At 60.2% G+C, this 52,990-nt stretch carries 51 protein-coding genes; 23 read left to right on the top strand and 28 right to left on the bottom strand.

Translation table 11 applies throughout. The annotated features are described in order from the left end of the window. Positions 1–1,635, bottom strand: a 1,635-nt coding sequence (gene boxC / locus AAFM15_RS05385; RefSeq protein ID WP_341685678.1) for a 2,3-epoxybenzoyl-CoA dihydrolase, incomplete at its 3' end; no start/stop codon positions are given. 115 nt (positions 1,636–1,750) lie between these two features. Then, positions 1,751–2,668, bottom strand: a complete 918-nt coding sequence (locus tag AAFM15_RS05380) for a helix-turn-helix transcriptional regulator (protein WP_341685677.1) — start codon at positions 2,666–2,668, stop codon at positions 1,751–1,753. Between the two features lie 121 nt (positions 2,669–2,789). Between AAFM15_RS05380 and AAFM15_RS05375 the strand changes: the two genes are divergently transcribed. After that, complete coding sequence (locus AAFM15_RS05375; protein WP_341685676.1) at positions 2,790–4,361, top strand: 3,4-dehydroadipyl-CoA semialdehyde dehydrogenase; 1,572 nt, start codon at positions 2,790–2,792, stop codon at positions 4,359–4,361. A gap of 64 nt (positions 4,362–4,425) precedes the next feature. Beyond that, positions 4,426–5,988, top strand: a complete 1,563-nt coding sequence (locus AAFM15_RS05370; protein ID WP_341685675.1) for a benzoate-CoA ligase family protein — start codon at positions 4,426–4,428, stop codon at positions 5,986–5,988. 15 nt (positions 5,989–6,003) lie between these two features. On the opposite strand, the gene apbC is transcribed toward AAFM15_RS05370, so the two are convergent. Further along, positions 6,004–7,092, bottom strand: coding sequence for an iron-sulfur cluster carrier protein ApbC (gene apbC, locus AAFM15_RS05365; protein WP_341685674.1), 1,089 nt, complete (start codon positions 7,090–7,092; stop codon positions 6,004–6,006). Between the two features lie 79 nt (positions 7,093–7,171). On the opposite strand from apbC, the gene metG reads away from it, so the two are divergent. From metG to panC, 6 genes are all read left to right on the top strand, one after another. After that, positions 7,172–9,229, top strand: coding sequence for a methionine--tRNA ligase (metG, locus tag AAFM15_RS05360; protein WP_341685673.1), 2,058 nt, complete (start codon positions 7,172–7,174; stop codon positions 9,227–9,229). A 96-nt stretch (positions 9,230–9,325) separates the two neighbouring features. Further along, positions 9,326–11,017 carry a SulP family inorganic anion transporter gene (locus tag AAFM15_RS05355; RefSeq protein WP_341685672.1) on the top strand — a complete coding sequence of 564 codons (1,692 nt, stop codon included), beginning with the start codon at positions 9,326–9,328 and terminating at the stop codon, positions 11,015–11,017. Positions 11,018–11,055: 38 nt separating this feature from the next. Continuing rightward, entirely contained in the window at positions 11,056–11,259 is a 204-nt protein-coding gene (locus AAFM15_RS05350) for a DUF3460 family protein (protein WP_341685671.1), read from the top strand. 37 nt (positions 11,260–11,296) lie between these two features. Then, a complete protein-coding gene (locus tag AAFM15_RS05345; protein ID WP_341685670.1) occupies positions 11,297–12,151 on the top strand; it encodes a ScpA family protein in 855 nt (284 codons plus the stop codon). A gap of 58 nt (positions 12,152–12,209) precedes the next feature. After that, positions 12,210–13,100: a 3-methyl-2-oxobutanoate hydroxymethyltransferase gene (gene panB, locus AAFM15_RS05340; protein ID WP_341685669.1), complete on the top strand. Its 891-nt coding sequence runs from the start codon at positions 12,210–12,212 to the stop codon at positions 13,098–13,100. A gap of 18 nt (positions 13,101–13,118) precedes the next feature. Beyond that, complete coding sequence (gene panC / locus AAFM15_RS05335) at positions 13,119–13,967, top strand: pantoate--beta-alanine ligase (protein ID WP_341685668.1); 849 nt, start codon at positions 13,119–13,121, stop codon at positions 13,965–13,967. A 32-nt stretch (positions 13,968–13,999) separates the two neighbouring features. Here panC and AAFM15_RS05330 read toward each other — a convergent pair whose 3' ends face one another. The 4 genes from AAFM15_RS05330 to AAFM15_RS05315 form a co-directional block, all read right to left on the bottom strand. Further along, positions 14,000–14,953 carry an NAD(P)H-dependent glycerol-3-phosphate dehydrogenase gene (locus tag AAFM15_RS05330; RefSeq protein ID WP_371833085.1) on the bottom strand — a complete coding sequence of 318 codons (954 nt, stop codon included), beginning with the start codon at positions 14,951–14,953 and terminating at the stop codon, positions 14,000–14,002. A 72-nt stretch (positions 14,954–15,025) separates the two neighbouring features. After that, on the bottom strand, positions 15,026–15,472 hold the full coding sequence (secB, locus tag AAFM15_RS05325; protein ID WP_341685666.1) for a protein-export chaperone SecB: 447 nt from the start codon (positions 15,470–15,472) through the stop codon (positions 15,026–15,028). 34 nt (positions 15,473–15,506) lie between these two features. Next, complete coding sequence (grxC, locus tag AAFM15_RS05320; protein WP_341685665.1) at positions 15,507–15,767, bottom strand: glutaredoxin 3; 261 nt, start codon at positions 15,765–15,767, stop codon at positions 15,507–15,509. Positions 15,768–15,787: 20 nt separating this feature from the next. Continuing rightward, positions 15,788–16,192 carry a rhodanese-like domain-containing protein gene (locus AAFM15_RS05315; protein WP_341685664.1) on the bottom strand — a complete coding sequence of 135 codons (405 nt, stop codon included), beginning with the start codon at positions 16,190–16,192 and terminating at the stop codon, positions 15,788–15,790. A 110-nt stretch (positions 16,193–16,302) separates the two neighbouring features. On the opposite strand from AAFM15_RS05315, the gene gpmA reads away from it, so the two are divergent. The 3 genes from gpmA (at position 16,303) to AAFM15_RS05300 (ending at position 19,337) form a co-directional block, all read left to right on the top strand. Continuing rightward, positions 16,303–17,040 (top strand): 2,3-diphosphoglycerate-dependent phosphoglycerate mutase, encoded by a 738-nt coding sequence (gene gpmA / locus AAFM15_RS05310; RefSeq protein WP_341685663.1) that lies wholly within the window; start codon positions 16,303–16,305, stop codon positions 17,038–17,040. Between the two features lie 96 nt (positions 17,041–17,136). Next, complete coding sequence (locus AAFM15_RS05305) at positions 17,137–18,573, top strand: S41 family peptidase (RefSeq protein WP_341685662.1); 1,437 nt, start codon at positions 17,137–17,139, stop codon at positions 18,571–18,573. 5 nt (positions 18,574–18,578) lie between these two features. Further along, a complete protein-coding gene (locus AAFM15_RS05300) occupies positions 18,579–19,337 on the top strand; it encodes a HesA/MoeB/ThiF family protein (RefSeq protein WP_341685661.1) in 759 nt (252 codons plus the stop codon). Here the strand turns inward: AAFM15_RS05300 and AAFM15_RS05295 are convergent. Then, positions 19,320–19,871 (bottom strand): thermonuclease family protein, encoded by a 552-nt coding sequence (locus tag AAFM15_RS05295; RefSeq protein WP_341685660.1) that lies wholly within the window; start codon positions 19,869–19,871, stop codon positions 19,320–19,322. The two genes, AAFM15_RS05300 and AAFM15_RS05295, sit on opposite strands and share 18 nt — an antisense overlap. 46 nt (positions 19,872–19,917) lie before the next feature. On the opposite strand from AAFM15_RS05295, the gene AAFM15_RS05290 reads away from it, so the two are divergent. After that, positions 19,918–21,606, top strand: coding sequence for a SulP family inorganic anion transporter (locus tag AAFM15_RS05290; RefSeq protein ID WP_341685659.1), 1,689 nt, complete (start codon positions 19,918–19,920; stop codon positions 21,604–21,606). Here AAFM15_RS05290 and AAFM15_RS05285 read toward each other — a convergent pair whose 3' ends face one another. Then, entirely contained in the window at positions 21,607–22,050 is a 444-nt protein-coding gene (locus AAFM15_RS05285; RefSeq protein WP_341685658.1) for an SRPBCC family protein, read from the bottom strand. It abuts the gene before it with no gap. A 20-nt stretch (positions 22,051–22,070) separates the two neighbouring features. Then, positions 22,071–23,030: a putative transporter gene (locus AAFM15_RS05280; RefSeq protein WP_341685657.1), complete on the bottom strand. Its 960-nt coding sequence runs from the start codon at positions 23,028–23,030 to the stop codon at positions 22,071–22,073. A gap of 114 nt (positions 23,031–23,144) precedes the next feature. Here AAFM15_RS05280 and AAFM15_RS05275 point away from each other — a divergent pair, with 114 nt between their 5' ends. After that, a complete protein-coding gene (locus AAFM15_RS05275) occupies positions 23,145–24,428 on the top strand; it encodes a DUF4113 domain-containing protein (protein WP_341685656.1) in 1,284 nt (427 codons plus the stop codon). Positions 24,429–24,431: 3 nt separating this feature from the next. Here the strand turns inward: AAFM15_RS05275 and AAFM15_RS05270 are convergent, their stop codons facing one another. Genes AAFM15_RS05270 through AAFM15_RS05250 form a run of 5 tightly spaced genes read right to left on the bottom strand, consistent with a single transcriptional unit; the run spans position 24,432 to position 28,417 of the window. Beyond that, positions 24,432–25,247, bottom strand: coding sequence for a DUF429 domain-containing protein (locus AAFM15_RS05270; RefSeq protein WP_341685682.1), 816 nt, complete (start codon positions 25,245–25,247; stop codon positions 24,432–24,434). 5 nt (positions 25,248–25,252) lie between these two features. Beyond that, positions 25,253–25,675, bottom strand: a complete 423-nt coding sequence (locus AAFM15_RS05265; RefSeq protein ID WP_341685655.1) for a BLUF domain-containing protein — start codon at positions 25,673–25,675, stop codon at positions 25,253–25,255. Between the two features lie 5 nt (positions 25,676–25,680). Continuing rightward, on the bottom strand, positions 25,681–26,418 hold the full coding sequence (gene folE / locus AAFM15_RS05260) for a GTP cyclohydrolase I (protein ID WP_341685654.1): 738 nt from the start codon (positions 26,416–26,418) through the stop codon (positions 25,681–25,683). Positions 26,419–26,441: 23 nt separating this feature from the next. After that, the gene (gene clsB / locus AAFM15_RS05255) at positions 26,442–27,668 is read right to left on the bottom strand and encodes a cardiolipin synthase ClsB (protein ID WP_341685653.1); all 1,227 of its coding nucleotides are present in this window, start codon (positions 27,666–27,668) and stop codon (positions 26,442–26,444) included. Continuing rightward, positions 27,665–28,417, bottom strand: a complete 753-nt coding sequence (locus AAFM15_RS05250) for an endonuclease/exonuclease/phosphatase family protein (protein ID WP_341685652.1) — start codon at positions 28,415–28,417, stop codon at positions 27,665–27,667. The genes clsB and AAFM15_RS05250 overlap by 4 nt, the downstream gene beginning before the upstream one ends. A gap of 32 nt (positions 28,418–28,449) precedes the next feature. On the opposite strand from AAFM15_RS05250, the gene AAFM15_RS05245 reads away from it, so the two are divergent. Continuing rightward, complete coding sequence (locus AAFM15_RS05245; RefSeq protein ID WP_341685651.1) at positions 28,450–28,983, top strand: ATP-binding cassette domain-containing protein; 534 nt, start codon at positions 28,450–28,452, stop codon at positions 28,981–28,983. A 55-nt stretch (positions 28,984–29,038) separates the two neighbouring features. Here AAFM15_RS05245 and aspS read toward each other — a convergent pair whose 3' ends face one another. Genes aspS through AAFM15_RS05230 form a run of 3 tightly spaced genes read right to left on the bottom strand, consistent with a single transcriptional unit; the run spans position 29,039 to position 31,873 of the window. Continuing rightward, positions 29,039–30,835 carry an aspartate--tRNA ligase gene (gene aspS, locus AAFM15_RS05240; protein ID WP_341685650.1) on the bottom strand — a complete coding sequence of 599 codons (1,797 nt, stop codon included), beginning with the start codon at positions 30,833–30,835 and terminating at the stop codon, positions 29,039–29,041. 48 nt (positions 30,836–30,883) lie between these two features. Beyond that, a complete protein-coding gene (locus tag AAFM15_RS05235; protein ID WP_341685649.1) occupies positions 30,884–31,540 on the bottom strand; it encodes a DUF502 domain-containing protein in 657 nt (218 codons plus the stop codon). Positions 31,541–31,549: 9 nt separating this feature from the next. Next, a complete protein-coding gene (locus AAFM15_RS05230; RefSeq protein WP_341685648.1) occupies positions 31,550–31,873 on the bottom strand; it encodes an FmdB family zinc ribbon protein in 324 nt (107 codons plus the stop codon). 140 nt (positions 31,874–32,013) lie between these two features. Here AAFM15_RS05230 and AAFM15_RS05225 point away from each other — a divergent pair, with 140 nt between their 5' ends. From AAFM15_RS05225 to AAFM15_RS05210, 4 genes are all read left to right on the top strand, one after another. Then, the gene (locus AAFM15_RS05225) at positions 32,014–33,156 is read left to right on the top strand and encodes an extracellular solute-binding protein (RefSeq protein WP_341685647.1); all 1,143 of its coding nucleotides are present in this window, start codon (positions 32,014–32,016) and stop codon (positions 33,154–33,156) included. Between the two features lie 76 nt (positions 33,157–33,232). Beyond that, positions 33,233–34,336: an ABC transporter ATP-binding protein gene (locus tag AAFM15_RS05220; RefSeq protein WP_341685646.1), complete on the top strand. Its 1,104-nt coding sequence runs from the start codon at positions 33,233–33,235 to the stop codon at positions 34,334–34,336. Further along, positions 34,333–35,274, top strand: a complete 942-nt coding sequence (locus AAFM15_RS05215) for an ABC transporter permease subunit (protein WP_341685645.1) — start codon at positions 34,333–34,335, stop codon at positions 35,272–35,274. Before AAFM15_RS05220 ends, AAFM15_RS05215 begins: the two co-directional genes overlap by 4 nt. Continuing rightward, entirely contained in the window at positions 35,271–36,089 is an 819-nt protein-coding gene (locus AAFM15_RS05210; protein ID WP_341685644.1) for an ABC transporter permease subunit, read from the top strand. Before AAFM15_RS05215 ends, AAFM15_RS05210 begins: the two co-directional genes overlap by 4 nt. 26 nt (positions 36,090–36,115) lie before the next feature. Here AAFM15_RS05210 and ubiB read toward each other — a convergent pair whose 3' ends face one another. From ubiB to AAFM15_RS05175, 7 genes are all read right to left on the bottom strand, one after another. Next, positions 36,116–37,672, bottom strand: a complete 1,557-nt coding sequence (gene ubiB / locus AAFM15_RS05205) for a ubiquinone biosynthesis regulatory protein kinase UbiB (RefSeq protein WP_341685643.1) — start codon at positions 37,670–37,672, stop codon at positions 36,116–36,118. Between the two features lies 1 nt (position 37,673). After that, positions 37,674–38,222: a hypothetical protein gene (locus AAFM15_RS05200; protein WP_341685642.1), complete on the bottom strand. Its 549-nt coding sequence runs from the start codon at positions 38,220–38,222 to the stop codon at positions 37,674–37,676. A gap of 47 nt (positions 38,223–38,269) precedes the next feature. Beyond that, positions 38,270–39,226 (bottom strand): Tim44 domain-containing protein, encoded by a 957-nt coding sequence (locus AAFM15_RS05195; protein ID WP_371833083.1) that lies wholly within the window; start codon positions 39,224–39,226, stop codon positions 38,270–38,272. 39 nt (positions 39,227–39,265) lie between these two features. Then, on the bottom strand, positions 39,266–39,997 hold the full coding sequence (gene ubiE, locus AAFM15_RS05190) for a bifunctional demethylmenaquinone methyltransferase/2-methoxy-6-polyprenyl-1,4-benzoquinol methylase UbiE (protein WP_341685641.1): 732 nt from the start codon (positions 39,995–39,997) through the stop codon (positions 39,266–39,268). 10 nt (positions 39,998–40,007) lie between these two features. Further along, complete coding sequence (locus tag AAFM15_RS05185) at positions 40,008–40,424, bottom strand: DUF971 domain-containing protein (RefSeq protein WP_341685640.1); 417 nt, start codon at positions 40,422–40,424, stop codon at positions 40,008–40,010. A gap of 11 nt (positions 40,425–40,435) precedes the next feature. Further along, complete coding sequence (locus tag AAFM15_RS05180) at positions 40,436–44,314, bottom strand: FAD/FMN-binding oxidoreductase (RefSeq protein WP_341685639.1); 3,879 nt, start codon at positions 44,312–44,314, stop codon at positions 40,436–40,438. A gap of 140 nt (positions 44,315–44,454) precedes the next feature. Next, on the bottom strand, positions 44,455–44,730 hold the full coding sequence (locus AAFM15_RS05175; protein ID WP_341685638.1) for a hypothetical protein: 276 nt from the start codon (positions 44,728–44,730) through the stop codon (positions 44,455–44,457). Positions 44,731–44,800: 70 nt separating this feature from the next. Here AAFM15_RS05175 and hemA point away from each other — a divergent pair, with 70 nt between their 5' ends. From hemA to grxD, 4 genes are all read left to right on the top strand, one after another. Further along, complete coding sequence (gene hemA, locus AAFM15_RS05170) at positions 44,801–46,072, top strand: glutamyl-tRNA reductase (protein ID WP_341685637.1); 1,272 nt, start codon at positions 44,801–44,803, stop codon at positions 46,070–46,072. A 118-nt stretch (positions 46,073–46,190) separates the two neighbouring features. Continuing rightward, a complete protein-coding gene (prfA, locus tag AAFM15_RS05165; RefSeq protein ID WP_341685680.1) occupies positions 46,191–47,291 on the top strand; it encodes a peptide chain release factor 1 in 1,101 nt (366 codons plus the stop codon). Then, positions 47,288–48,106 (top strand): peptide chain release factor N(5)-glutamine methyltransferase, encoded by an 819-nt coding sequence (prmC, locus tag AAFM15_RS05160; RefSeq protein WP_341685636.1) that lies wholly within the window; start codon positions 47,288–47,290, stop codon positions 48,104–48,106. Before prfA ends, prmC begins: the two co-directional genes overlap by 4 nt. Positions 48,107–48,135: 29 nt before the next feature. Further along, positions 48,136–48,459 carry a Grx4 family monothiol glutaredoxin gene (gene grxD / locus AAFM15_RS05155; RefSeq protein WP_341685635.1) on the top strand — a complete coding sequence of 108 codons (324 nt, stop codon included), beginning with the start codon at positions 48,136–48,138 and terminating at the stop codon, positions 48,457–48,459. Between the two features lie 85 nt (positions 48,460–48,544). Here grxD and AAFM15_RS05150 read toward each other — a convergent pair whose 3' ends face one another. Then, positions 48,545–50,290, bottom strand: a complete 1,746-nt coding sequence (locus tag AAFM15_RS05150; protein WP_341685634.1) for a proline--tRNA ligase — start codon at positions 50,288–50,290, stop codon at positions 48,545–48,547. 91 nt (positions 50,291–50,381) lie between these two features. Here AAFM15_RS05150 and AAFM15_RS05145 point away from each other — a divergent pair, with 91 nt between their 5' ends. After that, a complete protein-coding gene (locus tag AAFM15_RS05145) occupies positions 50,382–51,002 on the top strand; it encodes an RNA pyrophosphohydrolase (RefSeq protein ID WP_341685633.1) in 621 nt (206 codons plus the stop codon). A gap of 12 nt (positions 51,003–51,014) precedes the next feature. On the opposite strand, the gene proB is transcribed toward AAFM15_RS05145, so the two are convergent. Beyond that, positions 51,015–52,148, bottom strand: coding sequence for a glutamate 5-kinase (gene proB, locus AAFM15_RS05140; RefSeq protein ID WP_341685632.1), 1,134 nt, complete (start codon positions 52,146–52,148; stop codon positions 51,015–51,017). 26 nt (positions 52,149–52,174) lie between these two features. Continuing rightward, positions 52,175–52,990 (bottom strand): Obg family GTPase CgtA (gene cgtA / locus AAFM15_RS05135; protein WP_341685631.1); only part of this gene is annotated, 816 nt, incomplete at its 5' end.

Raw genomic sequence — 52,990 nt, 5'->3', positions numbered from 1 at the left:
GCCGTAGACCTTGAGGGCACCCTTTTCGCCCACGGCGTTGGGGCGCTGGAAGATCCAGTTCTGCCAGGCGGTCAGTCGACCGAAGATGCGGGTGAGCATGTTCTCTTTTTGCGCAAAGCGCAGGTTGGCCTCCAGACCGGTCAGGGCATCAGGCGACATGGCGGCGCGCTCTTCGAGGGCCAGACGGATTTCATCGTCCCAGTCAATGTCATCAGGCGCCGCAGTGACCAGGCCCAGCTTGTAGGCAGCGTCGCCGTCCAGCGCCTGACCAACGGCAGCGCGGGCGGCTTCCATAGGCGCCGCTTCTTCATAGAAGCGGCGCTGCAAGCGCGACTGGTCGTTGACCATGGGGAGGTAGCCGAAGTTCATTTCACCCAGTGTCAGTGCGGGTTGCTTTTCGGGCTCATCGGGCAGCACCAGCATGTAGGCACGGTCAGCGCAGAAGGCCAGCTCGACCAGCGACCCTGCAAAGCAGGAACCGGGTTCAATCAGGGCAAACAGTGTGCGCGAAGAGACGTCCATGCGAGCAAACGTACGACGCATGTAGCCCAGGGTTTCGCGAGCAAACCAGTGGTCCTGGTTGTTCAGCACGGCGGCGTCTGCGGCGAGCACGGCAGCGCTGGAATCGGGGCCATGGCCCTGGGTCTTGAGCAGCCAGGTGCCCAGTTCCAGTTCATTGGTGCGCATGTGCAGGATGGCGTCATCCAGTTCACGCGTCATTTGCAGAGGCCACCAGTTGGCACCTGCGGCTTCGATACCCGCGATATCAGCGGCCACGGCAGCGGTGGGCGCCTTGACGGTAAAGGTGGCCGTGCGCTTGACGCGGTCCATCTCCACGGTGACATAGGTGTAGCTCACCCGATCGGCTTCGATGGTGCGGCTCAGGGGTGTCAGTGCCACGCCTTTGGCTGAGGCCGGACGGTTGCTGTTGGCAGACAGTTTTTGTGCACGGTCCTTGACGGCTTGCTGGAACACGGCGGGTTTGGCGATCGCGTCAACCAGGCGCCAGTCCACGGCTTTTTGACCGCGCACGCCTTCCACACTGGTGCAGAAGATGTCGGCCAAGTCGTGGCGCACATGGCGCTTGTCGGTCACACGGGTCAGGCCACCGGTACCGGGCAGCACACCCAACAGAGGCACTTCGGGCAGGGACACGGCGCTGGAGCGGTCGTCCACCAACACGATTTCATCGCAAGCCAGGGCCAGTTCGTAGCCGCCACCCGCGCAAGCGCCGTTGACAGCAGCGATGAACTTCAGGCCGTTGTGGCGGCTGGAGTCTTCAATACCATTGCGGGTTTCGTTGGTGAACTTGCAGAAGTTCACTTTCCAGGCGTGGCTGGAAACACCGAGCATGAAAATATTGGCGCCCGAGCAGAACACACGGTCACGCAGGCTGGTCACCACCACGGTGCGCACTTGCGGGTGCTCGAAACGGATGCGCTGCAGCGCGTCGTGCAGCTCAATGTCCACGCCCAGGTCGTAGCTGTTGAGTTTGAGTTTGTAGCCCGGACGGATGCCGGCGTCTTCATTGAAGTTCAGGCCGAGCGTGGCGGTATCACCATCCACGGTCAACTGAATGTGTTTGTACTGCGCGGGTGAGGTCTGGTAATTGACCTGCGGGTTGGTGCTTGTCATGGCTGTTGCCTCCGGTTGGGTTCAGAAAATGCATTGGGCTGCACGTTGAGGTGAAGTTTATTGCATGTTTCAGATGTCGGCAATATGCATTTTATTTCTTTTTATAGGGATTTCCCTAGGTTTTGAGATGCAGGTGCTCTCGGACTTCTTTGCGCAGTTGAGCGAACGCCGCCTGCACATCCCCCAGGCTTGTGTTGATGGTCAAGTCAGCCTTGGAATAAAAGGCCGACCGACCATCGAGAATGCGCTTGAGGTCTTCCATCGCTTCACGGCTGGCCGCCATGGGGCGCAAGTCACCTTGGGCCGCCACGCGTGACATGTGGTCTTGCGCATCGGCTTGCAACCACACCGTGGTGCAGTGCGAGAGCAGCAAGTTGAAATTGCTCGAATCGGACACCAGCCCCCCTGGCGTGGCGATCACCACTTCGGGATAGATTTGTATCGCCTCTTCCAGCGCACGACGCTCGTAGCGACGGTAAGCGTTGGCCCCGTAGAGGTTATGAATCTCGCTGATCTGGCAACCCGCAAACTGCTCGATCTCGCGACTAAGCTCAATAAAAGGAAAACCCAGATCGTCCGCCAGGCGTTGTCCCAGCGTGGTTTTGCCAGCACCACGCAGGCCTATCAGGGCCACGCGGTTGGCGCGGTCTTGCTGCGATCCCCCTTCACCAAACAAGTCCGTCAACTGCACACGCGCACGGCGCAAATCGGCTTCGCTGCGCTTGGACAGCAGTTCACGAATAAGCAGCCATTCAGGAGAAGAGGTAGAGATATCGCCCAGCAGTTCAGCCAGAGAACATTGCAGCGCCTGCGCCACCTGCAACAGCACCAGCACCGACACATTGCCCATGCCGTATTCCAGATTGGCCAAGTGGCGTTCGGACACATCGGCGGCAATGGCCACAGCTTTGCGGGTCATGCCCTTGCGTGAGCGCAAGGTGCGCACACGTTCCCCCAGGGACTCCAGGAACGGGTGTCTGCCTTGCTCGTCCGGGGTCTGGGTCGGATTCAAAAATTCAGTGGTTGTTGTCATGAACTAGGGTATTCCCTGTGTTTTTATGCTGGCCATAACATGCACTTTACTGCATACTGCGCAGCAGGCACGATAGTGCATTTATACCTTCAACGCACCGACTTGAACAGTCTTTTATTTCATGACTACTGAACTGCTCCCCAATTTCTTCGCTGGCCGCTGGCAAACCGGTACAGGCGCAGGCATCCCTTTGTTCGACCCGGTGTTGGGCACAGAGCTGGTGCGCGTTTCGATCGCAGGTGTGGATCTGGCCGAAGGTTTTGCCTTTGCCCGTGAGCAAGGCGGCCAGGCCCTGCGCGCCATGACCTATGCCCAGCGCGCCGCCATGCTGGGCAAGATCGTGGAAGTGCTGCAGGCCCATCGCGACGAGTACTACGCCATCTCCACCGCCAACTCCGGCACTACCACCCGCGACTCGGGTGTGGACATTGACGGCGGCATCTACACCCTGGGTTATTTCGCCAAGCAAGGTGCTGCACTGGGCGAAGCCAAATGCCTGCTCGATGGCCAACGCATCCGCATGGCCAAGGACCCGGCTTACCAAACGCAACATATCCAGGTCCCCACCGAAGGTGTGGCCCTGTTCATCAACGCTTTCAACTTCCCCAGCTGGGGCTTGTGGGAAAAAGCGGCTCCAGCCTTGTTGGCGGGGGTTCCGGTCATTGTCAAACCCGCCACCGCCACCGCCTGGCTGACGCAGCGCATGGTCAAGGACGTGGTGGATGCCGGCGTGGTGCCAGCAGGTGCCCTGTCGGTCATCTGCGGCTCGTCTGCGGGGCTGATGGACCAGCTGCAGCCCTTCGATGTGGTGTCCTTCACAGGCTCGGCCGAAACCGGGCGCATCATCCGCAGCCATCCGGCAGTCAGCGAGCGCTCGGTGCGCTGCAACATCGAAGCCGACAGCATCAACTCCGCCCTGCTGGCCCCGCACGCCACCGAAGGCAGCGAGGCTTTCAACCTGCTGGTGACCGAGGTGGTGCGAGAGATGACACAAAAATCCGGCCAAAAGTGCACCGCCATTCGCCGTATTTTTGTGCCACGCGCCGTGTACGACGCCGCCGCTGCAGCCATTGCCGCCAAGCTGTGCAAAACCAGTGTGGGCAACCCCCGAAATGAATCGGTGCGCATGGGCGCACTGGTCAGCAGCGAGCAAAAAGCCGCTGTGCTGGCGGGCCTGGCCCAGCTCAAGACCGAAGCCGATGTACTCTTTGACGGCAACACCGCTGCACTGGTGGATGCTGCCGACACCTCGGCCTGCGTGGCCCCTGTGCTGCTGGGCCATCGCCAGCCCGAACAAGCCCAGGTGCTGCACAGCGTGGAAGTGTTCGGCCCTGTGGCCACCCTCATGCCCTATGACAGCACCGAGCAGGCCCTGGCCATGATCCGCCGTGGCGAAGGCTCGCTGGTGTGTTCGGTGTACAGCGAAGACCCCGCCTTCACCGCCCAGGTCAGCCTGCAGCTGGCGGCCTGGCATGGCCGGGTGCATGCGATTTCGCCCGATGTCGCAGCCCTGCACTCGGGCCACGGCAACGTCATGCCGATGAGCCTGCACGGTGGCCCGGGCCGCGCCGGTGGCGGCGAAGAATTGGGCGGCCTGCGCGCCCTGAACTTCTACCACCGCCGCGCCGCCATCCAGGGCAGCAGCCAGGCGCTGGATCTGCTGGCTGCGCAAGGGGTGACCTTGCCGCTGTAAACCCTGTACGCCCCGACCTCAAGTACCCGCACAATAGAAACAAAACAGATCCCCGGAGACACCCATGCCCCACGTTCAGCCGCCCGAGAGCAACTTTAATTTCGCCCAGCACCTGCTGGCTGCCAACGCCAAACGCGCCGACAAAATCGCGCTGATCGACGATGCCGGTCAGCTCACTTACGGCCAATTGGCTGAACAGGTGCGTCGCTTTGCGAGCGGCCTGCAAAAAATGGGCTTGCAACGTGAAGAGCGCGTGCTTCTGCTCATGCACGACAGCAGCGACTGGGTGGTGGCCTTTTTGGGCTCCCTGTACGCAGGGGTGGTGCCAGTGGCAGTCAACACCTTGCTCACTGCCGAAGACTATGCCTTCATGATGGGCAACAGCCGCGCGCAAGCTGCGCTGGTGTCTGCCGCCTTGCTGCCCACATTGCAGGCAGCGCTCGACCTGGGTGGGCATGAAGTGAAACACCTGGTGGTTTCCCGTTCTGCGCAGCCCTTGCCAGCCGGTGCAGTAGACATGGCTGCCGTGGTCGCCCAAGGCCAGTCAGGCGTGCCCGCCAGCACGCATGTGGATGAGCCTGCGTTCTGGCTGTATTCGTCAGGCTCGACCGGTAAACCCAAAGGCACGGTGCATACCCAGGGCAACCTGTTCTGGACGGCAGCGTTGTACGGCAAACCCGTGCTCGGCCTGACCGAAAACGACACCGTATTCTCGGCCGCCAAACTGTTTTTTGCCTATGGCCTGGGCAATGCCTTGTCTTTCCCCTTGAGCGTAGGCGCAACCGTCGTGCTGATGGCCGAGCGCCCCACTCCACAAGCCGTGTTCAAGCGCATGGTGGATCACCAACCGACCGTGTTTTATGGCGCACCCACAGGTTACGGCGGCATGCTGGCCAGCCCCGATCTGCCCGCCAAGTCGCAAGTGGCCCTGCGCATGTGTTCATCTGCAGGCGAAGCCTTGCCGCGCGACATTGGCGAGCGCTGGACCGCGCAGTTTGGCTGCGAAATCATCGACGGCATCGGTTCGACCGAAATGCTGCACATTTTCCTGTCCAACCGCCCGGGCGATGTGCGTTACGGCACAACAGGAAAACCCGTCGAAGGCTACGAGGTGGAGCTGCGCAACGAAGACGGCTCGGTGGTCACCGGCCACGACCAGATTGGCGACCTGTTCATCAAAGGCCCCAGCAGCGCTTTGATGTACTGGAACAACCGCGAGAAATCGCGCGACACGTTCCGTGGCGAATGGACCAAGAGCGGCGACAAATACACCCGCGACATTGACGGCTACTACACCTACGCTGGTCGCAACGACGACATGCTCAAGGTCAGTGGCATCTACGTGTCCCCATTCGAGGTCGAGGCCACGCTGGTGCAACACCCGGCCATTCTGGAAGCCGCCGTGATTGGCAAGGAAGACAGCGATGGCCTGACCAAGACCAAGGCCTTCATTGTGCTCAAGGCCGGGCAGAGCCTGAGCGAAGACGAGGTCAAGGCCTTCGTCAAGGAACGCCTGGCGCCCTACAAATACCCGCGCTTCATGGAGTTTGTGGACGAATTGCCAAAAACCGCCACCGGCAAGATCCAGCGCTTCCGCTTGCGCGATCTGGAACGCGAGCGCGGTTGACGCGCCCTGCCCCGATCAAGTGTTCTTGCTGATGGTGATGGTCGGGAATTTGCTGGAAAAGTCCTTGGCGCGTTCGGCCACACGAATGGCCACCTGACGCGCCAGGGCCTTGTAGATGCCCGCCACTTCGCTGTCGGGCTCGGCCACCACCGTGGGGCGACCGCTGTCGGCCTGCACCCGAATGCCCATGGACAGTGGCAAAGCGCCCAAAAAATCCAGGCCCAGCTCGGCGGCCATTTTCTTGCCGCCTTCAGCGCCAAAAATATGTTCCACATGGCCGCAGTTGGAGCACACATGCATGGCCATGTTTTCAACCAATCCCAAAATTGGCACGTCCACTTTTTCGAACATGCGAATGCCTTTGCGGGCGTCCAGCAAGGCAATGTCCTGCGGCGTGGTCACCACCACCGCACCGGTCAAAGGCACGCGCTGGGACAACGTGAGTTGGATGTCGCCGGTGCCAGGCGGCATGTCCACAATCAGGTAGTCCAGATCTTTCCAGTTCGTCTGGCGCAGCAACTGTTCCAGCGCCTGGGTGGCCATGGGGCCGCGCCAGATCATGGCATCGTCGGGATCGACCAGCAGACCAATCGACATGACCTGCACACCATGGTTTTCCAGCGGCTCCATGGTTTTGCCATCGTGCGTGTCGGGGCGACCGCTGACGCCCAGCATCATGGGCTGGCTGGGGCCGTAAATGTCGGCATCCAGCACGCCCACGCGCGCGCCCTCGGCGGTCAGCGCCAGCGCCAGGTTGGCTGCAGTGGTGCTTTTACCCACACCGCCCTTGCCCGAAGCCACGGCAATGATGTTGCGCACGCCCGGCAAGAGTTGAACACCGCGCTGCACCTGATGCGCAATGATTTTGGTGCCGACCGTGGCCGACACCTGCTGCACCCCGGCCACAGTCTTGGCCGCAGCTTCCAAAGCCGCCTGCAGGGCTGCGATCTGGCTTTTGGCCGGATAGCCCAACTCCACCTCGAAAGACACCTTGCCCCCGTCAACCTGTAGGTTCTTGAGTTGCTTGGTGGACACAAAGTCCTTGCCGGTGTTCGGATCGATGACGGTTTGCAGGGCTTGGAGCAATTGTTCGGGCGTGGCCATGGGGGTCTTTCTCAAAACAGCAGGCAGTGTAGCGACAACTCATAAAATCGGAGGTTTGCAAGCATAAATCCCTAAAGCCATGTCCGACGCACCCCGCCAGCTTTTCGTCACCACCGCCCTGCCGTACGCCAACGGCAACTTCCACATCGGCCACATCATGGAGTACATCCAGGCCGACATCTGGGTGCGAACCATGCGCATGCAGGGCAACGAGGTGCACTTTGTCTGTGCCGACGACGCGCACGGCGCGCCCATCATGATCGCGGCCGAAAAGGCGGGCATCACGCCCCAGCAGTTCGTGGCCAACATTGCGGGCGGTCGCAAGCCTTATCTGGACGGCTTTCACATCGCCTTTGACAACTGGCACAGCACCGACGGCCCGGAAAACCACGCACTGGCCCAGCAGATTTACCTGGACCTGAAAAAGCAGGGTCTGATCGAGACCCGTACCATCGAGCAGTTCTACGACCCCGACAAGGGCATGTTCCTGCCCGACCGCTTCATCAAGGGCGAATGCCCCAAGTGCGGCGCCAAGGACCAGTATGGCGACAACTGCGAAAGCTGCGGCGCCGTGTACGCCCCCACCGAACTCAAGAACCCGTATTCGGCCCTGTCCGGCGCCACGCCGGTGCTGCGCACCTCGGAGCACTTCTTCTTCAAACTCTCGGACAAGCGTTGCCTGGACTTCCTGGCCCAGTGGACCAACAGCGGCGCCGTGCAGGCCGAGGTGCTCAACAAGATTGCCGAGTGGATCGAACCTGGCGAAGACGGCAAGCCCAAGATGGGTGATTGGGACATTTCCCGCGATGCGCCCTACTTCGGCATCGAGATTCCGGACGCACCGGGCAAGTACTTTTACGTGTGGCTGGACGCGCCGATCGGCTATCTGGCTTCGCTCAAGAACTACTTCGGCAAGACCGGCCGGGACTTTGACGCCTTCATGGCCGACCCCAAGGTGGAGCAGTACCACTTCATCGGCAAGGACATCATCACCTTCCACACCCTGTTCTGGCCCGCCATGCTGCATTTCTCGGGCCGCAAGGTGCCCAACGCGGTGTTCGTGCACGGCTTCCTGACGGTGAGCGGCGAGAAAATGAGCAAGAGCCGCGGAACCGGCCTGGACCCGCTCAAATACCTGAGTCTGGGCATGAACCCCGAGTGGCTGCGCTACTACATCGCCGCCAAACTCAACGGCCGCAACGAGGACGTGGACTTCAACCCCGATGACTTCCAGGCCCGCGTCAACTCGGACCTGATCGGCAAGTACGTCAACATCGCCAGCCGCTCGGCGGGCTTCATCGCCAAGCGTTTTGGCGGCAAATTGGGCGAAGTCTCGGCCGACGGCGACGCCCTGCTCTCCCACCTGCGTGACGGCATTGCCCCGATTGCCGAGCTGCTGGCCGAGCGCGACTACGCCAAGGCCTTGCGGGATGTGATGGCGCTGACCGACCGCGTCAATGAATACGTGGACGCCAACAAGCCTTGGGAGCTGGCCAAGAAAGAAGGCATGGAAGGCCGCCTGCACGATGTGTGCAGCACCTGCATCGAAGCCTTCCGGGTGCTGACCGTGCTGCTCAAACCGGTGCTGCCGGGCCTGGCCGCGCAGGTCGAGGCTTTCCTGAACATCGGCCCCATGACCTTTGCCAACGCCGGCGCGCCGCTGGGCGCCGGCCACGCGATTGGCGAGTACAAGCACCTGATGCAGCGCGTGGACCCGAAGATGCTGGATGCGCTGTTTGAAGCTCCGGCGGCCCCCGAGCCCGAGAAAGTCGTTCCGGGCGGCGAAGAGATCGCCCCCACCATCTCTATCGACGACTTCGCCAAGGTCGATTTGCGCATCGCCCAGATCGTCAACTGCGAGGCTGTCGAAGGCTCGACCAAGCTGCTGCGCCTGACGCTGGACGTGGGCGAGGGCCGCACGCGCAATGTGTTCTCCGGTATCGCCAGCATGTACAAGCCCGAAGACCTGGTGGGCAAGCTGACGGTGATGGTGGCCAACCTGGCGCCGCGCAAGATGAAGTTCGGCGTGTCCGAAGGCATGGTGCTGGCCGCCAGCCATGCCGATGAAAAGGCTGAACCGGGCATTCACGTGCTCCACCCCTGGCCTGGTGCCAAGCCAGGCATGCGCATTCACTGAGCGTTCTAGCCCTGCATGCGTCTGTCCCCCACAGGGCAGGCGCATAATGCCCCTCTTAATGAGATGGGCAAATATCCCCCATCCTGGAGACAAGCCATGCAGTGGAGCCAGGCCACACAATTGTTTCGTCCGCGTCTGCTCGACAGTTTGAAGGGCTACAACCGGCAGCGTCTGGGGCAAGACGTAGGAGCTGGACTCACCGTTGGTGTCGTTGCCCTCCCCTTGGCCATGGCTTTTGCCATTGCCTCCGGCCTCAAGCCCGAGGCGGGCATCTTTACGGCTGTCATCGCAGGCTTTCTGATTTCCTTGCTCGGCGGCAGCAAGGTCCAGATTGGCGGGCCCGCAGGCGCTTTCATCGTCATCGTGTACGACATCGTGGCCCGCTACGGCGTGGCCAACCTGATCATTGCCACCGCCATGTCTGGTGTGTTGCTGTTCTTGATGGGCCTTTTTCGCCTGGGCACCCTGATCCGGTTCATCCCCGTGGCCGTGGTCATTGGCTTTACCAACGGCATTGCGGTGCTGATCATGCTCTCGCAGGTCAAGGACTTTCTGGGCCTGGACATTGCCCACATGCCCGCCGACTTCTTTGGCATCCTGAACGCGCTGTGGACCCATCTGCACAGCTTCAACTTTGCAGCAGTGTTGGTCGCGCTGGGCTCGCTATCGCTGGTGGTCGGCTGGGTGCGCGTGGGACGCCGACTGGAAGGTACACCTTATGCGTGGCTGGCCAGCGTACCTGGCTCCATCATTGCGCTGGTCTTTGCCACTTTGGCCACCTGGAGTCTGTCGCTGCCAGTCGAAACCATTGGCTCACGTTTTGGCAGCATCCCTTCTGGTCTGCCCGTGCTGCAATGGCCCGAGTTCTCCTGGGAAACCGTGCGCTTTCTGATCATGCCCACCTTCACTCTAGCTTTGCTGGGCGCCATTGAGTCGCTGCTGTGCGCCCGCGTGGCTGACGGCCTGATTGATGACCGCCATAACTCCAACCAGGAGCTGATGGCCCAAGGCGTGGCCAACTTCGTGACACCATTTTTTGGTGGCATGCCTGCCACCGGCACCATTGCCCGAACCATCACCAACATCAAGAGCGGTGCCACTTCACCCATCTCGGGCATGGTGCATGCCGTCACACTGCTGGCCATTTTGGTGGTGGCTGCGCCGCTGGCGGCCAATATTCCATTGGCGGCGCTATCAGCCATCTTGTTGTTCGTGGCCTGGAACATGGGCGAGTGGCGTGAGTTCGTGCATCTGCGCCAGTTCCGCATGCCTTACCGCATCACATTGCTGGCCGTATTTTTCCTCACGGTGGTCTTTGATTTGACGGTCGCGGTCGAGGCCGGACTGGTTGCAGCCTGCCTGACCTTCATTTACCGCATCTCCAGCCTGAGCCGCAGCGAAGAAGTCCCCCTCAAGGACTACCCCGAACTGGCCGAGCAGCCCGCGCAAGTCCAGGCCTGGAGGATGTATGGCGCACTGTTCTTCGGGGCCGTCAAACTGATTGAAGCCATTGAAGACAACTTGCAGACCCGTGTGCTGGTGCTGGATCTGAAAAACGTGATTTATGTGGACTCCAGCGGCGCGGATGCGCTGGTTAACCTGATCCACACCTGTAAAAAGAAAGACGTGGAGCTGATTGTGTGCGGACTGATGCACCAGCCCATGGACATTGCCCAACGCAGCGGCTTGCTGCAATTGGTGCAACAACAGCTCGAACCCGACCTGGCGGCAGGCATGGCCCGTGCCATTGCATTTGGCCGTCAGGTTCAGCCCGGCGTCGCCCAGTAAAATCAGGGCTTATCGGTACAGCTTACAAAAGTAACCTCATGAACATTTTCCGCCGCCCCGACTACCAGTCCGACACCACCCAGTTCATCAACCAGCTCAAGACCAGCCGTCCTGAACTGACCAAAGAGCAGCGCGAAGGCCGTGCCCTGCTGTGGGACAAACAGGTGGACCTGCAAGCCCAAAAAGACTATCGTGCTGCTCGTGTGGCCCAGAAGCCCTACGTCTACCAGACCCAGGCCTGAACCTGTTTGTGGCCCTATCTGAGACCACTCTTGTCCCATGAGCACGCAGCAAGACGCGCTGGACCTGTCTGCATCAGCAGACACAGCAAGCGCTACGCCTGATGTCGTAGACCACGTGGCTGTGGCCCGTCTGTATGGCGAGCCCCTGTTTGCGCTGCCAACCGACCTGTACATCCCGCCTGACGCGCTGGAAGTCTTTCTGGAGGCCTTTGAGGGCCCGCTGGACTTGCTGCTGTACCTGATCCGCAAGCAGAACTTCAACATCCTCGACATCCCCATGGCCGGCGTCACGCGCCAGTACCTGAGCTATGTGGATGAAATCCGCTCGCGTAACCTGGAGCTCGCGGCCGAGTACCTGCTGATGGCTGCCATGCTCATCGAAATCAAATCGCGCATGCTGCTTCCGCCCAAGAAAACGGCAGAAGGCGAAGAAGCCGAAGATCCGCGCGCAGAGCTGGTGCGCCGCCTGCTCGAGTACGAGCAAATGAAAATGGCTTCCGCCCAGCTCAGCGAGCTGCCCCAATATGGCCGCGACTTTCTCAAGGCACAGGTCTACATCGAGCAAAGCCTGCAACCGCGCTTTCCGGACGTCAGCATGGACGAATTGCAATCGGCCTGGCGCGACATCCTCAAGCGTGCGCAACTGGTACAGCACCACAAGATCAGCCGAGAAGAGCTCAGCGTGCGCGAGCACATGAGCCATGTGCTCAAAATGCTGCAAGGTCGCCGCTTCATCGAATTCGAACACCTGTTTGACCCCAGTCGAGGTGTACCGGTCATGGTGGTAACCTTTATCGCCATGCTGGAGCTGGCCAAGGAAACCCTGATCGAAATCACCCAGGCTGAGGCCTTTGCTCCAATTTACGTGCGTTTGGCCTACACACCCAATTGACCGCCCGGCACCGCTACACTTGGGTGCATCTACCTCCAACGGACACCGTACCGCTGCCATGACTTCCAACAGCACTGCCCGCGAGACCACTGCCACCCCTTATGGCACCCTGCCCCCCGCCTCCCCGGTGGCTGCGCGCAAGCCGATCAGCCTGCCGCGCCTGCAGGAAATGCGTCAGCGTGGCGAGAAGATCACCATGCTGACCGCCTACGACGCCACTTTCGCTGCCGTAGCCGATGCAGCGGGTGTGGAATGCATTCTGGTGGGAGACTCTCTGGGTATGGTTTGCCAAGGTTTACCCAGCACCGTGGGCGTGACACTGGAGACCATGCGTTACCACACAGAAAGTGTGGCCCGCGGGATTCGTCGCGTACAAGGCACCGCATGGATCATTGGTGACCTGCCTTTTGGCAGCTATCAGGAATCGCGGGAGCAAGCCCTGCGCAGCGCCACCCTACTGATGCAGGCGGGGGCGCACATGGTCAAGCTGGAAGGCGGTGGCTGGACCACCGAGACCGTGCGCTTTCTGGTCGAACGTGGCATCCCGGTTTGCGCCCACCTGGGCCTGACACCTCAAACCGTTCACGCCTTGGGCGGCTACCGCGTACAAGGTCGCGATGACAGCAGTGCGGCACAGTTGCGTGCTGATGCGCTTGCCCTTCAGGATGCAGGTGCCACCATGCTGGTGCTGGAAATGGTGCCCGAGCCTTTGTCTACCGCCCTCACCCAGGAACTGCCCCGTTGCCACACCATTGGCATTGGTGCGGGCAACGGCACAGCTGGGCAGGTGCTGGTCATGCACGACATGCTGGGCATCAACCTGGGCAAGAACCCCAAGTTCGTACACAACTTCATGCATGGCGCCGACAGCGTACAGCACGCCATGAGCAACTACGTCGCCGCTGTGAAAAACGGCAGCTTCCCTGACAACAAGCTGCATGCCTGGTAAAGGCATGGCCTTTCGCTTATGAAGATCGTTCACTCCATTGAAGACCTGCGCCTGCAACTGGCCCAGGCCCAGCGTCCGTCCTTTGTGCCCACCATGGGCAATCTGCATGAAGGCCACCTGGCCCTGGTACGCCAGGCCAAACCCTTGGGCGACTGCATGGTGGCCAGCATCTTCGTCAACCGCCTGCAGTTCCTGCCGCACGAAGACTTTGACAGCTACCCCCGAACGCTGCAGGATGACTGCGCCAAGCTCGAAGCTGCAGGTTGCGACCTGGTCTTTGCGCCCAGGGAGACCGATCTCTACCCGCAACCGCAAACCGTGAAGGTCCACCCTGACACCAGTCTGGGCGACATTCTGGAAGGACATTTTCGCCCTGGTTTTTTCACCGGCGTGTCTACCGTGGTCATGAAGCTGTTCATGAGCGTGTTTGCCGGCAAAGCGCAAGGCGCTGCCGTGTTTGGCAAAAAGGACTACCAGCAGCTCATGGTCATTCGCCAGCTGGTCAAACAGTTTGCGCTACCCATCGACATCCACGGCGGTGAAATTATTCGTGCAGAAGACGGCCTGGCCCTGAGCTCACGCAACAGCTACTTGTCGCCAGAAGAACGCCAACAGGCCTTGCAACTGCATCTGGCCTTGCGCGATCTGGGCCGCCAAGCCCAAGCCAGCGCCAACGCCCTGGCAGAACACTTGCCCACACTGGAAGCGCGCGCCATGCAGGATCTGCAAGCACGGGGCTGGCAACCCGACTACCTGACCGTGCGCCGCCGCGAAGACCTGCAAAGCCCACAAGCTGGCGATGCACTGGTGGTGCTGGGCGCAGCCCGACTGGGCAAAACCCGCCTGATCGACAACCTGGAAATTTGAACGACGCCGTCCAAAGACAATGACAAAGAGCCTTAGAGGCCCTCGCCTCTGGGGTCGCGGCCCATCAAGACCTGAACGGCTTGCGGTGCCTGTAAGCGTCCGTCCAGCAACTGGACCACCGCCTGCGCGATCGGCATGTCCACACCCAAGCTCTGCGCCCGAGCCACTACAGTGCGTGCACTGTAAACACCCTCTGCCACGTGGCCCAGGGATTCCACCGCTTGTTGCAGGCTCAGGCCCTGCGCCAGCAGGCCACCGACTTTGCGGTTTCGGCTCAAATCCCCTGTAGCCGTGAGCACCAGATCACCCAGACCAGAAAGCCCCATGAAAGTCTCGGCGCGCGCTCCCAGAGCCACGCCCAGGCGCGTCATTTCGGCCAGCCCACGGGTGATCAGGGCGGCCCTGGCATTCAAACCCAGCCCCAGACCATCGCACAAGCCAGTAGCGATGGCCAACACGTTTTTCACGGCACCACCCACCTCCACGCCCACAATGTCGTCGTTGGCATACACCCGTAAATGATGCCCATGAAACACACGTACCAGCATGTCGCGCACTTGCGCATGCGCGCTGGCAGCCACCAAGGCAGTAGGTTGGTCTTTCGCCACTTCTTGGGCAAAGCTGGGGCCATTCAACGCCCCGGCCAACAGCTCGGGGGCTACTTGAGCCTGCACTTCGTGAGGCATGAGTCCCGTGCTGGCTTCAAAGCCTTTGCACAGCCAAGCGACAGGGGCTGGCGTGCCGCGCAAGATGCTCAGGGTTTCACGCAACCCGGCCATGGGGGTAGCGACCACCCAGAGGTCTTCGCTTGTTGATGCGGCCACTCGTTCGCCCAAAGGGCCGCTGATGGCTTGCAGGCCCTGCGGCCAAGCCAGACCGGGCAAGTAGCGGGCGTTTTCGCGCGCACTGTTCATGGCCTGCGCTTGCGCTGCATCGCGGGCATGCAGGCAAACCTCGGCTTGAGGCGCATTACGCGCCGCAGCCATGGCCAGCGCCGTGCCCCAGGCACCAGCGCCAATGAAGGTGATGCGAGGGCTCACAACAGCCTGAAACAGAAATTACTGCGCCGTGGCGCCGGCTTGCTGCTGCTCGTACATGGCCTGGAAGTTGATCTCGGCCAGGTGCACGGGCGGGAAGCCCGCACGGGTGATCAGGTCGGCCATGCTGGCACGCAGGTAGGGATACACAATCTGAGGGCAGGCAATGCCCATGATCGGGCCCATCTGGTCTTCAGGCAGGTTGCGGATCTCGAAGATGCCCCCTTGCTTGCACTCGGCCAGGAACACGGTCTTGTCGGCGATCTTGGTATGCACGGTGGCAGATACGCAGACCTCGTAGACGCCGTCAGCAGCAGGGGTGGCTTCCACGCCCAGCTGAATATCGACCGATGGCTGCTCTTGCTGCAGCAAGATGGCAGGGGAGTTGGGCTGTTCCAGCGAAGCTTCCTTCAGGTAAACACGTTGAATCTGGAAAACAGGATTGGAGTCGGCGACAGCGTCAGTCATGAAAGAAGTCTCGTGAAGAAGAAATAAACAGGGATTATGCCGACTGCAGCAGGGGCAACAGTCCGCCTCGGGCGTCCAGCGCCATCAAATCATCGCAGCCGCCCACATGGGTGTCACCAATGAAAATTTGCGGCACGGTGCGGCGACCGGTGATTTCCATCATGTGGGCACGCAACTCGGGTGCAGTGTCCACGCGGATCTCGTCGATCTGCTGCACACCACGTGCCTTGAGGATTTGTTTCGCACGCACGCAGTAAGGGCATACAGCAGTGGTGTACATCTTGACGGTTTGCATGGTGTCTCTCCTGCTGGCAGTCAGGTTTTTTCAACTGGCAACTGGGCGTCACGCCAGGCGCGCAAGCCGCCACTGAGAGCTTGCGCGTTGGTATAGCCCAGTTTTTGAGCGATGGAAGCAGCACGCGCAGCTCGAGCGCCCACCTGGCAGACCAAAATCACAGGCGTGGACTTGTTCTTGACACTACCCTCGAGCTGCTGCTCCAGAAACCCCAAAGGAATGTTGCGCGAACCGGCGACATGGCCGGCTGCATACTCGGCAGGCTCGCACACATCGATCACCACCGCTTTTTCACGGTTGATCAACTGCACCGCCAGCGCCGCATTGAGGCCACCACCTCCCTTGCGCATCACAGGCAAAAACAAAGCCACTGCGGAGGTGATCGCGATCGCGATCAACATCCAGTTGTCCAGCAAGAATTTCACAACAGATTCCTTTTTGAGCGAAAAATCCGACCCGTCAGTGGGTCGGTGCCCCTGCATTCTAAAATGTGCAGTCTATTCCTTTTATCTGAACGCTTTTCGCTGCACTGATCATGTACAAACTCGTCCTCATTCGCCACGGCGAATCCACCTGGAATCTGGAAAATCGCTTTACCGGCTGGACCGATGTCGACCTCACCCCCGTGGGCGTGCAACAAGCCATGTCGGCTGGCCAGTTGCTCAAGGCCGAAGGCTGGGACTTTGACATCTGCTTTACCTCCGTGCTCAAACGTGCCATCCGCACCCTGTGGCTGACTCTGGACGAGATGGACCGCACCTGGCTGCCTGTGGTCAAGGATTACCGCCTCAACGAGCGCCACTACGGTGCGCTTCAGGGTCTGAACAAGGCCGACATGGCCAAGCAGTATGGTGACGAACAGGTGCTGGTCTGGCGTCGCAGCTACGACACGCCGCCACCTGCCCTGGAGGCGACAGACCCCCGCTGCGAACGCAACGACCGCCGCTACCCCGATGCCGATGCCGTACCACTGACCGAATGCCTCAAAGACACCGTCGCCCGGGTGCTGCCCGCCTGGAACGACAGCATCGCCCCCGCCATCCGTTCGGGCAAACGCGTGGTGATCGCTGCACACGGCAACTCGATTCGCGCCCTGGTCAAGTACCTGGACAACATTTCTGACAGCGACATCGTGGGCTTGAACATTCCCAATGGCATCCCGCTGGTCTACGAACTGGACGAGAACCTCAAACCCATTCGCCACTACTACCTGGGCGACGCCGAAGCCGCAGCCAAGGCCGCCGCTGCTGTGGCCAGCCAAGGCAAGGCCTGATCAAGGTCTTTCGCGAAGCACCCGATCGCAGGGCGTGAGCGGGTGTATATTGGCCCAGACATTGGGCCAACGCCCGACGACAACAGACCAGGGACTATGGGACAAAAACTGAAAATTGCCGGCTGGATGAGCATCGGCGCCTTGACCGGGGCGCTGATGACCTTTTCTTTGCAAACCGTTGCACGCAGCAACATGGTGCCACTGCCGCTGGAAGAGTTGCAGCAACTGGCCGCAGTTTTCAGCATCGTCAAGTCCGACTATGTCGAGCCGGTCGATGAGAAAAAACTCATCACCGATGCCATCTCGGGCATGGTTTCCAGCCTTGACCCTCACTCGCAGTACTTTGATAAAAAAACCTTCAAGGAATTTTCTGAAGGCACCTCAGGCAAATTTGTCGGTGTGGGCATCGAAATCACGCAGGAAGACGGTCTCGTCAAGGTGGTCTCACCCATCGAAGGCTCGCCTGCCTTCCGCGCCGGCCTCAAGACCAACGACCTGATCACCAAAGTAGATGACACAGCGGTCAAAGGTCTGTCGCTCAACGAGGCTGTCAAGCGCATGCGCGGCGAGCCCAACACCAAGGTCGTGCTTGGCATTTACCGCAAGGATGAGAACCGGACGTTCAGCGTCACCATCGTGCGTGAAGAAATCAAGACCCAATCGGTCAAGGCCAAGCTGATCGAGCCAGGTTACGGCTGGGTGCGCGTGTCGCAATTCCAGGAACGGACGGTGGAGGACTTCGCCCGCAAGGTGCAGGACCTGTACAAGGACGGTCCGCTCAAGGGGCTGGTGCTGGACCTTCGCAATGACCCGGGCGGCTTGCTGGACGCGGCCGTGGCCCTGTCTGCTGCATTCCTGCCTGACAATGCGGTCGTGGTATCGACCAACGGACAACTTGAGGACAGCAAGTTCACTTATCGTGCGGACCCGAAATTCTGGCGCCGCCATTTGGGGCATGACCCCATTGCATCGCTGACCCAGTCCACACAGGGTGCGCTGAAAAACGTCAAGCTTGTGGTCCTGGTGAATGAAGGCTCGGCTTCTGCCAGCGAAATTGTCGCTGGAGCCCTGCAAGACCACAAACGGGCCACCGTGATGGGCAACCAGACTTTTGGCAAAGGCTCGGTGCAAACCGTACGCCCCTTGGGGCCGGATACTGCCGTCAAGATCACCACCGCCCGCTACTACACCCCAAGTGGCCGCAGCATTCAGGCCAAAGGCATCGTCCCAGACGTGATGGTCGATGAAACCGAAAACGGCAACCTGTATGCCGCACTCTACACCCGCGAAGCAGACCTTGAAGGCCACCTGAGCAACGGCAAGGAAATGAAAGACCTGGCCCGCGAAAAGGCCCGCGAGCAAGCCATCAAGAAACTGGAAGAGCAGTCCAAAAAACCACAGGACATGCCGCGACTGCCCGAATTTGGCTCAGACAAGGACTTCCGCCTGATCCAGGCCATGCACCAGCTCAAGGGCGAAACCGTCAAGGTCAGCACCTCGCTGGCCGAACGCACAGAAGCCAAGAAAGATTGATGGGTATGGATGACGGGCAGCTGCTGCGTTACTCACGCCACATTCTGCTCGACGAGTTAGGCATCGAGGGGCAGGAGCGACTGCTCGCCAGCCATGCCCTGATCATTGGGGCCGGTGGCCTGGGCTCCCCTGCTGCGCTGTACCTGGGCAGTGCGGGCATGGGCAAAATCACGGTGGTGGACCACGATCAGGTCGATGCCACCAACCTGCAGCGCCAGATTGCCCATACCCTGGACCGGGTGGGTCAGGACAAAGCTTCTTCCATTGCCCAAGCGATTGCGGCCATCAACCCCGATGTGCAGGTGATCCCACGTGTGCAGCGCGCCGATGACACACTTTTGAACGAACTGCTGCCCAGCATGGACGTGGTACTGGACTGCAGCGACAACTTTGCCACCCGGCAGGCCGTCAACGCCGCCTGTGTGCGTCATGGAAAACCTTTGGTCTCAGGCGCGGCCATCCGGATGGACGGCCAGGTCTCTGTGTTTGACAGCCGACAACCCCATAACCCGTGCTACGCCTGCATCTTCCCCCCTGAACAAGCTCCTGAAAAAGTACGTTGCGCCACCATGGGCGTGTTTGCGCCGCTGGTAGGCATCATCGGCACCATACAGGCCGCAGAAGCACTCAAGATCGCCAGCGGCATAGGCAGTGCCATGGCCGGGCGCTTGCTGATGCTCGATGGGCGCGACTTGCGCTGGAGCGACATTCGCATGGCCCGCAACCCGCAGTGCCCTGTTTGCGGCTCAACGCACCCAGCCTGAGTCTTGCTTGTCGTCTGAAAGATGACAACTGCCATGAAAGCGCCTGAACACAGGCGGTGCCATGGCTTCGTGCTTATCGACAAACACGCCTAATCGTTGATCTTGCGCCAGACGCTGCGCTTGAGCATAGGGGCCCCTGCCTACCCTGAAACTGTAAGCCCAGGCCCATCCCTGACGCACCATGGTTTCGTTCACGTCCTGTCCATGACGATAGACCGTGCCGATCCAGCGTCCGTAGCTGTCTTCGCGCCAGACCTTGATCTGTACCGTTTGTTTGTACACGAGCGCCAGCAATGCGTTGCGTGCATCCTCGCCCCCAGGCTGACACGACTCGGGCGCATCGATGCCATCGAGCCGCACCCGCACCGATGTGCTTTGGCCTTGAGGTAGAAACGTCAAGGTATCTCCATCGAGCACCCAACTGACAAAGCCATCCCAAAGTACAGGCTTGGCAAACCCGCTCACAGGCGCCCACGCCAACATCACGAGCAGCAATGATCGGGCACATGTTTGCTTGAAGTTCAACCGTGTCATGCACCGATTGTGCCGTGTCTGTCGCGTCTGCCTGTACGATACGGGCATGCACAAGCCCGCCCGCCGCCTGCCGTTTCTGGCATGGCCCCGCCCTAATGCGCAACAGCTCAAAAGCGATGCTTTTGCCGGGCTGAGCGTGGGCCTGATGACGATTCCGCAAGGCGTAGCCTACGCGGCACTGGCAGGGATGCCTGCGATCACCGGCATTTACGCTTCAGTGCTGCCGGCGTTGGCCGCGACCTTGATGGGTGCCTCGGTGCGTCTGTCTGTCGGCTCTACGGCCCTCACGGCCATGCTGGTCACGGCATCGCTCACAGGCCTTGCCGAACCGGGCAGTGCCCAATGGGTCAATCTGGCCGTGTGGCTGGCCTTGATGACCGGCATCATGCAGGTGGTTTTAGGTTTTGCGCGCTTTGGCTGGTTGCTCAATCTGGTGAGTTCTCCTGTGCTGACAGGCTTTACCCAAGGCGCAGCCTTGCTGATCATCGCCTCGCAAGTGCCTGCTTTGCTGGGCATGCCTTCCGGTTGGGCCTCTGGTGCAAGCCCTGCCAGCTGGAACCTGCCAGCCCTGGCCATGGGCTTGGGCACCGTAGCCGCGCTGATGCTGAGCAAGCGCTTCAAACCCACATTTCCCGCGGTGCTGCTGGTCATGCTCGCAGGCGCGGCTGCGGTGCACTGGAGCCACCTGCCTGCCAACGGACTGGCCGTGGTAGGCCCATTGCCGATGGGGCTTCCCTCGCTGTACTGGCCAGGCGTGCTGGACTGGGAGATGTTCAAACAACTGCTGATGCCCGCCATGGTCATCACTTTGGTGAGCTTTCTGGAAACCGCATCGAGCGCCAAGGTAGATAACGATGGTCTGGGCAAACACTGGGACCAGGACCAAGACCTGATTGGCCAGGGCCTGGCCAAGTTGTTGTCGGGTCTGAGCGGTGCTTTCCCCACCAGCACCTCGTTTGGTCGCTCGGCGCTGAACCTGTACGCCGGCGCCAAAACCGGCTGGGCCGCCCTTTTTTCAGTGGTCATTGTGGTGTTGGCCTTGCTGTTCCTGACGCCTGTGATGGCCCTGGTCCCCCACGCTGTTTTGGCGGGTATTGTGGTGGCAGCGGTGTACAACTTGCTCCAACCCCACAAATTTGTGCAACTGATGCGTATCGACCGCATCGAAGCCAGCACAGCCGCGATCACCTTTGCCGTGACCTTGTTGTCCGCGCCGCGCCTGTACTGGGGCGTCCTCACCGGTGTCGTGCTGGGGTTGAGTCATTTCTTACACACCCGCTTGCATCCGCGCATCATCGAGGTGGGCCTGCACCCCGATGGCTCCCTGCGTGATCGTCACCTGTGGAAGTTGCCCCCCCTTGCTCCGCAGCTGTATGCCCTGCGCATGGACGCCGAACTCGACTTCGCCGCAGCCAGCAGCCTCGAGCGTGCGATTGGAGATCATCTGAGCCAACAGCACCTCGTGCATCATGTGTGCCTGTTCGCTCAGCCGATCAACCGCATTGACGCCACGGGCGTTGAGGCCTTTGCCCAACTGCTGCGGCAACTGCGCAAACGAGGTGTGGTGCTGCACATCAGCGGCATCAAACTTCCCGTGGAAAAAACCCTGAAGCGTGCTGGACTGCTCCAGCATGACGACAGCCATTTGAGGCTGTACCGAACCGATGCAGAAGCATTGCAGGCCCTGCGTACGCTGGAGCCAGTACCCAACGATATGGCGGCCGCGGCGATTTGATCAAGCCGGAATGTCGACTTCCACCAGCAAAGCCAGCAACTGCAAGGACTCTTGCCAACCCAGACAACAGGCCTCGCCCGGAATCATGTCGGGAATACCTGATTGCTCGATGTTCACTTCGGTGCCTACCGAAGTGGTTTTCAGGTCGATAGTAGTGACCATCTCGCCCGGCAAATTCGTGTCATCAAAACGATCGGTATGCCGGATACGCTCGCCCGGCACCAGCTCAAGATACACACCCCCAAAGCTGTGCGACTGTCCGTTCGACAGGTTGGTGAACGACATGCGGTAGCCCCCACCCACACGTGCATCCATCTCGTGCACACGACCTGTGAACCCATGTGGCGGTAGCCATTTGTTCATGGCATCCGGGTCTGTGAAAGCACGGTACACCCGCTCTGCGGGGGCGCGCAATACGCGCTGGAAACGGACGGTATGGGGCATACAACACTCCTGGGGGCGAATCACACGGCCAGTGCTTTTTCGAATTCGGTCAAACGTTTGTGGATGGAGCGCAGCTCGGTGATATCCGTCCAGCGGTCAATCAGGTACGAAAAGGCATCGTTGACCTTGCCAAAGGCATTGCCTACCTGCTGAATCACACCCAACGTGATGATCCCGGAGAACAGCGAGGGGCCCATCAACAAGTACGGGAAGATGATCATGGTCTGCCCGTACAGATTGCTCCAGAGGTTGAAGTAGGCATAGTGGTTGAACAAGCGGAAATTGTTGAAGCGCACGCCCATGAACAACTCCATGGTGCCTGCAAGCGTCATGCGGCCACGGTCGTCTTCGGCATAGACAAGCTCCTTGCGCAAGGCCGCCTCGGTCTTCTGGTTGTTGTACTCCAACCCAGGCAAACGAATACCCACAAACCACGACAACACAGTGCCGCCTAACGCCGTGGTCAACGCGACCCAGAACAATGAGCCGTCAAACTTGAGCCACTCGATGGCAATACCTTTGGACAAGCCCCACAAGATGGGAATGAATGAGGCCAGCGTCAAAACCGCACGCACCAAACCCAGTCCCAGGTTTTCGGTCTGGCGGGCAAAACGCATGCAGTCTTCCTGAATACGCTGCGAGGCCCCCTCCACCGTCTCAAACGTACGCTGCCAGCGAGGCAAGTACGCTTCGGTCATGGCCTGACGCCAGCGAAACGCGTAGTGCGAGGCCAGATAGGCCTCGAAACTGCGCAACAGCATGTAGGGAAAAGCGATCCACGCAAACTGCTGCATGAAGCCCCAGAACTTACCCAAGCCACCAGCCTGCTCAGGCTTTTGCAGCAAATCGTAAAACTGGCCGTACCAGGCATTGAGCCGAACCGTCTGCTGCACCGTGATGAACACAATGGCCATCAGGACCGCCAAACCACCCCATGCCCACAAGGCCCAGCGTCGATCCAAAAAGAAACTGCGAAACATAGAGCTTTTTTCTGTGTATGAATGCACGCATCTTAGTAGGAGCGAGGCAGATCTTTGCATGCGTGTGCGGCAAATCCAGTATCGAGCGACATAATGCTGTATAAATAAACAGTTATGTTGCGCACACTTTTCATCGATTTCAACAGCTATTTCGCCTCCGTCGAACAGCAGCTGAACCCCGCCTTGCGCGGGCGTCCGGTGGGAGTGTTGCCGGTCATGGCCGAATCGTCTTGCTGCATTGCCGCCAGTGTGGAAGCCAAGACCTTTGGCGTGAAGACTGGCACAGGCGTAGCCGAGGCCCGGCGGTTGTGCCCAAACATTCACTTTGTGCTGGCCGACCATGCCAAATACGTGCAGGTACACCAGCTGGCCGTGGCTGCGGTAGACCGCATTGCGCCCGTGCGGCAGGTCTTGTCGATTGACGAGATGGAGTGCGAGCTGACGGGCCGCTGGCGCGAGCGTGAGCGCGCCGTGGAACTGGCCAAGCAGGTCAAGGCCGAGCTGCAGCGCAGCGTGGGGGCTTATTTGCGCAGCTCGATCGGAATTGCACCCAACACGCTGCTGGGCAAGCTGGCCAGCGACATGCACAAGCCCGATGGCTTGACCGTGATCGAGCTGCACGAGCTGCCGCAGCGTTTGTTCCATCTGAAGCTCTCGGACATTCAGGGCATTGGTCCGCGCATGCGCCAGCGGCTGTCACGCTGCGGTATTGACAGCATGCAAGCGCTATATGCCGCGCCACGCGATGTGCTGGTGACAGCCTGGGGGGGACTGGCAGGGTCGGACATGTACGACAAGCTGCGCGGCCAGTGGTACGGGCCACGAGCGACCACGGCGCGCTCGCTGGGGCATTCGCATGTGCTGCCGCCCGAGCTGCGCACACCCGAGGGCGCCCGACAAGTGCTGCACCGCTTGACACAAAAGGCCGCGATGCGGCTGCGCAAGCAAGGCTTTTTTGCCACCAGCATGCAGGTGTTTGTACGCTGCGCCCACCGCGGGCCACATCACAACGGTGGCGAACGGATCACGCAGCTGGGTGAGACACAGGACACGGCCATCTTGCTTCATGCGATGGAGCAACTGTGGTTCAGTGGCCTGCACTTGCTGCCGCGCCCGCTGATGGTGGGTATTCAATTGGGAGGCCTGGTGCTGGCCAGCCAGCACACACCTGATTTGTTTGAGCAGCCCGACATGGCAGCAACCCAGCAGCGTACAAACCAGCGGGTGCAAAACCACCCCGTGCAACGCGACCGCGCACGGCTCATGGCGGCCGTGGATGCTCTCAACCGTGCGCACGGCAAAAATACGGTGTACTTTGCCAGCGCCCACCATGCTCTCGACACCGCGCCCATGCGCATCGCTTTCAACCGGATTCCGGACCTGGAAACGGAACGATAAGCCTCAAGCCGTGATGATCCAGCCTTCGAGAGGGTCAAACGAAGGCAGACCGTATTGCGCGTGCCCGGCTTCATGCTGTGCCTGCGCCCAGGCTGCCTGCATCAGACACAAGGTGGCATCGAGCGCATCACCACTGGCGTCTTCGGCCAAGCGGTTAAGCAAGGCGTGGCTGGCCACCAGGCGCAGGTGCAAACGGGTCTGACCGCGCTCCAGCGCACTGAGCAGTTCGCGCCGCGCCAGTAAACGTTCAGGGGTATGTTTGGCCTTGTCATCGCTTTTGTAGCTGCGACTGCCGAGCACCTCACGCGCCAGCAAGCCGGGATAGGCTTCCAGCGCCACCCGACGCCGATCCCCCTCACACAAACCAGGCAGGTGTACGCCCGCATTGCGCAACAACGGCACCCCCGCATGCAGCATGTAGGCCACAGGCGGATTGACCCACTTCATGGAAGGACTGGAGCCTGCGGGACGGTCGGTGGCACGGTGGGCAAACTTGCCGCCCACAGGGCGAGCATCGCAAAAGGCTGCAAATTGCAAACGAATCTGTGCACGCTCCAGCGCGGCATAGTGGTCCATGCAGGCTGCCCAGTCAGTGGGCCAGCCCAAGGCTTGGACCAACTCGCGGGACAGGCCAAAGGGCAAATCGAAACCGCCCACCCAATCGGCAGGCTGCGCCAGCCAGTGACCGAAGGCCTCCAAGGTTTCAAAGGTGTGCAGGGCTTGCAGTTGCACGCGGCCTTGAGTGGCCTTGCCCTGCGCCAGCACGATGGGCTTTCGCCGGGAGGGGCTGGATGAAAAATCGCAGCCCAGCAGCTGCATGGCCATCAGGCGCGGCCGATGATGCTGGCAGTGGCCATCAATTCTTCGAGCAAGGCCAGAGAGACCTTGCCCGAAACGCTGTAGGGGTCCAGCTCGGCGCGCTCGGAATACTTGAGCAGGATGTTGGTGTTCACACGCGAAGTGTCCACCTGGCCCATGGTCCAGCCACCAAAGCGGCGTTCGGAAATTTCTTCGTAGTGCAGCAGCACCACATCCTTGTGGCGCTCGTCTTTCTGGATGTGTCCGTACAGATCGCTCACGGCACCGCGTCCGCCTTCAATGGCCTGCAAAAAGATGCCGCCGCCGTAGCACAGGATGCCGGTGATGCCGCTGGTGGGGTTGAACTGACGCGACTGCGTCAGGATGGAATCGATGGTTTCAGGCCGTGGGTCCACGGCGCGGCTAGCGTAAAGCAGGCGAACGAGCATGGCGATCAGCTCCGGGCAGGAATCAGGGACAGGAATTCACGGCGCAAATTGGCGTCTTTCAGGAACACGCCGCGCATGACCGAGTTGATCATTTTGCTGTCCATGTCCTTCACGCCGCGCCAGGCCATGCAGTAGTGGCTGGCTTCCATGACGATGGCCAGACCATCGGGCTGGGTCTTGCGCTGGATCAGATCGGCCAGCTGCACGACGGCCTCTTCCTGGATTTGCGGGCGGCCCATGATCCATTCGGCCAGACGGGCGTACTTGGACAGACCAATCACATTGGTGTGCTCGTTGGGCATGACACCGATCCAGATGCGACCAATGACGGGGCAAAAGTGGTGGCTGCAGGCGCTGCGCACCGTGATCGGGCCCACGATCATGAGCTCGTTGAGGTGCTCGGCATTCGGAAACTCGGTGATCTCGGGGCCTTTGACGTAGCGGCCACGAAACACCTCGTTGACGTACATTTTGGCCACCCGACGAGCGGTATCGCTGGTGTTGTGGTCGTTTTCCGTATCGATGACCAGGCTGTCGAGCACGCCTTCCATCTTGCCCGTGACTTCGTCGAGCAGTTTTTCGAGCTCACCGGGTTCAATGAACTCGGAAATGTTGTCGTTGGCGTGAAAACGCTTGCGAGCGGCGTGAATGCGTTCTCGAATCTTGACCGACACGGGCACGCCTTCGTCCGAAACGGGCGAGGTGGCAGAAGTGTTCATGGCGTCCTGGGCTTTCATCAACATGCAGCCATGGTAACAGCGATTGCTCAATAACGGTTTCCAGTCAAAAACAAGGCCACTCGCATGAGGGAATAGGCCAGAGCATCCCGCCAGCGCTGATGCCAGGGCAAGGCTTCAAAGCTCGCCAACTCTACAGGCTGGCTCTCATGCGTGATCACAGCCTGCAACCGATTCCGAAGCAAACGAGCAAATACAGGGTCATGTACCACCACGTTGGCTTCACGCGCCAGCAGCAGGCTCAGCGGATCCAGATTGGAGGAACCAACCGTGGCCCAGCTGCGCGAATGCCCTGCGTCCATCACCGCCACCTTGGCATGCAAGAAGCTGGTGGTGTAAGCGTGGATTTGGACTCCGGCAGCCAACAGACTTCTGTACACCGCGCGGGACGCATGGTATTGCATGAAATACTCGTACCGACCTTGCAGCAACACCTGCACGCGTACCCCACGTTGTGCCGCGCGGACCAAAGCCTGGCGCAGACGACGCCCTGGCAAAAAATAGGCATTGGCCAATATCACCTCGTGGCGTGCTTCGCCCAGAGCCTTGAGGTAAGCGCGCTCAATGGTGGCACGATGGCGAACGTTGTCTCGCCAGAGCATCCCGGCCCGGACACCCTTGCCTTGCACATCGGCTACGCGACGAACAGCGCTCCACTCAGCCTGAGCGCCAGCCCGCAAACTTTGCAGGACTTGGGGCAATCGACGCTTGCGCACCTCTGCGGCGAACTGCATGCGCCACCACAACTGCGTCATCATGTCCAAGGCCTGCAACACCATGGGACCCTGAACTTGTACTGCATAGTCAAGCCTTGGATGGGGCAACGCACCATGACGTGGATCAAGCCAGTCGTCGAGAACGTTGATACCACCACAAAACAAGGTTTGAGCATCCACGACACACAGTTTTCGGTGCAGACGCCGCCAGCGCGAAGGAATCAGCAAACCCCAGGTCCCCAACGGCATGTACACCTGCCACTGCACCCCGGCCTCTAACAGGCGTTGCCGCCAGATTGGCGGGCAATTTGGCGTACCCACGCCATCGACCACCACCCGAACCTGAACACCCCGCTGTGCTGCGCGCACCAGCGCGTCCAGCAATTGCTGAGCCACACCTTCGAAATGAAAAATATAGGTCTCCAGATGGACCGTGTGCTCAGCTTTATCCACAGCAGCGACCATGGCTGGTACCAAGGCACGGGCACCTTCGAGCAATTGGATATCGTGCCCTGGGTCTGCAGCTGCGCGGCGCTTCATGCGACACCCCAGCCAAAGTCGGCCACCAAGGGCAAATGATCAGACATCTGTCGCCAGACCCGACCATGTGGCACCCACTGCTGCAATGGGCTAAGACCACGCGCAAACACACGATCGAGCTGCACCAAAGGCAAGCGGGCCGGATACGTTTTAACGCTTGGCCAGACAGGCTGCTGCAAACCCGTGTGGGCCAGCATACGGCCCGTACGCGGCCCCCAATCGTTAAAGTCTCCAGCCACCACGACACTGGCGTGTGGCGGGACTTCGCGAAGAACGTAAGCCAGAATCTGCTGGACTTGCCGAACACGGCTGGCAGGCACCAGGCCAAGATGCACGACCAGCACATGCACCTGTTGCTGCTCCACCTGCACCACCACGTGCAAGAGCCCGCGCTGCTCAAAGCGGTGGTCGGAAATATCCTGGTGCTGCACCTGCAACACTGGCCAGCGAGACAGCAAGGCATTGCCATGCTCACCGTGTCGGGTGAACGCATTGGTGTGGTAAACCGCTTCGTACCCCAGCGGCGCCAGGAACTCGTCTTGCGGCAGACTGGGCCAGCGCGCAAAGCGCCTGGCCTCGCGGTGATTGAAGCGGCGCACTTCCTGCAAACACACCAAGTCAGCGTCCAGCTGCTCGATCGCGTGGCCAATGTTGTGAATCTCCAGCCGCTTGACCGGCCCCAAGCCCTGCACCCCTTTATGGATGTTCCATGTGGCCACACGCAGGGCTAGGTGTTCGGGCTGGGTCATGCTCACGATTTTAATGAGCTAGCATCCGCACCATGTCCCGACAAAGCCTCAGTCCCAACGCCACCATATTGCTGACATGCAATGATTTGCGCATTCCCTGCGGCCTCACAGCGCTGACCGGCGACGAAGGCAGCGGTAAAACCCGGTTGCTGCGCGAACTGGCACAAAGCACTGCCGATGCGTTATGGCTCGACCTGCGCCTGCCCGAGCACGATGGCCACACGCCCGAAGAAGTCTGGGCAGCGCTGTTCCAGCGTTGTCCACGCTGGAACAGCGAATTGCAAATTGAGCTGCTGGAGGCCCTGCAACTGCAAGCGCATCTGGGCAAACAGCTGTTCATGCTCTCGGCCGGCAGTCGCCGCAAGGTCGCGCTGGTGGGCCTGCTCGCCAGTGGCGCTACCGTCACTTGCCTGGACCAGCCGTATGCCGCACTGGACCTGGCCTCGGTGTGCGTGATCCGGGAATTTCTGGAAGACACCGCCGACCACCCCTCTCGGGCATGGATCGTGGCGGACTATGAGGCCGACCCAGCCTTGTCCTGGGCCAGCCGCATCACCCTGCCCTGAAGCCCAACAAAAACGCCACCCGAAGGTGGCGTTTTCGCTTTGGCGCTGTGCCAGATCAGGCGACTTTGGCAGCGTCCGGGTTGCGCAGGCGGATGTGCAACTCACGCAGCTGCTTTTCATCGACCGGGCTTGGGGCCTGCGTGAGCAGACACTGGGCACGCTGGGTCTTGGGGAAGGCAATCACGTCGCGGATGGATTCGGCCTTGGTCATCAATGTGATCAGGCGGTCCAGGCCGAAGGCCAGACCACCGTGCGGGGGCGCACCGTATTGCAGGGCGTCCAGCAGGAAACCGAATTTTTGCTGCGCGTCTTCAGCATTGATCTTGAGGGCCGAGAATACCTTGCTTTGCACTTCGGCGCGGTGGATACGCACCGAACCGCCGCCCAGCTCCCAACCGTTGAGCACCATGTCGTAGGCTTTGGCGATACAGCGGCCTGGATCGGTGTCCATGTAGTCTTCGTGACCGTCCTTGGGCGCGGTGAAGGGGTGATGCACCGCGTTCCAGCGGCCCTCGTCCTCGTCGAGCTCGAACATGGGGAAGTCCACCACCCACAGCGGGGCCCAACGGTCTTCGAACAGACCCGCCTTTTTGGCGAAGTCGCTGTGACCGATCTTCAGGCGCAGTGCGCCAATGGCGTCGTTGACCACCTTGGCCTTGTCAGCGCCGAAGAACAGGATGTCGCCGTTCTGTGCGCCGGTGCGCTTGAGGATCTCGGCAATCGCGGCGTCGTGGATGTTCTTGACGATGGGCGACTGCAAGCCATCACGGCCTGCGGCCACGTCGTTGACCTTGATCCAGGCCAGGCCCTTGGCGCCGTAGATCTTGACGAATTCGGTGTAGCCGTCGATCTCGCCACGGCTCATCTCGCTGCCACCCGGCACGCGCAGGGCCACCACGCGACCGCCCTTGGTGGTGGCGGGGGTGCTGAAGACTTTGAAATCCACGTCCTTCATGACTTCGGTCAGCTCGGTGAATTCGAGTTTGACACGCAGGTCGGGCTTGTCGGAGCCAAAGCGGAACATGGCCTCGCTGTAAGGCATGATGGGGAACTCGCCCAAGTCGATGTTCATTGTCTTTTGGAAGACATGCTTGATCATGCCCTGGAACATCGCGCGGATGTCCTCTTCGGTCAGGAACGATGTTTCGATATCGATCTGGGTGAATTCAGGCTGGCGGTCGGCGCGCAGGTCTTCGTCACGGAAGCACTTGGTGATCTGGTAGTAGCGGTCGTAGCCGGCCACCATCAGCAGCTGCTTGAAGAGCTGGGGCGACTGCGGCAGCGCAAAGAACTGGCCATCGTGCACGCGGCTGGGCACCAGGTAGTCACGTGCGCCTTCGGGCGTGCTCTTGGTCAGCATCGGAGTTTCGATGTCGATGAAACCGTTTTCATCGAGGTATTTGCGCACTTCCATCGCCACCTTGTAGCGCAGCATCAGGTTGTTTTGCATGTACGGGCGGCGCAGGTCCAGCACGCGGTGTGTCAGGCGGGTGGTCTCCGACAGGTTGTCGTCGTCCAGCAGGAAAGGCGGCGTCACGGAGGGGTTGAGCACGGTGAGCTCGTGGCACAGGATTTCGATCTTGCCGCTCTTGAGGCTGTCGTTGGTCGTGCCTTCGGGGCGGGCGCGCACCAGCCCCTTCATCTGCACACAGAACTCATTGCGCAGGCCTTCGGCGACCTTGAACATTTCTGGGCGGTCGGGATCGCAAACAACCTGCACGTAGCCTTCGCGGTCGCGCAGATCCACAAAGATCACGCCACCATGATCGCGGCGACGGTTGACCCAACCGCACAGCGTGACGGTTTGCCCCAACTGGGCTTCGGTCACCAGACCACAATAGCTAGAACGCATGGAAGACATTTTTTTCTCTCTCTGGAAGGCGTGCCGGGCACGCCAGGGTTAATTCGAAGTGCGGTTTTTGAGGGCCGGATTGGCTGGTCCGCCAGGCACCACCACGCCCATGGAGATGATGTACTTGAGGGCATCGTCCACCGACATGTCCAGCTCGATCACGTGGCTGCGCGGCAGCATGATGAAAAAGCCCGACGTGGGGTTGGGGGTGGTGGGAATGAAGGCGCTGACATAGTCACCGTCGAGCTTGCTGGCGACCTCGCCCCCGGGCTTGCCCGTCAGGAAGGCCATGGCCCAGGCTTCGTTGTGGGGGTAGCGAATCAACAGCGCTTTGGAAAACGCATTGCCGCTGCCCGAGAACAAAGTGTCCGAGACCTGTTTGACACTGGTGTAGATGCCACGAACCACCGGGATGCGGTTCATCAGACGGTCCCACTGGCGCACGGCCCACTGACCAAAAATATTGGTCACAAACACACCCGTCATCAGGATGACGATGACCACCACCAACACGCCAAGGCCTGGCGCGTTGGCGATTTGCGCCACCTGGGCTTGCCCCGGGAACACCGCATTGGAGGCCGACAGGACATTGCGGAAAATGCCGTCGAGCAAACCATAAAGCCAGGTGATCACCCAGACCGTCACGGCCATAGGCAGCCACACCAGCAAGCCGGTAATGAAGTATTGGCGCAAATGACGGCTCATGAAAATCGATCAGGAAGAAGAGGGATGGCAGGCGCAGCTGCCGCCGCAGCCTGCGGCCGGGGCGGCATCGGCGGTAGAAGCGCTGCTTTCGGCCGACGCTGTCGCACCGGCTGCCGCCGCACCTGTGGCCGCCGCAGAGGTACCCCCCGAGCCGCCACGGAAATCGGTCACATACCAGCCAGAGCCCTTGAGCTGGAAACCAGCAGCCGTGATCTGTTTGCTGAACGTGGCTTTGCCACAGGCCGGACACTCGGTGAGCGGCGCATCTGAAATCTTTTGCAGTACGTCCTTGGCGTGACCGCAGGACTCACACTTGTAGGCGTAGATGGGCATGGTGACTTTTGCGTCAAAGGGTTGCAAAGCTGTCCATTGTAATTGCTTGTACCCTTGAAAACAGGGCTTCTTATACAATCGCGCCTTGTGCGACCTTGGACGCCACTTTCATTTCCTTTCGACCTCTGGAGAGAACCCTGATGAGCAAGCGCTTGACCCTCCTGGCTGTATGCACCCTGGCCCTGGCGGCCTGCGGCAAAAAAGAAGCCGAAGCCCCAAAACAGCCTGCTGTACAGGCTGTAGTGGCCAACACGGAAGAAAAAGTCCTCAACGTCTACAACTGGCCAGACTACATTGCCCAGGACATGATTGCCAACTTCGAAAAGGAAACCGGCATCAAGGTCAACTATCAAACCTTCGAAAACAACGAAGCCCTGCAAGCGAAGCTGATCGCCGGCAACTCCGGTTACGACATCGTGGTACCTGGCGCGGTCTTTGCCAAATCACAGATCGAGGCTGGCCTTCTGCAAAAACTGGACAAGGCGCAGATCCCCAACCTGTCGAATCTGGACCCGGCAATCATGGCCAAGCTCGACAAGGTCGATCCGGGCAACGAACACATCATCCCCTGGGCCTGGAGCTTCACGACAGTCGGCATCAACAAAGGCAAAGTGGCCAAGGCCTTGGGTAACACCCCCATGCCCGACAACGCCTGGGACCTGGTCTTCAACCCCACCTACACCAGCAAGCTCAAGTCCTGCGGTATTGCTTACCTGGACTCCCCCACCGAAGTGCTGCCACCTGCCCTTCACTACATTGGCAAGGATGCCTACTCTGCTGACGCAGCCGACCACAAGGCTGCAGGCGAGATGCTTGCCAAGGTTCGCAAGGACATTCGCCTGTTCTCCAGCACCATGATTGACGACCTGGCTGGCGGCAAGGCCTGCGTCGCCCTGGGTTGGGCGGGCGACATCAATATGGCTGCAGCTCGCGCTGTCGAAAACAAGAGCGGCCAGGAAATCCAGGCCCTCCTGCCCAAGACCGGCGGCCTGCTGTTCTTCGACAACCTGGCTGTCCCCAAGGACGCCAAGCACCCGAACAACGCCATGGCGTTCATCAACTACTTCCTCAAGCCTGAGGTATCGGCAGGGCTGACCAATGAGGTCAACTATGCCACCGCCAACAAGGCGAGCGTGTCGCATGTCACCCCGGAAGTTGCCAAAAATCCGGCCGTTTTCCTGGATGAAGCAGCACTCAAGGTGGCCGTGTCTCCTTCGAGTCTGTCCAACACGACCCGCGAGTCCATGACTGCGGTCTATACGGCGTTCAAGAAGGGCAAGTAAGCCTGGCGCTCACCGCCCTGCCACCAAAGGCTGTGCACCGTGTGCACGGCCTTTTGTTTTACGGACATCCATCGACATGAGCACTTCCTCTTCCGCGTCACAAGGTTTTTTGCGCATTGAAGGCCTGAGCAAACGCTTTGACAGCGTACTGGCTGTTGACAACGTGAGCCTGGAGATCCCCAAGGGGGAGATTTTCGCCTTGCTCGGCAGCTCAGGATGCGGCAAATCCACCTTGCTGCGGATGCTCGCAGGCTTCGAAAAGCCCACAAAAGGCCGGATCCATCTGGGCGCACAAGACATCACGGACCTGCCGGCCTATGAACGTCCCATCAACATGATGTTCCAGTCGTATGCGCTGTTCCCTCACCTGAGCGTTTGGGACAACATCGCCTTTGGCCTCAAGCGCATGGGCATGCCCAAAGACATGTTGGCCGAGCGTGTGGACAAAATGCTCGACCTCGTGCAGCTGCGGACTTTCGCTTCGCGCAAACCCGCACAACTGTCGGGCGGCCAGCAGCAGCGAGTCGCTCTGGCCCGCAGCCTGGCGCGCAACCCGCAAATGTTGCTGCTCGACGAACCGCTGGGCGCGCTGGACAAGAAGCTGCGTGAGCAGACCCAGTTCGAGCTGGTCAACATCATCGAATCGGTAGGCGTGACCTGCGTGATGGTGACGCACGACCAGGAAGAAGCCATGACCATGGCCTCGCGTATCGCGGTCATGAGCCAGGGGCGCATTTTGCAGCTGGGCACACCCACTGAAATTTACGAAACACCCAATTGCCGTTTTGTGGCGGACTTCATTGGCAACGTCAATTTACTTGAGGGTACCTTGACCACCGACGAAGTCGGTTGCAGCGAAATCAGCACCGCACAAGGGGTGGTGCGCATCGGGCACGGCATTTCCGGGCAGCTGGGCATGCACCTGGCCGCAGGCATACGCCCGGAAAAAATCAGTATCTCCCTGAGCGCCCCGGCACAAAGCCACAACGTGGTGCAAGGTGTGGTCAAAGAAATCGCCTACATGGGCAGCTACAGCACTTTTGTGGTGGCTCTGCCTGACGGCTATATCCTGCGGGCCACACAGGCCAACCGCAGCCGCAATCACGAGGATGACCTCAGCTGGGGACAGCAAGTGCATTGCTGGTGGGATCAGGATGCTGTGGTGGTGTTGCAATCATGAGCGCGCTCAGTCGTCTGTGGCCTCAATGGCTGCGGCCCGGTCAGCGCTGGGTGATTGGTGTGCCCTACCTGTGGCTGTTGTTTTTCTTTGCAGTGCCATTTGCCATCTTGCTGCGCATCAGCGTCACAGACATGGGCGAGCAACTCGACCCTTTTGCGGCCATCCTGCATGACCATGACGGCCGCTGGCGCCTGATCCTCAAGCTCAGCAACTATTTCTCCCTTTTCCAGGATGATGAAGGCATCCTGGGCAGCACCCTCTATACCGAGGCGTACTGGTTGTCCATTCGCTATGCATTCTGGACCACAGTGCTGTGCCTGTTGCTGGGCTATCCGTTTGCCTACTTCATGTCCAAGGCACCAGAGCAACGCCGTCCGCTCCTGCTGTTGATGGTCATGCTGCCCTTCTGGACATCGTTTTTGCTGCGCGTGTATGCCTGGAAAGGCATCCTGGCCGACCAGGGCATCATCAATAATGCCTTGATGGCACTGGGTGTGATCCATGAGCCCATCCAGATGCTCTATACCGACGTGTCCATGCTGGTGGGCATGACGTATGTGTATCTGCCCTTCATGGTGCTGCCGCTGTACGCCACGCTGATCAAGATCGATCAACGACTGATTGAAGCCGCCTACGACCTCGGCACGACGCCCTGGAAAGCCTTCTGGCTGATCACCGTTCCCTTGAGCAAGGCAGGCATCGTCGCGGGATCCATGCTGGTGTTCATACCCTGCCTGGGAGAGTTCGTGATCCCGTCCCTGCTCGGTGGCGCAGAAAACATCATGATCGGTCGCGTGGTCTGGGATGAAATGTTCAGCAGCAACAACTGGCCGCGCGCCAGCGCGCTGGCCATCTTGATGATCGTGCTGGTGGTCTTGCCTTTGGCCTGGTACAACCACCGTGTCGCACGCCAGGCCCAGGCGGAGAGTTTGCAATGAACTGGCTGCAAAAACACATTGGCAGATTGTGGATGTTTGGCATCTACGCTTTTCTGTATGCGCCTTTGCTGTTCCTGGTGGTGTTCTCGTTCAACAGTACCCGCCAGGACAGTGTCTTCACAGGGTTTTCCTTGCGCTGGTACGAAGCACTGGCACGAGACTCACGAATCGCCGAGGGCTTTTTTCTGTCCCTGAAGGTAGCACTCATCAGCGCAAGCATGGCCGTTGTGCTGGGCACCTTTGCGGCGTATGTGTTGATCCGGCATCCGCGGTTTCGGGGGCGTGGACTGTTCGCAGGCATGGTCAACGCGCCCTTGGTCATGCCCGAAGTGATCATCGGCTTGTCCTTGCTCTTGCTGTTTGTCAGCGTGCAGCGCGTGATGGGCTGGCCTGAGCGGGGAACGCTGACAGTCGTTTTGGGTCACGCCCTTTTAGGCATGGCTTACGCCACGGTGGTGATTCAGGCTCGACTCAAGGAAATGGACAAATCACTTGAAGAAGCCGCCATGGATCTGGGCTGTCGCCCGGGACAGGTGTTTTTTCTGGTGACACTGCCCAATATCTCACAGTCCCTTCTGGCGGCGTGGCTGCTGACTTTCACCTTGTCGTTTGACGATGTGGTGGTTTCCGAATTCCTCTCCGGCCCCGGCGTGACCACGTTGCCGCAGGTGATATTCAGTTACGCCCGTCGTGGCGTAAACCCATCCATTTATGCGGCAGCGACTTTGTTGATGGCAACAGTCACGATCGCTGTAGTGATTTTTGGCATTTATACAGCTCGTCAAGCACGCCGCAAAGCAGGGCAGCCAGAGTGAACCCGCCTGCCCCCTGATTGGCGTGGTCAGTGAAACACCGCCAACAGGGCCACCAGAGTTCCCGCCACAAAACCGAGCAAAGCCCAACCCAAGGCCCGCTGGTTTTGACGCACCTTGCGCTGCTCTTGTATCAATTGCACCAACAGCTGCCTGTCGTCCTGTGCAGGCCGTTGCAGATAGTCATGCATCAAACGTGGAAGCATGGGCAGGATCTTGGCGTACATCGGCGCCTGATCGCGCAACTGCTGCAAAAAGCGCTTGGGACCAATTTGCTCGTTCATCCAGCTTTCAAGGAAAGGCTTAGCGGTACTCCACAAATCCAGATCCGGGTCCAACTGGCGACCTAGCCCCTCAATGTTGAGCAAGGTTTTTTGCAGCAACACCAGTTGCGGCTGGATTTCCACATTGAATCGGCGTGAAGCCTGAAACAAGCGCATCAGCACCATGCCCAGGGAAATTTCTTTCAGCGGGCGATCAAAGTAAGGTTCACACACAGCGCGGACAGCCGCTTCAAGCTCGTCCACACGCGTTTGGGGCGGCACCCAGCCCGACTCAATATGCAGCTGCGCCACCCGCTTGTAGTCCCGGCGGAAAAAGGCTGTAAAGTTTTGCGCCAGGTACTCTTTGTCGTATTCAGTGAGCGTGCCCACAATGCCGAAGTCCAGCGAGATGTAGCGCCCGAAGGTGGCCTCGTCCAGACTCACCTGGATGTTCCCGGGATGCATATCCGCATGGAAAAATCCATCGCGAAACACTTGCGTGAAAAAGATGGTGACGCCATCACGAGCCAGTTTGGGGATATCCACTCCCGCATCCCGCAAGCGCTGCACCTGGCTGATGGGCACGCCCTTCATTCGCTCCATCACGATCACTTCGCCGTGACAGCAATCCCAGAACATTTCCGGCACCATGACCAGATTGAGCCCTTCCATGTTCCGCCTCAGTTGCGCAGCGTTGGAGGCTTCGCGCACCAGATCCAGCTCGTCATGAAGGTATTTGTCAAACTCGGCCACCACCTCACGTGGCTTGAGGCGACGTCCGTCCACGCTCAGTCGCTCCACCCACACCGCCATGGTGCGCAGCAAGGCAAGGTCTTTCTCAATCACCGGCAGCATGCCCGGACGCAGCACCTTCACAGCGACATCACGAATACCACCAGCTTTGTCACGCAAAGTGGCAAAGTGCACCTGTGCAATGGAAGCGCTGGCCACCGGTTTCAGATCGAAAGACTCGAAAACAGCATTCACCGGTTTTTGAAAGGCACGCTCAATGGTCGCCACTGCGACCGCAGAATCAAAAGGCGGCACACGGTCCTGCAACTTGGCCAACTCATCTGCGAGATCAGGCGGCAACAAGTCCCGACGGGTAGACAGCACCTGACCGAACTTGACAAAAATCGGTCCCAGCCGCTCCAAGGCTTCGCGCAAGCGCTGTGCACGCGGCGTACGCACATCACGCCCCACGGAAATCACTCGTGCCAGACCTCGCAACCAAGGGTGGGCAAAACTGTTGAGCAACAATTCATCGAGTCCATAACGGAACACGATGAAGGCGATGAACAAGCCCCTGCGCAAGCGCCCCATCTCAAGCCCCTTGCTGCGCAGCGTTGGCTGGCATGCTGCGGTTCTGCACAAACTGTTTGACCGCAGTAACCAACTGGCGGCTGACCTGACTGATCAGGTGCGCAGGTGCATCACCCAGCAAGCGCGACAAGTCCTCCTGAACGTCCCAACGGACGTTGTCAATCAACCAATTGATTTCAGCAGCCAGCTGTACATCACCTTCGATACGTACCCGGGGTTTGTTGCCCTGCATCACGGTAGAGGCCAAGGTGGTGATGGATTCATCGAGCACCGACAGGCGAAGATCAAAGCCGTCAAACGATGTGCGCTCCAGCAAACCGGCAGCGCTGGGCTGCAATTGCAAGGTATTGCCACGCCAGACCATTTCGATGCGTTGCCCTTTTTGTCGAGCCAGGCGCGCCGTGGCCAGTGGCTCGTTGGCCAATACATGGTTGAGCAGCAGCATCATGCGATTGAGCAGCTCGTCTTTGACCCAGGCGGGCGGCTGAAAAGTATCCAGCGCCTGAGGTACTGCTTCGGATAGCCAAGAAAAAGGGGACTGTGTTGCCATAGTCCCCGATTATTCACGAAAGCGCAGCATGGCTGCGCCCAGGTGCTTTATTGCAAAGCCTGAACGCCAGCCACCAGCCAACCTGAGCCACCCTGCTTAGGCTTGCTCATGTTCCAGACCTCGCGGAAAGGGGTAGGAGCAGCCGTAGGCTCTTCGCGAATCACGCCATTGAATTCCACGCTGGCCAGATATTGACCATCGAGCTCTTCAATGCCCAACAACTGCGCATCCAGCGTCAGGACTTCGGTCTTGTTGACCTGGCCGGAAACATGAGATTCGCGCTCAGCAAGCTGGTTGCGAATTTCGCTGACCATGGCGTCGGTCATCATCGAGCGCAGGGTACTGATGTCTGAACGATCCCAAGCGTCCTGCAAGGTGATGAAGTTGCGCTTGGCTGCGCTCACGAATCCAGCAGTGTCGAAGTCTGCCGGAATGCCCCAGCCTTGCGGGCCAGCCAAGGCCGAACCAATCATGGAGCCACTGGCGTCAAACGCAGCAGGCTGGCTCTCCCAGGGGCGCGCCGAAGCGTCATTGCCCACTTTTTCCGGGTTGTACTGCTTGAACGATGCAGGTTGCTCAGCGCTGGCACCGGCCCCCTGATAGGCCATACGCGGGGTTGTTGCACGGCGACGCATGATCATGCCAATCACAGCCATGGCCGCCATGGCCAAAAGCATCACCATCAACACATTGCCAAAGGCCTCGCCAAAACCCAACGAGTGGGCCAGCCAAGCCAGGCCCAAACCGGCAGCCAAACCACCGAGCATGGCGCCCCAAGGCTTTTTCGGTGCAGCAGCAGCAGGCGCTTGCGTTGGCTTGCTAGCGGCAGGCGCAGCCTGTTGCGCAGGCGCAACAGGTGCTTGAGGCCGGGCGGCCTCGCGCTGGGTCACATGGTTGGATTGCTGTCCCACAGAGCGACCACCACCCAGGCGGCGCGCAGCTTCGGCGTTCAGGCTGCTCAAGGCCATGGCCACAGCCATCATGACAGGTAAATACTTTTTCACACGGTCTCCAATAGGTCGTTGGCAGCGACGCTTTTCAATTCAACATTTGATGCCTACGTGCAAGGCTACCACTCCTGCCGTCAAATTGTGAAAATCCACATGGCCAAATCCGGCTTGTTTCATGAGGGCTTTCAGCTCCTCCTGCCCGGGATGCATGCGAATGGACTCAGCCAGGTAGCGGTAACTGTCGGCATCACCGGCCACCAGCTGGCCCATTTTGGGCAGGATGTTGAAGCTGTACCAGTCGTAGGCTTTTTCCAGCGGCTTGGCGACTTTGGAAAACTCCAGCACGAGCAACTTGCCGCCTGGCTTGAGTACACGGCACATCTCGGCCAGAGCGACATCCTTGTGCGTCATGTTGCGCAGGCCAAAAGCCACGCTGACCAGGTTGAAGTGCCCGTCAGGGAAAGGCAGCTTCTCGGCATCACACACCAGCGTGGGCAGGGCCAGCCCGTGGTCGAGCAGGCGGTCGCGCCCTGTGCTGAGCATGGCTTCGTTGATGTCGGTGTGCACCACGCGGCCTGTGGGGCCAACTTTCCTGGCAAAGGCCATGGACAAGTCACCGGTGCCGCCAGCAATATCGAGCACCTGATCACCCGGCTGAAGGTTGGCAACCTGCACGGTGTACGCCTTCCACAAGCGGTGCATGCCCACGGACATGACGTCGTTCATGACGTCGTATTTGGAGGCGACGGAGTCGAACACGCCACGCACATGACGCGCTTTGTCTTTTTCATCGACTGTCTTGAATCCAAAATGGGTGCTACTCATCACAAAACCTTCAATGGTGGTGGCCGCAGCTGCTGCCGGCTTTCTCGGGCATGGGGTCATCGCGCAGCACTCCTGCGGCATGCAGACGCTTGTCATAGTCGACCCAGAGTTCGTCTTGCTGCAACCCTAAAAAGTACAGGTACTCCCAGGTGAACAATCCCGTGTCGTGCCCGTCAGAGAAGGTGGGTTTGACAGCGTAGTTGCCCACCTGTTCAATGTCGACCACGTTCACATCGCGCTTGCCGGTTTGCAGGGTTTCCTGTCCCGGACCATGCCCCTGCACCTCTGCGGAGGGCGAATACACCCGCATCAGCTCGAACGGAATACGGAAGGTCTTGCCATCCGAGAACCCCACTTCGAGCACGCGCGAAGCACTGTGCACCGTCAGCGCAACTGGCGTAGGGGTGTCCTTGTTCAATCCAGCCATAGTCCCTCCGATCAGACCAGTACGCGCTCAATGCCGCCGGCATTGGCCTGATCGACATACTCGGGCATCCAGTTTTCGCCCAGGATCTTGCGGGCCATCTCGACCACGATGTAATCGGCTTCGAGCAGGCCGTTGTTCAGATCATTGCCGTAACGCGACAAGCCTTGCAGGCAGCTGGGGCAGCTGGTCAGGATCTTGAGGTCGCCCTGCTCACCCGTGCTGGCGCGCAGCTGGCCTTCGGCCTTGCGGATTTCCTCTTCCTTGCGGAAACGCACCTGCGTCGACACATCCGGGCGCGTCACGCCCAGCGTGCCGGACTCGCCGCAGCAGCGCTCGCTTTTGACCACTTGAGGCCCCACCAAAGCCTTGACCGTTTTCATCGGGTCTTGCTGCTTCATGGGCGAGTGGCAAGGGTCGTGGTACAGATAACCCGACGCCTGTTCGGGCGTCAAGGTGATGCCTTTTTCCAGCAGGTACTCGTGGATGTCGACGATGCGGCAACCGGGGAAGATCTCTTCAAACTTGTAGCCCTGCAACTGGTCGTAGCAGGTGCCACAGCTCACCACCACGGTCTTGATGTCGAGGTAGTTGAGGGTGTTGGCCACACGGTGGAAGAGCACCCGGTTGTCGGTGATCATCTTCTCGGCCTTGTCGAACTGGCCTGAGCCGCGTTGTGGGTAACCACAGCACAAATAGCCAGGTGGCAACACGGTTTGCACCCCTGCATGCCAGAGCATGGCTTGCGTAGCCAGGCCCACCTGGCTGAACAAGCGCTCGGAGCCACAGCCTGGGAAGTAGAACACCGCTTCACTATCCGAGGTGGTCACCTGTGGATTGCGGATGATGGGCACGTAATCGCGGTCTTCGATGTCCAGCAGGGCGCGTGCGGTCTTCTTGGGCAGGTTGCCGGGCATCTTCTTGTTGACGAAGTGGATCACCTGCTCTTTGATGGGCGCAGGCCCCACCGTCGCAGGCGGCGCACTGGTCTGTTTACGTGCCGCCAGCGTGAACAGATCAGCTGCCCAGCGCTGCGCTTTCATGCCCACATTCACCATCAAGGAACGAGCCAGCTTGATGGTCTCAGGGTTGGTGGCGTTGAGCATGAACATCGCCGCAGCGTTACCCGGACGGAAGCTCTTCTTGCCCATCTTGCGCAGCAGGTTGCGCATGTTCATCGTCACGTCGCCAAAGTCGATCTTGACCGGGCACGGCGACAGGCACTTGTGGCAGACGGTGCAGTGGTCGGCCACATCTTCAAATTCCTGCCAATGCTTGACCGAGATACCGCGACGCGTTTGCTCTTCATAGAGGAAAGCTTCGACCAAGAGGGACGTGGCCAGGATCTTGTTGCGCGGGCTGTACAGCAGGTTGGCACGCGGCACGTGCGTGGAGCATTGCGGCTTGCACTTGCCGCAGCGCAGGCAGTCCTTGACGCTGGCGGCGATATCACCAATGTCCGACTGCTGCATGATCAGCGACTCATGACCCATGAGGCCGAAGCTGGGCGTATACGCGTGCGTGAGGTCGGCGGCGTGTACATCGTCGCCCAGCTGACGCAGAGCCTCACCGCGCAGCAGCTTGCCCTTGTTGAAGCGACCCTCGGGGTCCACTTTGGCTTTATAGGCGGTGAAGTTGGCCAGCTCGTCATCACTCAGGAATTCGAGCTTCGTGATGCCAATGCCGTGCTCACCTGAAATCACACCATCCAGGCTTCGCGCCAGCACCATGATGCGGGCCACCGCCTCGTGGGCGGTCTGCAACATCTCGTAGTTATCAGAGTTGACCGGGATGTTGGTGTGAACATTACCATCGCCCGCATGCATATGCAGTGCCACCCACACGCGACCCTTGAGGACCTGTTTGTGGATCGCATTGCAAGCCTCCAGAATCGGCGCAAAAGCTGCACCCGAGAAGATATTTTGCAAAGGCTGCCGAATCTGTGTCTTCCAGCTGGCACGAAGCGTGTGGTCCTGCAACTGAGGAAACAGCGGGTCCACACGGTCCAGCCAGCCTTGCCAAAGATCTCGCACATCGCGCACCACGCCCAGCGCCTGGCTGACACGGTCTTCCAGCAGTTCGGCAGGTGCAATGCCATCGGTCTCATCGGACTTGCCCAGCGGCAAGTTGCCTTTGGCCAGAAAAGACTCCAGCTCTGCGCAAAGCTTGAGCTTGTTGCGCAGGCTCAGTTCGATGTTGATGCGCTCGATGCCATCGGTGTATTCGGCCATGCGCGGCAGCGGGATCACCACGTCCTCATTGACCTTGAAAGCGTTGGTGTGGCGGCTGATCGCCGCCGTCTTCTTGCGGTCGGCCCAGAATTTCTTGCGGGCATCGGCACTGATGGCGATGAAGCCCTCGCCGCTGCGCGAGTTTGCAATGCGCACCACTTCAGAGGTCGCCTTGGCTACATCGTCGGCGTTGTCACCAGCGATGTCACCAATGAGCACCATCTTGGGGAAACCGCCGCGTTTGCTCTTGGTGCTGTAACCCACAGCGCGCAGGTAGCGGTCGTCCAGATGCTCCAGGCCCGCCAGCACGGTGCCGGTGCGCTTTTGCTCGGCAAACATGAAGTCCTTGATCTCGACGATGCTCGGCACCGCGTTGCGGGCATGGCCAAAGAACTCCAGGCACACCGTGCGGGTGTGCTCGGGCATGCGGTGCACCACCCAGCGCGCGCTGGTGATCAGACCGTCACAGCCTTCTTTTTGCACGCCCGGCAAGCCACTCAGGAACTTGTCGGTCACATCCTTGCCCAGACCTTCCTTGCGGAAAGTAGCGCCAGGAATCGCCAGGGTTTCGGTGCGCAATGGCGTTCTGCCGTCGGCCTTGAAATAGCGCAGCTCGAACGTCGCCACCTCGGCGTCGTGGATCTTGCCCAGGTTATGTTGAATGCGCACCACGTCCAGCCATTCGGCGTCGGGCGTGACCATGCGCCAGCTGGCCAGGTTGTCCAGGGCCGTGCCCCAGAGCACGGCTTTCTTGCCACCCGCGTTCATGGCGATGTTGCCGCCTACGCAACTGGCTTCGGCGGATGTCGGGTCGACTGCGAACACAAAACCGCCCCGCTCGGCCGCATCAGCCACGCGCTGGGTCACCACACCGGCTTCGGTGTAAATGGTCGGCACTTTGTGGTCAATGCCCGGCAGGTCGATCAGCTCGACCTCGGTCATGGCTTCGAGCTTTTCGGTGTTGATGACCACGCTTTTCCAGGTCAGCGGGATCGCGCCGCCGGTGTAACCGGTGCCGCCGCCGCGCGGCACGATGGTCAGGCCCAGCTCGATACAACCCTTGACCAGGTTAGCCATCTCGGCCTCGGTGTCGGGGGTCAGCACCACAAAGGGGTATTCCACACGCCAGTCGGTGGCGTCGGTCACATGGCTGACACGCGAGAGGCCGTCGAACTTGATGTTGTCCTTGGCGGTAAGGCGCCCCAGCGTCTTCAACACTTGTTTGCGCAACTGTGTCCAGGCCGCAAAACGGGCATCAAAAGCGTCCACGGCCTTGATACCCAGGCTCAGCAATTCACCCACCAGGGCATCACGCTGCGCATCATCTTGCGGGGTGCGGCGCTTTTGCACCTCGCCCAGTCGGTGGTGCAAGGCCTCCACCAGCATCTGGCGACGGCTGGGGTTGTCCAACAGGTCGTCCTGCAAATAGGGGTTGCGCTCCACCACCCAGATGTCACCCAGCACCTCGTAGAGCATGCGGGCCGATCGACCCGTGCGGCGCTCCTGGCGCAATTGATCCAGCAGCAGCCAGGCGCGTTCGCCCAAGAGACGGCGAACAATCTCGCGGTCAGAAAAGCTGGTGTAGTTGTAGGGAATCTCGCGCAGACGGGGGGCTTGTGCGTCGTCGTGCAGAAGTTGCTGTAGTGTGACTGGTGCGTTCATTGTGTAGGTGGGGAGGTGCGGCTGGCCCATCTGGCCTGTACCCGGCTCCCATAGGGAGCCAATGTTACCGCAGTGCAGCAATTGCACCCCTGACAGCGACCTTTGCCCACACCGCGCGCGGTGCCAAAGCCCCCTGACGCTCAGCGTTGCCGCCAGGCCCGGTGCATCACCCACTCGGCGGTGGTCCACACCAGCAACCAACTGGCGTACAGCACCATGCTGCCGTCCTCATCGGTCAGTGCCAGCGCCACCACCCACACCAGCACACCCAAGACAACATGCACCAGGGTGCGGCGCAGCACGCTCACGGGCGCACGGCCTAAAACCCAACGCCCCAGCCAGGGCATGAACACGGCCATGCACACGATGGGCAGCAAGCCATTGAGCAGGTGCAGCAACAGTAACCAGGCCGTCACAACAGGTTCCTTGAACGATTTGCACGCATTGTGCCCGGCTTTGATCCAGTTTTTTATAATGCGACACACCATGGCAGTCTGGACACTCGGTTTGAACCACACCACTGCCCCGCTCGATTTGCGGGGACGGTTTGCTTTTGCCGTGGATCAACTGGCCCCAACCTTGCACCGTCTTCGCCATGACCTGGCCGACAAAACCGACCAGAGCACCGAAGCGGCCATTCTTTCGACCTGCAACCGCACCGAAATTTATTGCGCCGCCGACCAGGCCGCCGTGACCGACACCCTGCACTGGCTAGCCCAGACCGGCAGCGTTCAAGCCCACGAACTGGCCTCGCACACCTACATTCTGGAGGGCGACGAGGCCGCCCGTCACGCATTCCGGGTCGCCAGCGGGCTGGACTCGATGGTGCTGGGCGAAGCCCAGATCCTGGGCCAGATGAAGGACGCTGTTCGCGCCGCCGAACAAGCCGGCGCCTTGGGCACCACCCTCAACCAGCTGTTCCAGCGCAGTTTTGCCGTGGCCAAGGAAGTGCGCACCGTCACCGACATTGGCGCGCACTCCATCAGCATGGCCGCCGCCTCGGTACGCCTGGCCAGCCAGCTGTTTGAAGACCTCAAGGACATCAAGGTCCTGTTTGTCGGCGCGGGCGAGATGATCGAACTCGTCGTCACCCACTTTGCCGCCCGTCAGCCACGCAGCATGGCCATTGCCAACCGCTCCATGGAGCGCGGCGAGAAACTGGCCACCCGTTTTGGCGCCGAAGTCATGCGCCTGGCTGAGCTTCCCGAGCGCTTGCACGAATTTGACGCTGTCATCAGCTGTACCGCCAGCACCCTGCCCCTGATCGGCCTGGGGGCGGTGGAACGCGCCCTCAAAAAGCGCAAGCACCGCCCCATGTTCATGGTGGACTTGGCGGTGCCCCGCGACATCGAGCCCGAAGTCAAATCACTGGAAGATGTCTACCTCTACACCGTGGACGACCTGGCCAGCGTCGTTCAAGCCGGTCAGGCACAGCGCCAGGCTGCGGTGGCCGAGGCTGAGGTCATCATTGACGCGGGCGTGCAAAGCTTCATGCACTGGCTCACGCAGCGCGGCACGGTGCCCCTGATCCAGGAGCTGCTGCAACAAACCGAGCAGTGGCGTGAAGCCGAACTGGCCCGTGCCCGCAAGCTATTGGCCAAAGGCGATGACCCCGAGCAGGCGCTGGAAGCACTTTCACGTGGCCTGATGCAGAAAATGCTGCACGGTGCCATGGCCGAGCTGCGCAGCGCCGACCCCGAGCACCGCGAGCAAACCATGCAAGCCGTGCAACGGCTGTTTCTGCGCAAAGAGCGTTAGCGATACCGGGCTTCGCACACTTCGCCTTCTGTCATCGCGAGCGCAGTGAAGCGATCTTGACCCGGCCAGTCTGAAAGACTGCCACGCTTCGCTCGCAGTGACGACCTCTCCTATCGCCATGAAACCCTTCCTGATCCACCAACTCGAACGCTACGCCGATCGCCTGGCTGAGCTGGACTTTTTGCTCTCGCGCCAGGACATCATGGCCGACATGACGCAGTTCATGAAGCTCTCGCGCGAGCATGCCGATGTCTCGGCTGTCGCCAGCCGCTATGCCCGCTACAAGCAGCGCCAGAGCGACCTGCTGGCAGCTCGGGAGATGCAGGCTGAGCTGCCCGAGGCCGACGACATGCACGCACTCGCTGGCGAAGAAGTCACTCACGCCGAGCAAGACATCGCCACGCTTGAAGCCGAACTGCAGCGCATGCTGTTGCCCAAGGATCCGCAAGACGCTCGCAATGCTTACCTCGAAATTCGCGCAGGCACCGGCGGTGACGAATCCGCCCTGTTCGCCGGCGACCTGCTGCGCATGTACACCCGCTATGCCCAAAACCAGGGCTGGAAGGTGGAGCTGATGTCCGAGTCACCCAGCGAGCTGGGCGGCTACAAGGAAGTGGTGCTGCGCATCGAGGGTGATGGTGTCTTCGGCAAGCTACGCTTCGAATCGGGCGGTCACCGTGTGCAACGCGTGCCCGCTACCGAAACACAAGGACGCATCCACACCAGCGCCTGTACCGTGGCCGTGCTGGCCGAACCCGACGAAGCCGAGGCCGTGCAGATCAACCCGGCTGACCTGCGCATCGACACCTTCCGCGCCAGTGGCGCAGGGGGCCAGCACATCAACAAGACCGACTCGGCGGTGCGCATCACCCACCTGCCCACCGGCATTGTGGCCGAATGCCAGGACGACCGCAGCCAGCACCGCAACAAAGCCAAGGCCCTGCAGGTGCTGGCCGCCCGCATCGAAGAAAAAGCCCGCAGCGAGCAAGCGGCCAAGGATGCGGCCATGCGCAAAGGCCTGATCGGCAGCGGCGATCGCTCCGACCGCATCCGCACCTACAACTTTCCGCAAGGCCGCCTGACCGACCACCGCATCAACCTCACGCTTTACAAACTGACCATCATCATGGAAGGGGAGCTGGAAGACGTGATTACAGCCCTGCAAGCTGAACGCCAAGCCGAACAACTGGCCGAGCTGGAAGTGGGAGGCGTAGCATGATCCTGCATGAGAGCCTGCGCCGCGCTCAGACTTTGGGGCTCGAGCGCATCGACGCCCAACTGCTGCACCTGCTGGCATTGAGCCGCCCGCTTGGCGAGCGCGCGTGGCTGCTGGCCCACGACACCGACATCCTGAACGACAGCGTTCTGGGCAAACTGGAACCCCTGCTGCAGCGCCGCCTCGCCGGTGAACCCATGGCCTACATCACCGGCCAGAAGGAATTTTTCGGTCTGGAGCTGCACATCGACGCCCGCGTACTCGACCCGCGACCGGACACCGAAACCCTGGTCGAGTGGGCGCTGGAGTTGCTACCAGACGCCCCCGACCACAGCGTGATCGACCTGGGCACGGGCAGCGGCGCTATTGCCCTGGCCTTGCAGCACGCACGCCCGCTCGCGCTGGTCAGTGCAGTTGACGCCAGCGCGGACGCCTTGGCTGTGGCCCAAGCCAATGCTGTACGCCTGCGCCTGCCGGTGCACTTTGTCCACAGCCACTGGCTTCGCGATGTGGCGGGGGTGTTCGACCTGATCGTGTCCAACCCACCCTATATCCGTGAGGATGACCCGCACCTGGACGCCCTCTCCCACGAGCCCCGCCAGGCCCTGAGCAGTGGCGCGGATGGTCTGGAGGACATTCGCCAGATTCTGGAACAGGCCCCTACCCATCTGGAGGCCGATGGTTGGCTGTTGCTGGAACACGGTTACGATCAGGCTGAGGCTGTTCGCGACCTGATGACTCAGGCGGGTTGGAAAAACGTACATTCGCGACAGGATTTAGCTGGTATCGAACGCTGTACGGGCGGACAAAAGGGATAATCAGCCCATAGATTGAAAAGGACCGCGCCATGAGCGACACCCAGCAACGCATCGACCAACTCGTCAAAAACAACAACATCCTGCTGTTCATGAAGGGCAGCGCCAGCTTTCCCATGTGCGGCTTCTCGGGCCGTGCAATTCAAATTCTGAAAGCCTGCGGCGTCGATCCCAAATCGATTACCACCGTCAACGTGCTCGACGACGCCGAAATCCGCCAGGGCATCAAGGAATACAGCAACTGGCCAACCATCCCCCAGCTCTACATCAAGGGCGAATTCATTGGGGGTTCGGACATCATGATGGACATGTACGAATCCGGCGAGCTGCAACAAGTCATCAACGGCCAGGCCTGACCTCCTGCACGCGCAGAAAAAAGCCACCGCATGCGGTGGCTTTTTTCATGCCCGGCTCAAGCCGGCGATGGGCTTCAAGTCGCCTTCAAGCCGCCAGACGGGTGCGAACATGGGCGACCACCTCTGCCGCAGCCACTTTCGAGGCCTCGGCATCGCGGCGATGCTGGTACTCGACCATACCGTCCTTGAGTCCTTTGTCTCCGATGGTGATGCGGTGCGGCACACCAATCAATTCCCAGTCAGCAAACATGGCACCGGGGCGCTCGCCACGGTCGTCCAGAATCACATCTACCCCAGCTGACAACAGCTCGTTGTAAATGCGCTCGGCCTCCGCTTTGACGGCTTCGCTGCGGTCCATGCCAATCGGGCACACCACCGCCGTGAACGGCGCAATCGCGTCGGGCCAGATGATGCCGCGCTCGTCGTGGTTTTGCTCAATCGCTGCGGCGGGCAGGCGCGTCACGCCAATGCCGTAGCAACCCATTTCCATGAATTGTGGCTTGCCGTCTTCGCCCAGGAAGGTGGCATTCATGCCTTTGGAATATTTGGTCCCCAGGTAGAACACATGGCCGATTTCGATACCGCGCTCGATGGCCAGCTCACCCTTGCCGTCAGGCGACTTGTCGCCCGCCACCACGTTGCGGATATCAGCCACCATGTCAGGCTCAGGCAGGTCGCGGCCCCAGTTCACGCCGGTCATGTGGAAGTCCATCTCGTTGGCGCCGCAAATCCAGTCGGCCATGAGGGCCACATCACGATCGGCCACGATCTTGAGCGGCTTCTTGAGTCCAACCGGACCCAGGTAGCCGGGCTTGCAGCCAAAGTGCTCTTCAATTTCGGGCAGCGTGGCAAAGCGGAAACCGCCCTCCATGCCCGGCAGCTTGCCCACTTTGACTTCGTTCATGTCGTGGTCACCACGCACCAGCAGCAGCCAGACGGTGGACTTCTTGATCACGCCGTCCTCGTCCAGCTCATCTGTGGCCAGCACCAGGGATTTGACGGTGGTGGACAGCGACACATTCAGCAAGGCCGCCACATCTTCACAGGTGCTCTTGCCGGGCGTTGGCGTTTTGGCCATCGCCTGACCCGCTGCGGCACGCGGACCCACAGGTGCCAGTGCTTCGGCTTTTTCAATGTTGGCGGCGTAGTCGCTGTTCGGGCAGTACACGATGGCGTCTTCGCCGGTGGCAGCGATCACCTGAAACTCTTCAGACAGGTCACCGCCAATGGCACCACTGTCGGCCGCCACGGCGCGGTAGCGCAGGCCAAAGCGGTCAAAAATCTTGCGGTACGCCTGTGCCATGTTCTGGTAGCTGGCTTTGGCACCGGCCTGGTCCTTGTCGAAGCTGTAGGCGTCCTTCATGATGAATTCGCGCCCGCGCATCAGGCCAAAACGCGGACGACGCTCGTCGCGGAACTTGGTCTGGATCTGGTAGAAATTTTTGGGTAGTTGCTTGTAGCTGCGAATTTCCTGGCGGGCCACATCGGTCACCACCTCTTCGCTGGTGGGCTGCACCACAAAGTCGCGACCATGGCGGTCCTGAATGCGCAGCAATTCAGGGCCCATCTTGTCAAACCGACCCGTCTCTTGCCACAACTCGGCGGGCTGGACCACGGGCATGGTCATTTCAATGGCACCCGCGCGATTCATCTCTTCGCGCACGATGGCTTCGACCTTGCGGATCACGCGCAAGCCCATGGGCATGTAGTTGTAGATGCCAGCGCCCAGTTTTTTGATCATGCCAGCGCGGGTCATGAGCTTGTGGCTCACGATCTCGGCGTCAGCGGGGGCTTCCTTGAGGGTGGAAATCAGAAATTGGGAGGCTTTCATGGGCTTGAAGTTCTGGCAAATCTGGCACGAATTTGGCGGGCTGCGCCTTGCGCGTGCATAATGGTTGCAGTTTAAGAATTTGGGGTTGATTATGCTTGACCGTGAAGGGTTCAGACCCAACGTCGGCATCATTCTGCTCAACCAGAGAAACCAGGTATTTTGGGGCAAGCGCATCCGCACCCACAGCTGGCAGTTTCCGCAAGGCGGCATTGACCGCGGCGAAAGCCCTGAACAAGCCATGTTCCGGGAACTGCACGAAGAAGTGGGCCTGCATCCGGAGCATGTTCGCATTGTGGCCCGTACCCGTGACTGGTTGCGCTATGAAGTGCCAGAGCGCTACGTTCGCCGCGAAGCGCGGGGGTTCTATCGTGGCCAAAAACAAATCTGGTATTTGCTGCAAATGATGGTCCCCGACCATCATCTGAACCTGCGTGCCACCAGCCACCCTGAATTCGACGCCTGGCGCTGGAACGATTACTGGGTCCCGCTGGATGTGGTGGTGGAGTTCAAACGCGGCGTTTACGAAATGGCGCTGACGGAGCTGGTTCGATTCTTGCCACGTCAGGACCGACACAACCGCTATTTGCGGGGAAACAGCCGCTCGACCCAGGGCCGAGAAGACACTTCTCGCTCCGAACAGCGTTCGATGCTCCCGCCCATGCACATGGAATTACCGCCCGGAGCCAGTTTTGACCCAGACCCGCAAGGGTAAGGCGCGCTCAAACTAGCGGCTGAGGATCAGGTTATCGCGGTGCACCATCTCAGGCTCTGCGGTATAGCCCAACAGGCTTTCAAACTCGTGAGAAGGCTTGCGGCACAGCAACCGCGCCTCGGCAGCGGCGTAATTGGCCAGACCCCGGGCCACTTCAGCGCCCTGGTCATCCCGAATGGCGATCACGTCCCCGCGGGAAAAGTCGCCTTCGACAGACGTCATGCCAATCGGCAGCAGACTCTTGCCTTCGGTACGCAGTTTGTGTGCGGCACCCGCATCCACCGTGACCGAGCCCCGCAATTGCAGATGATCGGCCATCCACTGCTTGCGCGCTTGCTGTTTGGCCGTTTGCGCCACAAGCATGGTGCCAATGTTCTCGCCCTGTGCCACGCGCAGCAAGGCATCTGGCGCACGACCCCAGGCGATCAGGGTTGACGCGCCAGAGCCGGCCGCACGCTTGGCAGCCAGGATTTTGGTAAGCATGCCGCCCTTGCCAATGCTGGAGCCGGCTCCCCCAGCCATGGCTTCGAGAGCCAGATCACCTGCACGGGCTTCATGCACAAACTTGGCAGCAGGGTCTTTGCGGGGGTCGGCGGTATACAGGCCTTTTTGATCGGTCAGGATGATCAACAAATCAGCTTCGACCAAATTGGCCACCAGGGCCCCCAAAGTGTCGTTGTCGCCAAACTTGATTTCGTCGTTGACCACCGTGTCGTTCTCGTTGATCACAGGCAGCACGCGGTGCTGCAACAGTGTCAGCAAGGTCGAGCGTGCATTGAGGTAACGCTCGCGGTCAGCCAGGTCGGCATGGGTAAGCAGCACCTGCGCGCTGCCCATACCATGGGCGCGCAGCTGGGTTTCGTACATCTGCGCCAGGCCCATTTGCCCCACAGCGGCTGCCGCCTGCAGTGCGGGCACCTCGCTGGGTCGCGTGGTCCAGCCCAGGCGCTTCATGCCTTCTGCAATGGCGCCGCTGGACACCATGATGACTTCCTTACCCGCCTGCGCCAGCTGCGCCAGCTGGCGGCACCACTCGCCAATGGCGGCTTCGTCCAGGCCTCGACCCTCATTGGTCACCAGGCTGGAACCCACCTTGACCACGATGCGACGCGCATCACGCAGGACAGGGGAAAGTTGTGCAGTCATCGATGCCTCGGTAGAAGATTCTGCGTTTACTCGGGGGTCACGTCGCTGAAGCGGGGATCCATTTCGACCGCACCTTGCTCTTCGATCTGCTGGGTGCGAATGTGCTTGTAGATCTCGCGGATCAAGCCTTCGCAACCTTCGCGGGTCAAGGCCGAAATCTCGAACACCGGGCCTTTGTAGCGCATACGCTTGACAAAGTCCTTGACGCGGGCAGCGCGCTCCTCAAGAGGCACCATGTCCAGCTTGTTGAGCACCAACCAACGTGGTTTGGCGTACAGGCCAGCGTCGTATTTTTTAAGTTCGGCGGCAATGGCTTTGGCCTGCGCCACCGGGTCCACACCCTCGTCAAAAGGCGCAACGTCCACGATGTGCAGCAGCAGCCGAGTGCGCTGCAGGTGCCGCAGGAACTGGTGCCCCAGGCCTGCCCCTTCGGAAGCACCTTCAATCAAGCCCGGAACGTCTGCCACCACGAAGCTTTGTTCGGGGCCCACGCGCACCACGCCCAGATTGGGGTGCAACGTAGTGAAGGGATAGTCGGCGATCTTGGGACGCGCATTGGACACGGCCGCAATAAAGGTGGACTTACCCGCATTGGGCATGCCCAACAGGCCGACATCGGCCAGGACCTTGAGTTCGAGCTTGAGGCTCTTGCGTTCACCCACATGGCCCGGCGTTTTCTGACGCGGCGCGCGGTTGATGGCGCTCTTGAAACGCAGGTTGCCGAAACCACCATCACCGCCTTTGGCGATCATCAGTTTTTCGCCTGCGTGCAGCAGTTCGTACAGCACCTCGCCGGTTTCGGCGTCGGTGATGATGGTGCCCACCGGCATCTTGAGCGTGAT

This window comes from Limnohabitans sp., from assembly GCF_038134685.1.
In the GTDB taxonomy this organism is placed as follows: domain Bacteria; phylum Pseudomonadota; class Gammaproteobacteria; order Burkholderiales; family Burkholderiaceae_C; genus Limnohabitans_A.
This window is presented reverse-complemented; position numbering and strand designations above follow the sequence as displayed.

Bases quoted from the DNA above. Each gene is read 5' to 3' on its own strand.
- AAFM15_RS05290 (WP_341685659.1), top strand. From the start codon at position 19,918: ATGCACAAGCCCGCCCGCCGCCTGCCGTTTCTGGCATGGCCCCGCCCT.
- secB (WP_341685666.1), bottom strand. From the start codon at position 15,472: ATGACTGACGCTGTCGCCGACTCCAATCCTGTTTTCCAGATTCAACGT.
- AAFM15_RS05265 (WP_341685655.1), bottom strand. From the start codon at position 25,675: ATGCTCGTTCGCCTGCTTTACGCTAGCCGCGCCGTGGACCCACGGCCT.
- AAFM15_RS05185 (WP_341685640.1), bottom strand. From the start codon at position 40,424: ATGGCTGGATTGAACAAGGACACCCCTACGCCAGTTGCGCTGACGGTG.
- AAFM15_RS05235 (WP_341685649.1), bottom strand. From the start codon at position 31,540: ATGAGCCGTCATTTGCGCCAATACTTCATTACCGGCTTGCTGGTGTGG.
- AAFM15_RS05200 (WP_341685642.1), bottom strand. From the start codon at position 38,222: ATGGCAACACAGTCCCCTTTTTCTTGGCTATCCGAAGCAGTACCTCAG.
- AAFM15_RS05330 (WP_371833085.1), bottom strand. From the start codon at position 14,953: ATGGCTGCGGCGCGTAATGCGCCTCAAGCCGAGGTTTGCCTGCATGCC.
- AAFM15_RS05350 (WP_341685671.1), top strand. From the start codon at position 11,056: ATGAACATTTTCCGCCGCCCCGACTACCAGTCCGACACCACCCAGTTC.
- panB (WP_341685669.1), top strand. From the start codon at position 12,210: ATGACTTCCAACAGCACTGCCCGCGAGACCACTGCCACCCCTTATGGC.
- AAFM15_RS05150 (WP_341685634.1), bottom strand. From the start codon at position 50,290: ATGAAAGCCTCCCAATTTCTGATTTCCACCCTCAAGGAAGCCCCCGCT.
- AAFM15_RS05245 (WP_341685651.1), top strand. From the start codon at position 28,450: ATGTCCCGACAAAGCCTCAGTCCCAACGCCACCATATTGCTGACATGC.
- hemA (WP_341685637.1), top strand. From the start codon at position 44,801: ATGGCAGTCTGGACACTCGGTTTGAACCACACCACTGCCCCGCTCGAT.
- grxD (WP_341685635.1), top strand. From the start codon at position 48,136: ATGAGCGACACCCAGCAACGCATCGACCAACTCGTCAAAAACAACAAC.
- AAFM15_RS05280 (WP_341685657.1), bottom strand. From the start codon at position 23,030: ATGTTTCGCAGTTTCTTTTTGGATCGACGCTGGGCCTTGTGGGCATGG.
- AAFM15_RS05305 (WP_341685662.1), top strand. From the start codon at position 17,137: ATGGGACAAAAACTGAAAATTGCCGGCTGGATGAGCATCGGCGCCTTG.
- AAFM15_RS05145 (WP_341685633.1), top strand. From the start codon at position 50,382: ATGCTTGACCGTGAAGGGTTCAGACCCAACGTCGGCATCATTCTGCTC.
- folE (WP_341685654.1), bottom strand. From the start codon at position 26,418: ATGTTGATGAAAGCCCAGGACGCCATGAACACTTCTGCCACCTCGCCC.
- AAFM15_RS05345 (WP_341685670.1), top strand. From the start codon at position 11,297: ATGAGCACGCAGCAAGACGCGCTGGACCTGTCTGCATCAGCAGACACA.
- AAFM15_RS05250 (WP_341685652.1), bottom strand. From the start codon at position 28,417: ATGACCCAGCCCGAACACCTAGCCCTGCGTGTGGCCACATGGAACATC.
- ubiE (WP_341685641.1), bottom strand. From the start codon at position 39,997: ATGAGTAGCACCCATTTTGGATTCAAGACAGTCGATGAAAAAGACAAA.
- metG (WP_341685673.1), top strand. From the start codon at position 7,172: ATGTCCGACGCACCCCGCCAGCTTTTCGTCACCACCGCCCTGCCGTAC.
- panC (WP_341685668.1), top strand. From the start codon at position 13,119: ATGAAGATCGTTCACTCCATTGAAGACCTGCGCCTGCAACTGGCCCAG.
- aspS (WP_341685650.1), bottom strand. From the start codon at position 30,835: ATGCGTTCTAGCTATTGTGGTCTGGTGACCGAAGCCCAGTTGGGGCAA.
- AAFM15_RS05225 (WP_341685647.1), top strand. From the start codon at position 32,014: ATGAGCAAGCGCTTGACCCTCCTGGCTGTATGCACCCTGGCCCTGGCG.
- prmC (WP_341685636.1), top strand. From the start codon at position 47,288: ATGATCCTGCATGAGAGCCTGCGCCGCGCTCAGACTTTGGGGCTCGAG.
- AAFM15_RS05370 (WP_341685675.1), top strand. From the start codon at position 4,426: ATGCCCCACGTTCAGCCGCCCGAGAGCAACTTTAATTTCGCCCAGCAC.
- AAFM15_RS05230 (WP_341685648.1), bottom strand. From the start codon at position 31,873: ATGCCCATCTACGCCTACAAGTGTGAGTCCTGCGGTCACGCCAAGGAC.
- AAFM15_RS05275 (WP_341685656.1), top strand. From the start codon at position 23,145: ATGTTGCGCACACTTTTCATCGATTTCAACAGCTATTTCGCCTCCGTC.
- proB (WP_341685632.1), bottom strand. From the start codon at position 52,148: ATGACTGCACAACTTTCCCCTGTCCTGCGTGATGCGCGTCGCATCGTG.
- AAFM15_RS05295 (WP_341685660.1), bottom strand. From the start codon at position 19,871: ATGACACGGTTGAACTTCAAGCAAACATGTGCCCGATCATTGCTGCTC.
- AAFM15_RS05210 (WP_341685644.1), top strand. From the start codon at position 35,271: ATGAACTGGCTGCAAAAACACATTGGCAGATTGTGGATGTTTGGCATC.
- grxC (WP_341685665.1), bottom strand. From the start codon at position 15,767: ATGCAAACCGTCAAGATGTACACCACTGCTGTATGCCCTTACTGCGTG.
- prfA (WP_341685680.1), top strand. From the start codon at position 46,191: ATGAAACCCTTCCTGATCCACCAACTCGAACGCTACGCCGATCGCCTG.
- AAFM15_RS05375 (WP_341685676.1), top strand. From the start codon at position 2,790: ATGACTACTGAACTGCTCCCCAATTTCTTCGCTGGCCGCTGGCAAACC.
- AAFM15_RS05380 (WP_341685677.1), bottom strand. From the start codon at position 2,668: ATGACAACAACCACTGAATTTTTGAATCCGACCCAGACCCCGGACGAG.
- ubiB (WP_341685643.1), bottom strand. From the start codon at position 37,672: ATGGGGCGCTTGCGCAGGGGCTTGTTCATCGCCTTCATCGTGTTCCGT.
- AAFM15_RS05220 (WP_341685646.1), top strand. From the start codon at position 33,233: ATGAGCACTTCCTCTTCCGCGTCACAAGGTTTTTTGCGCATTGAAGGC.
- AAFM15_RS05355 (WP_341685672.1), top strand. From the start codon at position 9,326: ATGCAGTGGAGCCAGGCCACACAATTGTTTCGTCCGCGTCTGCTCGAC.
- apbC (WP_341685674.1), bottom strand. From the start codon at position 7,092: ATGGCCACGCCCGAACAATTGCTCCAAGCCCTGCAAACCGTCATCGAT.
- AAFM15_RS05300 (WP_341685661.1), top strand. From the start codon at position 18,579: ATGGATGACGGGCAGCTGCTGCGTTACTCACGCCACATTCTGCTCGAC.
- AAFM15_RS05270 (WP_341685682.1), bottom strand. From the start codon at position 25,247: ATGCAGCTGCTGGGCTGCGATTTTTCATCCAGCCCCTCCCGGCGAAAG.
- AAFM15_RS05215 (WP_341685645.1), top strand. From the start codon at position 34,333: ATGAGCGCGCTCAGTCGTCTGTGGCCTCAATGGCTGCGGCCCGGTCAG.
- clsB (WP_341685653.1), bottom strand. From the start codon at position 27,668: ATGAAGCGCCGCGCAGCTGCAGACCCAGGGCACGATATCCAATTGCTC.
- gpmA (WP_341685663.1), top strand. From the start codon at position 16,303: ATGTACAAACTCGTCCTCATTCGCCACGGCGAATCCACCTGGAATCTG.
- AAFM15_RS05285 (WP_341685658.1), bottom strand. From the start codon at position 22,050: ATGCCCCATACCGTCCGTTTCCAGCGCGTATTGCGCGCCCCCGCAGAG.
- AAFM15_RS05180 (WP_341685639.1), bottom strand. From the start codon at position 44,314: ATGAACGCACCAGTCACACTACAGCAACTTCTGCACGACGACGCACAA.